The organism is Histidinibacterium lentulum (assembly GCF_003789055.1).
GTDB lineage: Bacteria > Pseudomonadota > Alphaproteobacteria > Rhodobacterales > Rhodobacteraceae > Oceanicola > Oceanicola lentulus.
Genome location: NZ_ML119086.1, coordinates 56,582 through 112,895, shown reverse-complemented (window position 1 = coordinate 112,895; position 56,314 = coordinate 56,582). Strand labels below are relative to the sequence as shown.

The following is a 56,314-nucleotide window of genomic DNA, read 5'->3' as shown; positions in this document are numbered from 1 at the left end:
GACCTTGAGGATGCCCAGCGCGTCGATGTCGTCCTTGTCCCATTCGATGAAGGAGCGGTCCGGCATGGCGCCGTTGCCGATGGGCACGGTCTCGATCAGCGGGCGTTCGGTGAGGATGAAGCCGCCCACGTGCTGGGAGAGGTGCCGCGGCATTCCGATGAGCTGCTGCGCGAGCAGGATCGTTTTCCTCAGGAGCGGGTCCGACAGATCGACGCCGGCCTCGGCGGCATGGGCATCGCCGACGGTCTTGCCCCAGGACCCCCAGACGGTCTTCGCGAGCGCGCCGGTGACGTCCTCGGACAGGCCCATGACCTTGCCCACCTCCCGGATCGCCGAGCGGGGGCGGTAATGGATGACGGTGGCGCAGAGCCCCGCGCGCTCCCGCCCGTATTTGGCGTAGATGTGCTGGATCACCTCCTCGCGCCGCTCGTGCTCGAAATCGACGTCGATGTCGGGCGGCTCCTTCCGCTCTTCCGAGACGAAGCGCTCGAAGAGAAGCTGGTGCTTCGCCGGGTCCACGGCGGTGATCCCGAGGACGTAGCAGACGGCCGAATTGGCGGCCGAGCCGCGCCCCTGGCAGAGGATCGGCGGGGAGGCCTCGTGCCGCGCGTAGCGGATGATGTCGTGGATCGTCAGGAAATAGCGCGCGATGTCGAGCTTCTCGATCATCGCCAGCTCCTTTTCCAGTACCGCGCGGGTTTCCCCGGGAATGCCCTGGGGATAACGCCAGGCCGCGCCCTCCCAGGTCAGCGCCTCGAGATGGGCCTGCGGGCTGCGGTCCTCGGGGATCACCTCGCGCGGGTATTCATAGGCCAGCTCGGTCAGATCGAAGGAGCAGGCATCGGCAACGGCGCGGGCGGCGGCGAGCGCATGGGGCCATTCGGTGAAGAGCCGCGCCATCTCGGCGGGGCCTTTCAGATGCCGCTCGGCATTCTGCTCCAGAAGGACCCCCGCGCGATCGAGCTTGGTCCTTTCGCGGATGCAGGTCATCACGTCCTGCAGCGGCCTGCGCGCGCGGGTGTGGTAGAGCACATCGTTGGTGGCGAGGATGGCAAGCCCGTGCCGCCCGGCGAGCGCGTCGAGCCGGTTGATCCGCGCCCGGTCATCTCCGCGGTAGAGATGGCTCGCCGCCAGATGGGAGAGCTGCGGCAGGCGCCGCACCATCCCCGGCAGGGCGCGCGCGAAAGTCTCCAGATCGGCGGGGGGAACCGCGATCAGGATCGAGCCCTCGGCATGGGCCGCGAGATCCCCGAGGGTGATCTGGCACAGGCCCTTCTGCTGCCAGCGCCCCTCGGGGTCCTGCATCCGTCCCTTCGAGATCAGCCGCGCAAGCCGGCCATAGGCCTCCCGGTCGCGCGGATAGGCGAGGAAGACCTCCCCCGAGACAAGCTCGAGCCGGGTGCCGATCACCGGGCGCAGCCTGGCCTTCTTCGCCTCGGTATGGAGCCGCACGACACCGGCGAAGGAATTGAGATCGGCGATCCCCAGCGCGTCGTAGCCGAGCGCCCAGGCCTCCCGGGCGAGGTCGACCGCGTCCGAGGCGCCGCGCAGGAAGGAGAAGCAGGAGGCGAGGCCGAGCTCGACGAAGCCCGCGCGGGGGTTGGGCCGGAACTCGCCGTCTTCGGGCAGCGTCCGCCTCGGGTGCTGATGATCGGTCTCCGGCATGGCGGCGGCCTAGGATGCGGAGCGCCTGCGGCGCCCACGAGACGCCCGCATCCGCCTGCGGCGGACTGCGGGCAGCGTGGGGGGGCGCTGCCCCCCACGACGAAAGCGCAGGGCGCTTTCGCCGCTCCCCCCGGGAATATTTGAGGCCAGAAAAAGCAGGGGCGCGGCGCGAAGCCCCCCGGCGGCGCAATGACCGCCGGGGGACCTTTTCCTGGCGCGGTCATCGGCGTCCCCGCCTGTACCGCCCCGCCAGACTGACCGCGCGAGGTTAACAAAGGATGTCCACCCATGGCGTTTTTCTGGCCTGAAATATCCCGGGGGCGTCGAAAGCCATCGGCTTTCGACGGAGGGGGCAGCGCCCCCCTCCTGCCCGGGCCCGCCGCAGGCGGGGCCGGGCGCATCATGGGTGCCGCAGGCACTCCGATGGATCGCCCGCCTCACTCCGAGACCCCGTGCACGAACCAGCGCGGCGTCTCCCCGCGGCCGTCGTCGAGCACGCCGTCCCGGTAGAGCCAGATGCGGCGGCCGGCGTGGTCCTCCACATGGTAATAGTCGCGCAGCCGCGTGCCCGGGCGGTCGCGCCACCATTCGGGGGCGATCCGCTCGGGTCCCGCGAAGCGCACCACGCGGCAGGTCAGGCGGCGCCAGACGAACTGCGCGGGCGGGCCCTCGGGCACGGCATAGAGCACGCGGATCTCCTCTGCCGGCGCGAGGAGCCGCATCGGCCGGGCGGGGCCGGTGCCGGGGCGGGACGGCCATGGCGCGTCCGGGGCGCCGTGCCAGTCCTCGCGCCGCTCGGGGACATGACTTTCGCGCAGCGCCGCCCGCCGCACCACGGCGGGGCCGAAGCGGGCCGTCAGCCGGTCGGTGAGGCGGGCCAGCTCCGCGCCGTCCTCGGCAGCCCCGTCGAGCCGGGTCTGCACCTCGGAGAGGTCCTCGGCATGGACCGCGCCCAGCGTCACCAGATCGAAACCGTAGCCCGGGTCGATCCGCTCGAGCTTGCCGTCGAAGAGCCGAGAGATGTGCCGGAAATCGCGGCTCGGCCGGGCCAGCGCCACCTCCACCGAGGAGACCTCGCCATCGGTGCGGTACACCGTCAGCCGCACCCGCCGCGCGCCGAAGCCCGCCTCGGCGAGCCCCGCGCAGAGCGCCTCGGCGAGGGCCGGCAGGTGCGGCGTCGGGTCCTCCACCGGCTCGGCGAGGCGCGTCTCCACGGCGAAGCGCGGCGGGTCGTCCGGCGCCTCCACGGGCTCGGGGCTGCGGCCCAGCATCTGGTCGAGGCGCAGGAGCGGGTTGCGCCAGGGTGCCTCGCGCGAGAAGCGCCGCGCCAGCGACAGGCGCGGCACGACGGCAAGATCGCCCACGGTCTTCAGCCCCAGCCGCTGCAGCGTCAGCACCGTCTCGCCCTCGAGCCGCAGGGCCCGCACCGGAAACGGCGCCATTCGCGCCGCGAGCGTACCGGGCGCGAGGGTCTCGCGCACCCCGCCCAGCTGCGCCAGCGCCCAGGCCGCGCCCTGCGTGGGCGCGGTGGCGAGGTCCGCCGAAAGCCCCAGGTGCGACAGCGCCTCCTCGATGGCGCGCAGCATCGCGGCCTCCCCGCCGTGGAGGTGATCGGATCCCGTGGTGTCCATCACGATCCTGTCCTCGCCCGAGACCGCCGTCCAGGGACACCAGCGCCGGCACCAGAGCATCAGCCGCTGGAGCGCCATCCGGTCCCCCTGGGTATCGGCATGCTCCACGCGCAGGTCGGGGCAGAGCGCGCGCATGTCCACCACGCGCGCGCCGCGCCGCACGCCCGCCTGCTCCGCCGCCCGGGTGGTCGCGTGGATCACCGGGCCGTGGGGGCCGTCCACCGCCAGCGCCGCGGGCAGGTCGTCGGGCAGGGGCTCGCCCAGCCGCTCGAGGCAGCGCTGCCAGCGTTCCACCGAAAGGCGCGGCAGGTGCAGGCAGGTGATCCGCCGCGCCAGCGGGTCGCGTTCGGCCGGGGGCGCGGCGGCGCGGCCCCGGGTCTCGAGGGCGCCCGCACGCAGGTCCGGGGCATCGCCGTCGCGACCCGCTCGCCAGGCCGGCCGCGCGCGGGGGCGGCCCACGGGGGAGAAGCTCTCCTGCCGGGCATATGTCCCGGCACGGGCGGATGCGGGGGCTGCTTCGGTCGCCATGGCCCGGGCGAGGGCCGCCATGGCGCGGGCAAGCTCGTCCGGCTCTGCTCGGGCCGGGCCGGGCGGGTCGGGCCGCCGGGCGGGAAAGGGCAGCACGGCCTGCCGCCCCGGCGCGCGCCTCGCCGTCGTGCCCCGCTCCGTCATCTCAGCCGCCCGCGCCTGCGCCTGCGGCCTCCGTCCCGCGCAGCGCCATGGGGTGCTCCAGCTCCAGCCGGTGCGCCGCGCGGTCGTAGCGCGCCACCCAGGTCCCCGGCGCCCGGTAGCGCGAGCGGAAGAGTTCCACCCGCCAGTGCGGCTGGCCGGGGGCGCGGGCGTCCCAGGGATGCCGCCCCGAGGGCAGGGCCCCCACGCGCCAGCGTTCCCGCGCCGCGCCGAGGGCGGGCGTGGCGGCGCGGCGCATCAGCCAGCAGGCCACGCCATGGGTTTCGGCGCGCAGGGCGAGCCGCTTCGTCGCGGTGAAATCGAGCACGGGCGGATCGCCCCAGATCTCGGCCATCACGCCGCCGAGAGAGGGGCAGCCCAGCCCCTGTTCGGCGGCCCAGAGCACATCGACGGGCCGCGCGACATCGACCCGGATCACCTCGAATCCGGCAGGAAACCCCGACAGATAGGGAATCCCCGCCTCCTTGCGCGTGACCCGGTCCGAGACCCACAGGAGCGGCCCCCGCGCAGGCTCCAGCTGCGCGAGGGCAAAGCCCGTCGGCGCGGCATCGGCGGCGCTGTCGGCAAAGACCTCCGAGAGCGTCGCCGCAGGCCGGCCCGAGGACGCACGGGCGCGCAACGGACCGGTCGCGGAGGCGGGCTTGGGCGGCACGGGGCGTCCTTTCGTGGGCTGGAAATGTTCCGGTAATGTTCTCATGTCAGGTTCTAGGAAGCGCGGGGGGATTCGTCAAATCCCTTGCGCCCCGCCCGCCCTTGGGAGAGCCTTCGGCGCAGGGTGGACAGACAGGGAATGACAGCGATGCGGGCGATCCGCCTGGCCTTTCTGGGACTGATCTGCGGCTGGGCCGGACTGGCCTCGGCCGAGGGGGCCGCACGGCCCGCGGGCCTGCCCGCGCCGGTCTCCGAGGCGGATTATCCCACCGCCGACCTCGCCGAGGCCGCGCTGGGGCAGCTGCTGTTCTACGATCCGATCCTGTCGGGCAACCGCGAGGTGTCCTGCGCCACCTGCCACCACCCCGATTTCGGTACGTCGGACGGGCTCAGCCTCGGGCTCGGCGACGGCGGGGCCGGTCTGGGGCCGGACCGGGTCGTTGACCCGGACAATCCGCCGGAACAGCGGATTCCCCGCAATTCGCCGGCGCTCTTCAACCTCGGCGCGAAAGAGTTCACCGTCCTCTTTCACGATGGACGGATCGAGGTCGAACCCTCGCGCCCCTCGGGCCTGCGCACGCCCATGGGCACGGAGATGGAACAGGGATTCGCCAGCCTGCTGTCGGCGCAGACCATGTTTCCCGTGCTCTCCGCCGACGAGATGGCGGGGCATTATTCCGAGAACGAGGTCGCCCAGGCCGTGCGGCAGGGTCTGATCACCGGGCCGGGCGGGGCCTGGGACCTGCTGTCGCGGCGGGTCGCGGCGATCCCGGCCTATGCCGAGATGTTCGGGACGGTCTACGGTCTTGCCCCCGAGGAGATCGGCTTTACCCATATCTCCGACGCCATCGCCGTCTTTGTCGATGTCGAATGGCGCTCCCACAGCGCGCCCTTCGACGCCTGGCTGCGCGGCGAGGCGGAGCTGCCGCCGCTCGCGGCCGAGGGGGCGGCGCTGTTCTACGGCGAGGCGGGCTGCGCCGAATGCCACGCGGGCCCGTTCCTCACCGACCACCGCTTTCACGCCATGGGCGAGGTGCAGCTCGGCCCCGGCAAGGCGGCACGGTTCGAGCGGCATGCCCGGGACATCGGGCGCATGCGGGTGACGGGCCGACAGGAGGATGCCTACGCATTCCGCACGCCCTCGCTGCGCAACGTGGCGGCGACGGCGCCCTATGGCCATGCCGGCGCCTATAGCGACCTCGGCGCCTATCTCGCGCACCACGCCGACCCGCTGGCGGGGCTGGCGGGTTACGATCCGGGGCAGGCGGTGCTGCCCGACCTCGCGGTGGAGGACTGGCGTATCATGGATGACGATGCGGAACGGCAGGCCATCGCCGCCGCCGTCCGCCGCGAGGCGGCGCCGCTCGACGATGACCGCATCGCGGCGCTCGTGGCGTTTCTCGACACGCTGACCGATCCAGTGGCCCTCGGGGGCCGCCTGGGGATTCCCGCCGAGGTGCCCAGCGGCCTCCCCGTCGCGCGGCCCTGAGCCGGGCTGGCGCCTGCGCCTTCGGCGGCCCCCGCCCGCCCGGCCAGCGCCGGCGATTTCAGCCGGCGGCGGCCCGATCTTCACGATGCGTCAATCCGAATCCCCGAAGATGACGCCATGAGCCCGATTTCCTTCCCCTTCTGCCTGCCGCTCCGGCGTCGTCCTGCCGGGCACCCGCCCCGCGTCGGCACCGGCTCCCTGCGCTGGCTGCTCCTCTGGCTGGTCCGCCTCGGCGGCAGGCAAAGGGGCCCGGCGGGACGCAGCCGGCGCCGGCCTCCGGGGGCAGCGACCGGGTGGCTCAGGGGGTCAGCGGCTGTCGCCGCGCTCGATCGTCAGACTCTCGCCCGGGATGGCGACCTGGGGGCCGGAGACGGTCCCGTCAGGCCATGTCACCGTCACCATGGCCTCCGTCGCGGACCCCAGCCCGAAATGCAGCGGCAGCGCCTCGCCCCCGGCATGGCCGCCACCCACGGTGATCTCCTGCTCCTCGCGCATCGTCTCTGCCGCAACGGTCACCCGCGCGCCGATGGCAAAGCGGTTCGGCCCCGGCTGGCGCAGCGCCACGGTGAGCCAGCTGCCCGCGCCTTCGGTCACGTTGCGGTAGAGCTCCATCGGCGCGCGCCGGTTCACCACGACGAGATCGAGCCGCCCGTCGCCGTCGAGATCGGCCAGCGCCGCGCCCCGGGAGCGCTCCGTTGCGGCCACCCCCGCCGCCGCCGCGACCTCGGAAAACGTCCTGTCGGCCTCCTGCCGGAGCAGGCTGTTGGGGTCCTCCATCGCCAGATCGGGCATCTGGTCCACGTTGCCCTTGGCGATGAAGAGATCGGCCCGCCCGTCGTTGTCCACGTCGCCCCATTCCGCATGCCAGCCCGTGGACGGACGCCCGTCGTCGCCCACATGGGGCCGGTGCGCCGTCGTGCCCATCTCGAACGGCGCCGCGACATAGCTGCCATCCTCCTTCGCGATCTGCAGGAGCTGGTCGCCCATGGAAGTCAGCATCACCTCCGCCCGCCCGTCGCCCGTGATGTCGCGGCTGGCAATGCCCATGCCCCAGAGCTGGGGTCCGCGCCAGCCATCCTCGGGCCCGAGAAAGCGCGCCTCGCCGATGTCCCACATCTGCTCGGAGCCTTCGCGCACATAGTAATGACGGTCGTTCGACAGCCGCAGGGTCGGCCGGCCGCGCGCATCCCGGGCGGCCAGCATGGACAGGGGACAGAAACCGGGGGAGAGGGTTTCCGCCCGCCAGCCGCCTCCGGGTTCGGGGTACAGGATTTCGTTGTCGTCGCAGGCCTCGAAGGGGCCCTCGGGGTCACCGCGGTCCACATAATGCCCCACCGCCAGTGTCGGAGCCGTGTCGCCCTCTGCCCACCAGGCGGTGAAGGCGGTGGTCCAACGGTCGGTCACCGGCAGACCGAGCGCCTCCGTCGCCTCCTCGAACCGGCAGTCCCCGAGACCACGCAGCGCCACGTCCGTCCCGGCCCGCATGACGTAAAGATCGAGAATGCCGTCCGCGTCGAGATCCAGCGGGTAGGCGCCCGTCGTCCCTCCTAGGTCGGGCAGGGCGCCCTCCGCGAAGCGGAACGCGCCCTCGTTCACGAAGAGCCGCAGCGGCTCCGTGCCGCCCGCGGCCACGAGGTCGGGCAGGGCGTCATCGTTGCAGTCGAGCACGGCCAGCCCGCCGCCCACGAAATGCTCCCAACCGCCGGAATAGGCATGGGGCGGCAGGGCGTCCGAGCGGTCCTCGAACCGGATCTCCGCCGAGGCGGCGCCGGAGGCCAGCACCAGCGCCGCCGTGAGCGCGAGGTGTTGCCCCCGTAGTGCCTCCCGCATTCCGGCAAATGCCGAAATCGCGGCCAGGGCCCGCTCCCGAACCCGAGCCGGCCAGCAGGCAGACGTCGCCGCGACGGCGCGCGCGCGTCCGGATGTCTCCGTGCCCGCCGAGTCTGGCGCCGGGGCCGATGCCTGCGCCACGTTCCGGGCAAGGGCGGCTGCCCGCTGCGCCGCGCGATCGCGTCCCGCGCGGCGTCGCATCCCCGGCCCTGTCTGCATCGATCCCCGCGGATCCCGACCCGCGGCTTCGCCACGATCCCCCGCGGCCCCGCGCCCGCGCAGTCTCATCCCGTGAGCACCCGCGCCGTCACCGCCGAGAGCGCCAGCGCGGCCGCCCCGCGCGCCCAGACCCCGTCGTCCCACTGGCGCACCTCCACCCTCGGGGCCGACCGGCCCTCCAGCAGCAACAGGCGCTCCATCTCCGCCAGCATCTCCTCGGCGTAAAGGTAGTGATAGCGCATCCGCGCCCCCGACAGCAGGATCAACGGCGGGTCGATGAGCTGAGCGACGTTCGAGAGGCCGAGGGCCAGATAGCGACCCGCGCGGCGGAAGATCGCCGCCGCCACGGCGTCGCCCGCAGTGGCGCGGGCATAGAGCGGGTCGAGCAGGCTGTGCGCCCCGCCCTGGGCCTGCGGCAGTCGCTCCAGCGCCGTCGCCGCCTCCCGCGCGAGGGCGTAGTCGGCAAGATAGGCCTCGAGACAGCCGCGCCGCCCGCAGCGGCAGAGCGCGCCGTCGAGATGCACCTTCGTGTGCCCCAGTTCGAGCCCCATGCCGCGGCTGCCGCGAAACAGCTTCGAGCCCAGAACGAGCCCCATGCCGACGCCCTGTTCCACGGTCACGACGGCGAAATCCGTGCTCTCGCGTCCGGCGCCGTACCAGAGTTCCGCAAGCGTCAGCATGTTGGCGTCGTTGTCGATGAAGGCGGGGCATCCCAGCCGGTCCGAAACGGCCCCGGCAAGCGGCAGGTCTCGCCCCGCCAGCACCGGCGACCAGGCCACGACACCCGCCTCGTGATCGATGATCCCCGAAAGCCCGAGACCCACCGCGGCCACCGCCTCGGGGGCATGGCCGGCACTCCGGGCGAGATCCTCGGCCAGCGCCGCGATCTCTCCGACGATCTCGTCCGGGTTCAGCCGCCGCGATACGACGGGCCGGTCGAGCCGGGCCACGGTCTGGCCTGCGAAATCCGCCAGGACCGCGGAGATCCGGTCGTCGCCCAGCTTCACCCCGATCACCCGCGCGGCCTCGGGCACCACTTCGAGCGCGACGGGTGGCCGTCCCCGCCCGCCGTCGCGCGCAGGCTCGCGGGGTCGCCCCTCGACCTGGCGCAGGAAGCCGCCCTCGATCAGCGCCGCGGTGAGCGCGGTGACCGACCCCGCGCTGATCCCGAGTGCCCGGGCGATATCGGTGCGGGCGGCCTGGCCCGCGGCGCGGACATGCTCGAAGGCCAGCGCGCGCAGGGACCGGTCCTCCGCCGCGGACAGCGGCAGCAGCGGTCCGGCCCCGGGTCCCGACAGGGGCTCGAAGGCGGGGGCGACAGACAGGTCGGGAGGTCCTTCGGCCATCAGATTCCGTCACATTAAGTTCAGTCGCGAAACATTTTCTGCAGTGCAGCGCAGCAGATCGGGGCTGAACGAAGGCGATCCTGCCGTTCAGGGCCGCCTCATGTCAAATTTATTTTGACTTCTGAATTTATCCGCGCATCCTGTCGCGCACCGGGTCGCCTGACTCGTCTTCCCCCGGACCGGACATCGGTGCGGCGGGTTCGTTGCAAGGGAGGTATGCAATGCACAAGGCACTTCTCGCCGCCGTGGTCGCCACGGTCGGCTTCAGCTCGGCCGCGCTGGCCCAGGACCTGACCGTCGGCGTGAGCTGGTCCAACTTCCAGGAAGAGCGCTGGAAGACCGACGAGGCCGCGATCCAGGCCGCGCTCGAGGCCGCCGGCGCCCAGTACATCTCCGCGGACGCGCAATCCTCGTCCTCGAAGCAGATTTCCGACGTGGAAAGCCTCATCGCCCAGGGCGTCGACGCGCTCATCATCCTCGCCCAGGATGCCCAGGCCATCGGCCCGGCGGTCGAGGCGGCGGCGAACGAGGGCATTCCGGTCGTGGGCTATGACCGGCTGATCGCCGATCCGCGCGCCTTCTACCTGACCTTCGACAACGTCGAGGTCGGCCGGATGCAGGCCCGCGCCGTGCTCGAGGCCGCGCCCGAGGGCAACTACGTCATGATCAAGGGCTCGCCCACCGATCCCAACGCCGACTTCCTGCGCGGCGGCCAGCAGGAGGTCCTGCAGGATGCCATCGACAGCGGCGCCATCACCATCGTCGGCGAGGCCTATACCGACGGCTGGCTGCCGGCCAACGCCCAGCGCAACATGGAGCAGATCCTGACCCAGAACGACAACAACGTCGATGCGGTCGTGGCCTCCAACGACGGCACCGCGGGCGGCGTCGTGGCGGCGCTGACGGCACAGGGTATGGAAGGCATCCCGGTCTCGGGCCAGGACGGCGACCATGCGGCGCTGAACCGGGTGGCCCAGGGCACCCAGACCGTCAGCGTCTGGAAGGACGCGCGGGACCTCGGCCAGCGCGCGGGCGAGATCGCCGTGGCGCTCGCCGGCGGCACCGAGATGAGCGAGATCGAGGGCGCCGAGCAGTGGACCTCGCCCGATGGCGTCGAGCTCTGGGCGCAGTTCCTGGCCCCCCAGCCGATCACCGCGGACAACCTCGACGTCGTGGTCGATGCGGGCTGGATTTCCCAGGAGGCGCTCTGCCAGGGCGTCACCAACGGCCCCTCGCCCTGCAACTGACGACCGGCGGCGGGTCGGACGCGAGTCCGGCCCGCCACGTTGACGTAGCGGCGGGTTGAGAACCCGCCCTGCACAGGTTTGCAGGGTAGGGCCCATACGCACCGTACGCTCCGGCTCTCACACGGGACGGCCCGCGTCATCCACCGACCGGCGGCACCGTTCCGCCGCCACTTTCACGGAGAATGCTCCCGCCATGGCCGAGTCCACCCAAGCGCCCGCCGCCGCGCCCCGGCGGAACCTGATCCAGAGCCTGGAGATCGATACCCGGCTCCTGGGCATGATCGGCGCCTTCATCATCGTGGCGCTGGTGTTCAACGTGCTCACGGACGGGCGTTTTCTGACGCCGCGCAACATTTTCAACCTGACGATCCAGACGGTTTCGGTGGCGATCATGGCCACCGGCATGGTGTTCATCATCGTGACCCGCCACATCGACCTTTCCGTGGGCTCGCTTCTCGCCACCTGTTCGGCGGTCATGGCGATGCTGCAGACCGACTGGCTGGTGGGCGGCCTCCTGCCGCTGGGCCATCCCGCGCTTCCCTGGCTCGCGATCGCGGGCGGGCTCTGCGTGGGCGTGGCCATCGGCGCCTTTCACGGCTGGCTCGTGGGCTACCTGACGATTCCGGCTTTCATCGTGACGCTGGGCGGGCTTCTTGTGTGGCGCAACGTGGCTTGGTTCCTGACCAACGGGCAGACCATCGGGCCCCTCGACGAGACCTTCCAGGCCTTCGGCGGCATCTCGGGCACGTTGGGCGAACAGTGGTCCTGGATCGTGGGCGGGCTCGCCACCCTCGCGGCGCTCTGGGGCCTCTGGCGGTCGCGGCGCACCAAGATCAGCCACGATTTTCCCGTGAAGCCGCTTTGGGCCGAGGCCGTGGTGGCAGCGATCATCGCCGGCGGCATCATGGGCTTCATCTGGATCCTGAATTCCTACGAGATCCCCGGGCGCGTGCTCGAGCGGGAGTTCGAGGCCCGCGGAGAGGTGCTGCCCGAGGGCTTCACCGCCGCCTACGGCCTGCCGATCTCGGTGCTGCTCTTGATCGCGGTGGCTGTCGTCATGACTGTCGTGGCCCAGCGCACCCGCCTCGGCCGCTACATCTTCGCCACCGGCGGCAACCCGGACGCGGCGGAGCTGTCGGGCATCAACACCCGGCTGCTGACCGTGAAGGTTTTCGCCGTCATGGGCTTTCTCTGCGCGCTCTCCGCGGTCGTGGCCTCCGCGCGCCTGTCATTCCATTCCAACGACATCGGCACGCTGGACGAGCTGCGGGTGATCGCCGCTGCGGTCATCGGCGGCACCGCGCTCTCGGGCGGGGTGGGCACGATCTACGGTGCCATCCTCGGCGCGCTCATCATGCAGTCGCTGCAATCGGGGATGGCGATGGTGGGCGTGGACGCGCCCTATCAGAACATCGTCGTGGGCGCGGTCCTTGTGGTCGCGGTCTTCGTCGACATCCTCTACCGGCGCCGGACGGGAGACTGACCATGGCGGACGCACGCGGCACGCCCCTTGTGGAGCTCAACAACATTTCCATCGCCTTCGGCGGTATCCAGGCGGTCGACGACGTCAGCGTCGATCTCTACCCCGGCGAGGTCGTGGGCCTTCTCGGGCACAACGGCGCGGGCAAGTCCACGCTGATCAAGTGCCTCTCGGGCGCCTACCGCATGGACAAGGGCGAGATCCGCATCAAGGGCCAGCCGGTCACGATCAACAATCCGCGCGACGCGCGCAGCCACCATATCGAGACGATCTACCAGACGCTGGCTCTGGCGGACAATCTCGACGCCGCGGCGAACCTCTTCCTGGGCCGCGAGCTGGTGAACGCGCTGGGCATGGTGGACGACGCGGCGATGGAGGCGGAAACGCGCCGGATCATGGGCCGCCTCAACCCCAACTTCAAGAAGTTCAACGCCCCGGTCTCGGCCCTGTCGGGCGGGCAGCGGCAATCCGTGGCGATCGCGCGGGCGGTCTATTTCAATGCCCAGATCCTGATCATGGACGAGCCGACCGCGGCGCTCGGCCCGCAGGAGACGCAGATGGTGGCCGAGCTGATCGACGAGCTGAAGCGCCAGAACCTCGGCATCTTTCTCATCGACCACGACATCCACCAGGTCAAACAGCTTTGCGATCGGGCGGCGGTGATGAAGAACGGGCAGCTTGTGGGCGTGGTGAACGTGGACGAGGTCAGCGAGGACGATCTGCTTGGCATGATCATCCTCGGCAAGACGCCCGAACATCTCGCGGCATGACGGGGAATGGGTCCGTGCGCGTCAACCGTGCCGGCCGGGAGCGTCGTGGCCGTGCTGGTCCTTGCCGGCCGAAACTTGGGCGACCCGGCGAGGTCGACCGTCGCGCCGGGCCGTGATCCGGAGCGCCGTCGGGCTCATCTGACGTGATCCACAGGACGATTTGGGGGAGCCTGCGATGTACATCGGTCTCGATCTGGGAACTTCGGCGCTGAAGGCGATCCTCGTCGATGACGACGAGCGCATCCTCGCCGAGCATTCGGTGCCGCTGGAGGTGTCGCGGCCCCATGATGGCTGGGTGGAGCAGGACCCCGCTGCCTGGGTCTCGGCGGCCCGCGTCGCGCTGCGGGCGATCCGGGAGCAGCACGACTGCCGGGGTCTGAGAGGTGTCGGACTTTCGGGCCACATGCATGGCGCGACGCTGATCGACGCCGAGGGAGACGTGCTCAGGCCCTGCATGCTCTGGAATGACACCCGCGCGGCGGCGGAAGCGGCCGAGATGGACGCCGATCCCCGGTTCCGCAAGGTGACGGGCAACATCGTCTTCCCGGGGTTCACCGCGCCCAAGGTCGAATGGGTCCGCCGCCACGAGCCGGAGGTCTTCGCCCGGATCGCCAAGGTGCTCCTTCCCAAGGACTACCTGCGCTATGCGCTGACCGGCGCCCATGTCTCCGAGATGTCGGACGCGGCAGGCACCGCCTGGCTCGACACCGGCGCGCGGGACTGGTCGAACGATCTGCTGTCGGCCTGCGGGCTCACCCGCGACCACATGCCCGCGCTGGTCGAGGGCAGCGCGCCGTCAGGCGACCTCCGCGACAAGCTCGGCATCGAGCTCGACCTGCCGGACCTCGTGGTGGCTGGGGGGGCAGGGGACAACGCGGCGGCAGCCATCGGCGCGGGCGTCGTGCGGGACGGCGAGGCCTTTCTGTCCCTGGGCACCTCGGGCGTGCTTTTCGCCGCCAACGGGGGATACCGGCCCGATCCCGCGACAGCGGTTCACAGCTTCTGCCACGCCGTGCCCGGGACCTGGCACCAGATGGGGGTGATCCTCGCCGCGGCCGACGCGCTGGCCTGGCTCTCGCGTCTCACGGGGCGATCCTCGTCCGACCTGACGGCCGGTCTCGGCCCGCTCCGCGCCCCCGGCCGGACGCTGTTCCTGCCCTATCTCGGTGGCGAGCGGACGCCACACAACGACGCCCACGTCCGCGGCCAGTTCCTGCATCTGGACCATGCCACCGACGCCACCGAGGCCGCCCGCGCCGTGCTCGAAGGCGTGGCCTATGCCTTCGCCGACAGCCGCGACGCGCTCGCCGCCACGGGCACGCGCATCGACCGGGCGCTGGCGCTGGGGGGCGGCTCCCGGTCGGCCTACTGGCTCGATCTTCTCGCCAGCGTGCTGGGCTTCCCGCTCGATCTGCCGGAGGCGGGGGAATTCGGCGCGGCGCTCGGCGCCGCCCGCCTCGGCCGCATGGCCGCCACCGGCGACGGCGCGGAGATCGCGACCCGACCGCCCGTGGCCCGCAGCCACGATCCCGACCCCGCCCTTGCTGATGCCTTCGCCGAAGGGCTCGCCCGCTACCGCGCCGCCTATGCGGCCCTGAAGGACCTCTGAATGGCGCGCTTCGCCTCTCACGTATCTGGCCGGAGATATCCCGGGGGGACCGGGGGGCTGGCCCCCCGGCCGCGCCCGGGGCCCGTGCCGCCCCTGACCGGAAAGGACACAGACCCATGACCGACTTCTTCGCAGGCATCGACCCCGTCCGTTACGGCGGTCCCGAGGCCGACGGCGACCTTGCCTTCCGCCACTACGACCCCGAGGAGGTCGTGCTGGGCAAACCGCTCAAGGACCACCTGCGCTTCGCCGCGGCCTACTGGCACTCCTTCGCCTGGGAGGGGGGCGATCCCTTCGGCGGGCAGACCTTCCTCCGGCCCTGGCACCCCCAGGACGACATGGGCCGCGCGAAGATCAAGGCCGACGCGGCCTTCGAGATGTTCCGCATCCTCGGCGTGCCCTTCTTCTGTTTTCACGACGCCGACGTGCGCCCCGAGGGGGCGACCTTTGCCGAGAGCCGGGACAACCTCTTCGAGATTGTCGACTATTTCGGCCCGAAGATGGAGGAGACCGGTGTCAAGCTCCTCTGGGGCACGGCGAACCTCTTCTCGCACCGCCGCTGGATGTCGGGCGCCGCGACGAACCCCGACCCGGACATCTTTGCCTATGCCGCGGCCACGGTGAAGGCCTGCATGGAGGCTACGCACCGGCTGGGTGGACAGAACTACGTCCTCTGGGGCGGGCGTGAGGGCTACGAGACGCTCCTGAACACCGACATGGGCCGCGAACGTCGGCAGGCGGGCCGTTTCCTGCAGATGGTCTGCGACCATGCCGACAGGATCGGCTTCGACGGCACCATCCTGATCGAGCCGAAGCCGCAGGAACCGACCAAGCACCAGTACGACTACGATGTCGCCACGGTCTACGGCTTCCTCAAGGACTTCGGGCTGGAAACCCGCGTGAAGGTCAACATCGAGCAAGGCCACGCGATCCTCGCGGGCCACTCGTTCGAGCATGAGCTGGCGCTGGCGCGGGAGCTGGGCATCCTCGGCTCCATCGACATGAACCGCAACGACTACCAGTCCGGCTGGGATACGGACCAGTTTCCCAACAACGTCCCGGAGGTGACGCTGGCCTATTACGAGATCCTGCGCGCGGGCGGCTTCACCACCGGCGGCACGAATTTCGACGCGAAGCTCCGGCGCCAGTCGCTCGATCCCGTGGACCTGATCGCGGCCCATGTGGGCGGCATGGACACCTGCGCCGCGGGGCTGAAGGCCGCGGCCCGGATGCTCGAGGACGGCAGGCTCGAGGCTGCGCGCGCCGAGCGCTACGCCGGCTGGGAAAGCGCGGAGGCCAAGGCCATGCTTGACGGCGATCTTGCGGGAGCCGCGGCCCGGGTCGAGGCCGGCGGCGTGGAGCCCGAGCCGCGCTCGGGCCGGCAGGAGCGGCTGGAGAACCTCGTCAACCGCTATCTCTGAGCTTCCGGGAGCCGGCGCGGATTGCCGCGCCGGACCGCCTGCGGCGAGAGCCCTGTCAACTTGCACAGCGCGCGCGACTGCCCTGGCCGAGGACGTGGACGGGCGCGCGTTTCGGACACCACCGATATCGCCGCCTGCTGTGGATGCTGGTCGCGGCACGGGGCCATCAGGCCTGCGCCTCGAGAAGGTGGGCGGCCAATAGCTGTCTGATCGGTTCCGCGTGCTCTTCCGGGCGGGCACGGAGTTCGAGGCAGACGGAGAGATGACCGTCCCTGATCGGAAGAATGAACTGCTGGAAATGTCCGTAGCGCACGACGAGCCAGGCAAGCCCCCCGCAATCGAGGTTTCCCCTGTTGGCCGCGAGGTTGAGCAGGGCAGGGTTCACGAACAGTTCCTCATACCTGTCGCTCTCGACCGACGAGGACTCCGAAATGCCGTCTCGCTGACGTGAGTGCAGTCGGCCAGCCCTGAGCAGCGAAACGTACCTTATGTCCGATGACACGCCGAAGAGATCCGAGACGAGATGCTGAAGGTCATGATCGTCCCGTTCTGGTCCGGGTCGCGTCGTCTGTGTCATTTTCCGAACTCCGCAAGTCGAGGATATCAGGGGATCCCCGGACACGCCGGCACGTCAGTTCCGATCGACGCTCACCTTCGTTGGGACCGGCGCTTCATTGTCGGGAAAGGTGCGCGGATAGCTCCTGCAGCACGGCATCCGGTGCCTCCAGCTGAGGGAGGTGACCGAGGCCCCGCAGGGGAGTCAGAGCCACACCGACCCGCTCGGCGAGCGCCATCCCGCGGGACATCGGGATCCACGGGTCATCGGCTCCCCACAGGATCGCGGCAGGACACCGGAGCGCGCCATATTGCGGCTCCATCTCCGCCGTGAACACCTCGTCCGCGAGCTCGAACTGACGCCAGAACGCCGCTCGTCCTGCGGGTGCAAGCCATGGCGCCTCGAGCCCATCGGCCGGGAGGGCATGCACCAGCGCGCTGTCGATGTATGCGCGGACGATCGCGGCATGGATGTGCGGAGGAAGCCCCGTGAACGCCGGGAGATGGGACTTCACATGCTCGAAGAACGCGGACCCCCAGGGTCTCATTGCCACGACATTCATCAGGACGAGGCTGGCGAAGTCCCTGCCATGCAGGAGATGTGCCCGAAGCGTCACCGTGCCGCCGAAGTCATGGGCGACTACCGTCGGAGCGTCCAGTCGCCAGTGCTCCAGCATCTCGGCGAACACTTCGCCCTGAACCACAAGCGATGGCGGACGACGGGGAGAAAGCTCCGAGCGTCCGAACCCCGGCATGTCATACCAGTGGACCCGGAATTGCGTCGAGAGCGCGGGAATGATCCGATGCCATGAGAAGGAAGACCATGGCCAGCCGTGGGCGAGGACAAGCGGCGGTCCGTCTCCCGCGACGCCGCAGGCGACTTTCCCGGCCGATGTGGAAGCGGCGGCATCGAGGTTCCAGTGCCCGGTCGGTTCGCGGCGCCTGTCCTGCATCCTCTGACTCCGTTTCTGCCGTTTGCTCGCAGCCGTCGCGGAGCCCGCCTCGGCCCGCAGCAGCCGACGTATAGCCGGCTTGCGCTAGATAGACAAGTCGGTCTAATCAGCATCATGCGAGAATCAGCGACCGAACGACTGACCGTGACCGCAGCGCGCCTGTTTCAGGAACGCGGCCTGAACCGTGTCGGCATCAACGAGATCATCCGAGAGGCGGACGTTGCGCGGATGTCCCTCTACAACAACTTCAAATCCAAGGAGGATCTGGCGCTCGCGGCCTATGGGGCCGTTTCGAAGAGCCGCCAGGACGCGGTCGATGCTGCCATCGCAGCATCGGACGGGCCCGAAGCGGCGATCCTCGCCATTTTCGACCTTGCCGCCGACCTGGCAGGCGGGGCGTCGTTCCGGGGGTGTGCCTTCATCGACCTCGCGGCTCACGCCGCGGTGGACGACGCGCGTCTGATCGACCTCGTGCGCCGTCACAAATCGGCGCTTCGCGGCCGGTTCTCACGCCTCGCTGAGCGGGCCGGGGTAGCCGATCCGGAGAAGACCGCGAGGCAGCTTCTCGCGCTCTGGGACGGATCCCTGACAGATGCCTTCATCGAAGGCGACGCAGCGCCCGTTTCGGCGGCGCGTTGCGCAGCCGAGCATCTCCTGAGCCAAGGCAAATGATGTCGAAGGATGCGACAGCCTGGCTCGTCGTCGCAGGCCTGTCGCTCGGCCCCGCGGTCAGCAACGGCCTTTCCCGCTTTTCCTATGGCCTGATCCTGCCCGCCATGCAGGCCGACCTTTCCTGGAGCTTCACGGAAGCAGGCTGGCTCAACACGGCGAATGCGGTCGGCTATCTGCTGGGCGCCGTGTCGACCCTTGCCTTGATCGACCGCGTCGGCCCCAGGCGCATTCTGTCCATCGGCGTTGCCGCGACGCCGGTCGCGCTGGTCGGGTCCGCGGTCTTCGCGGATCTCTGGATGCAATCGGTGTTCCGGGTCGCCGCGGGGATCGCAGGCGCCGGGATCTTCATATCCGGCGGCGCGATGGCCGCGACGCTGTTCCGCGGCGAACCAACCCGGAATGCCCTTGCGATCAGTCTCTATTTCGGCGGCGGCGGTCTTGGGATGATCGCGAGTGGCGCGGTACTCCCTGTCCTGTTCGACCGGTACGGCGTCGGTGCCTGGCCAACGGCGTGGCTGATCCTCGCAGGCCTGTCCGCGCTTGCCGTCTGGCCGGCGCTCCGGGCGGCGAGAGAATGCCCCGAGCCGGCCCGCGTCCACTTCCTGGTCGCCCAGCGACTGCCGGTCATGAGGATGATCCCGGCAGTGCTCGGCTATTTCCTGTTTGCTGTCGGCTACATCGTCTACCTGACCTTCCTCGTGGCCTTGATGCACGAAGGCGCAACGAGGGCCGGGTTGATCGCGGCGTGCTGGACGCTGCTCGGCCTCGGCGTGATCGCGGCGCCGTTCGCCTGGCGGGATGTCGTGGCCCGGAGTGCGGGTGGCGGACCGCTCGCACTGGCCTGCCTTGCGACCGGGGCGGCCACGCTGCTGCCGATCGGTCTACCCGGCTCGGTTCCGGCCCTCGTCGCGTCCGTCGTGATCTTCGGGCTCTCGTTCTTCATCGCGCCGACGGCGGTGACCAGCTTCGCACGCAAGAACCTCGATCAGTCGGCATGGGGGCGAGCCGTCGGCATGTTCACGGCCGTTTTCGCGCTCGGCCAGATCCTCGGGCCGGTTCTTGCCGGATCTGTCTCGGATCTGACCGGGTCGGTCGCTCACGGAATGGGAGCGGCAGGTCTCGTCCTGATTACCGGAGCCGCACTGGCCGCCCTGCAGTGTCCATTGGCGACCCGGCCCATCGTCGAAGGAGCTTGAGGCGCATCATGTTTCAGGCCGCATTCATGTTGCGCCCCGGCCCGACAGACGCGGAGTTCGAAGCCTACGCGGTCATGTCCGTCCTGCTCGTTCTCTCCATCGTCCTGGTCTGGATGCCTTTGCGATGAGCCGTGCTCTTCTGCCGATCGCGCCCGTCGATTCCAGCCGACAGGATGGTCTGGCCGCCGAAGTGTGGATCGCGGTCACGGATCGCCCGCGCCCTTCTGGCCGGCGGTTCGATAGGCAGAGGGCGAGGTTCCGAAGAACTTCCTGAACCTCGTGGAGAAGTAGTAGGGGCTCGAGAAGCCATTCGCCGCGGCGACCTGCGAGACGGTCCAGTTCGACGACTGGAGCATCTGGGCAGCGCGGGTGAGTTTCACGCTCTCGATATAGGTTTGCGGTGTGACCTGCATCTGGCGCCGGAAGAGCAGGGTGAAGTGCGACCGGGACAGGCCGACCTCGTTTCCGAGGCTTTCCACGTCGAGCGGTTCGGACACACGCTCGCCGACGATGACGAGAGCCTTGTGGATGCGCTCGTCCGTCGAGGTCTGGCCGAACCGTGGATTGAGCGGATCGGCAAGGATCAGGACCCGTTCAAGCGCATTCATGGCCGCGTCGAGGCGCAATCGCCCGGGACCGTTGGCGACCTCGATCATTCGCCGCAGTTCCGCCTCGATCTCGGCATGGGTGTCGGAGGCCTGCAGGATGCCGATCCCGGGCGACAGCAGCGGCCAGGACATCCACCCGATCCAATGCGGCCGGGGTCGAAAATGGACCCAGATGTTCCACCAGTCTGAGGCATGCCGGGCGTAACCGTAGTCCTGGGGTGTGCGCGGCGAAAACAGCAGAAGGTCGCCCTTGTCGAGGGTCCGGACCGTCCGATCCGGAAGACGGACGCGGCCGTGACCGTGGAGGGTGAAGACGAGAAGCCAGTCCTCGGTCCCGTTGGGTCGAACCGCCCGGTTGGTCATGCGGTCGTTCGGAAGCTGCCCGGCGATGATCGGTGACGACAGGGGCGCTTTCGAGGGCCTCTCAAGCACGCGGAAGATATCCCTGCCTTGCTGCGTTCCCCGGTCTGAAACCTCTTCGGCGCGTCATTCCCGATCCTGCGGGTCGTTCTGAAGATGCTGCGGGATTGTAGGGCCCCCCTGTCCGGGCTGTCCATCAGCGAATGGAGGCAGGGCCTTCGATATTGTCCGCTTTCCGGTGTCGGCAGACACCGCCGCGACGCCCGCTCCGCACGCCGAACCGCGCGCGGAGGGGTGTCCTCCATTGTCGCGATACGCTGCGTCGCAGCAGGAGCAGTCGGGTCCAGGGCAGTTGTCCTCATCCCCGGGCGCCTCGACGGGCCACGGCCGCGCTTCGAGGTACCGCGGTCGGATGCTGTGAGATCGTGCTGCGATTCGCGGCATTTGCGGCGTGGCGTGCGATCCTGACGGGTGATCCGATCCCGTTGTCCTTCGATATCGACCGGTAGTCATCCATTCTTCGCCGGTCTGGCCGGGGCGTCGTTGACAGCTCTGAGCCTCGCCCCGGCATTCTGGCTGTCAGGATGGAGCGCGCACCTGCGCGGCCGTGTCGAGGGGAGGAACACGACATGCCGGCAATGACTCGTTTGGCCGATGACCGGGGCGGATCGCGCCGCGCGGCCCTGGCACTGGCGGGGGGCACGGCGATGGCCGTCGCGCTCACGACCTCGGGCCTGGCCCAGTCGGCACCCGTGGAGATCACCATGTGGTCCTGGGTGCCGAACCTGCAGGAGCAGATCGACCTCTTCGAGGAGCGCAATCCGGACATCGACGTGAATCTCGTGAACGCGGGGCAGGGGGCGGCGCAGTACATGGAGCTCCGCAACGCGATCCGCGCGGGCCGAGGCGCGCCCGACGTCGTACAGATCGCCCTCGATACGCAGCCGACCTTCCAGATCACCGGTGCGCTGCTGGACATCGGCCTGCTGGGCGCAAACGAGGTTGCCGACGATTTCGTCGAATGGGCCTGGGCGCAGGTGTCCGCCGGCGGGGCGGTCTACGGGATCCCGTGGGACAGCGGCCCGATGGGCATCATCTACCGGGGCGACATCTTCGACGAGGTCGGGATCGCCGAGCCCGCGACCTGGGACGAGTTCCGCGCCGCGGCGGAGACGCTCCGCGCCGAGCGGCCGGACGCCTACATCACGACGGCCGCCTTCAGCGCCGGGGCGTGGACCATTGCCCTCTTCTGGCAGGCCGGCGCCCGTCCGTTCGAGATGATCGACGAGACCACGATCCGGATCACCATGAATTCGCCCGAGGCCCGGCAGGTCGCAGACTACTGGACCGGACTGATCGCCGACGATCTCGTGGATACCAGCGCGATCTTCAACACCGACTGGTACAGTTCTCTCGACCGCGGGCGCATCGCCTCGTGGATCACCGCGGCCTGGGGACCCTCGCTGCTGTCGCAGTTCACCTCCGACAGCATGGGAAGCTGGCGGGCGATGCCGCTGCCGCAATGGGATGCCGCGGCCCCCGCCGCGTCGAACTGGGGCGGCTCCACGATCGCGGTCATGGGATCGACAGAGCACCCCGAGGCGGCTGCCCGGCTCGCGCTGTTTCTCGGGGCGGACACCGACGCGGCGCAGATGTTCATCGAGCGGCAGGGCCTCTTCCCGGTGCTGAAGGAGAGGCTGGCCAGCGACAGCTTCCTGGACGCGACGATGGAGTTCTATGGCGGCGTTTCCTACAACCAGGTGTTCGCCTCGGCGTCCGAACTGATCGACACGAGCTTCGAGTGGAGCCCCTTCAACGATCATGTCTACCAGGTGCTTTCCTCTGAGCTGAGTGCGGCGGCGGCGAACGGCGGCGACCTGTCCGAAGCCCTCGACCGGGTCCAGGAGGAGCTGGTGACCTATGCCCGCGCCCAGGGCTTCACGGTCGTCGAATAGGGACTCGAATGGCACCGGGCCCGAGGACAGATGGCGCGACGCTCACGGCCTCCGCGCGCGTCGCGCCGGCCCGCGCGACGCGGCGCCGGCGGCTCGCGCGCGTGCCGCTGGCGCCCTACCTCTTCTGCCTGCCCTTCGTCCTTGCCTTCCTCGCGATGGTCATCTTCCCGATGGGCTACGCGGCCTGGCTGTCGCTCTTCCAGGAACGCATGGTGGGAGGCACGATCTTCGTCGGGCTGGCCAACTATGCCTTCGTCATAGCCGACCCGAAGTTCTGGCGCGGCATCCAGAACGTGCTCTGGTTCGGGATGGTGCAGATCCCGGTCATGCTGTCGCTCGCCCTGGTTCTCGCACTGATCCTCGACAGTTCCCTCGTCCGTGCGCGGGGACTGTTCCGGGCGGTGTTCTACATGCCCTACGCGGTGCCCACGGTGATCGCTGCGCTGATCTGGGGCTACCTGTACGGACCGAGCTACGGACCCTTCACGCAGCTCGCGGACGCGATGGGGTGGAGCCGGCCCGCCTTCCTGACGGAGCGCGGGATGCTCTGGTCGATCGGCAATATCGTGACATGGGAATATACCGGCTACAACATGATCATCCTGTTCGCGGCGCTCCAGGCCGTGCCCAGGGACCTCGAAGAGGCCGCCTCTCTGGACGGCGCGGGGCCGGTGGCCTTTGCCCTCCACATCAAGCTGCCGCTCATCGTGCCGGCACTGATGCTCTGCGCGATCTTCTCGATCATCGGGACGTTCCAGCTCTTCAACGAGCCGCAGATCCTGCAATCCCTTGCGCCGCAGGTGATCCGCACCGACTACACGCCCAATGTCTACGCCTACTCGCTCGCCTTCACGAGCATACAGTACAATCTCGCGGCGGCGGTGTCCTTCGTGCTCGCGGCGATCCTCGCCGTGGTCTCCTATGTCTTCATCCGGCTCACCTCCCGCTTCGGGGCGAGTTTCTGATGGCCGGGCTCGCCCCCCGGGCGGTGGCCAACGGCTACCGGCGCGAGCGCATTGCGGCCTATGCGCTGCTCACGCTGTTCCTGCTCTATTCCCTGCTGCCGCTCTACTATCTCGCCGTCTCCGCGACCAAGACCAACACCCAGCTCTTCTCCAGCTTTGGGCTCTGGTTCGCGGAGGATCTGAATCTCGGCGCGAACCTCCGTGCGCTCTTCGGCCATGACGACGGAGTCTTTCTGCTCTGGATGCGGAACTCGGTGGTCTATGCCCTGGCGTCCGGTTTCGGAGCGGCCGCCATCTGCACCGCCGCGGGTTACGCGCTGTCGAAGTTCCGCTTTCCGGGGCGCCGGGTGATGTATGCGGCGATCCTCGGGGCGGTGATGGTCCCGAATACCGCGCTGGTGATCCCGCTGTTCCTGCTCTTCGCGAACCTCGGGATCACCGACACCTGGGGCGCGGTGATCCTGCCCTCTGTCGTGTTTCCCCTCGGGGTCTACCTGATGAAGGTCTATATCGACCAGGCCGTGCCGGACGAACTGCTGGACGCGGCGCGGATCGACGGTGCGAGCGAGGCCGGCATCTTTGCCTCGATTGTCGTGCGCCTGGCGATGCCGGGGATCGTCACCGTGCTTCTCCTGGCCTTCACGACGACCTGGAACAACTACTTCCTGCCCCTCGTGATGCTGTCGAGCCCCGAACTGATGCCGATGACGGTGGGCCTCGCCCAGTGGAACGCTCTCGCCAGCGCGGGAAGCGGCGGGCAGGCGCTGTTCTCCATCGTCATCGCCGGCGCGCTCGTGGGCGTTCTGCCCGTGATCGCCATGTTCCTGCTGCTTCAGAGGTTCTGGCAAGGCGGTCTTGCGACTGGGAGCGTCAAGTGACCCGCGAATCGAAGGAGAAGTGGCGGCCATGGGCGCGGTGACGATCCGGGACCTGCGAAAGAGCTTCGGCGCGCTCGACGTGCTGCAAGCCGTAGATCTGGAAATTGCGGAAGGAGAGTTCCTCGTGCTCGTGGGGCCCTCGGGCTGCGGCAAGTCCACCCTCCTGCGGATGATCGCGGGGCTCGAGACCGTCTCGAGCGGCGAGATCTGGATCGGGGGCGCGGACGTGACCGAGGTCCTGCCTCGCGACAGGAACATCGCGATGGTGTTCCAGTCCTACGCGCTCTATCCGCACATGACCGCGGCCGAGAACATGGGCTTCTCGCTGAGGCTCCGCCGCGCCCCGAAACCCCGGATCGCCGAGGAAGTCGACAAGGCGGCCGGTGTGCTGAACCTGCTCGACTATCTCAAGCGAAAGCCGAGGGAGCTGTCCGGCGGACAGCGTCAGCGGGTCGCCATGGGGCGGGCCATCGTCCGGGATCCGAAGGTCTTTCTCTTCGACGAACCGCTGTCGAACCTCGACGCAAAGCTGCGGGTCCAGATGCGGACGGAAATCCGGGCGCTGCACCGTCGGCTGGGGGCGACCACGATCTACGTCACCCATGACCAGATCGAGGCCATGACCATGGCAGACCGCATCGTGGTGATGAACGGGGGACGCGTCGTCCAGGTCGGGTCTCCGCTCGAACTTTACGACCGGCCGTCGGACATTTTCGTCGCGGGCTTCATCGGCAGCCCCTCGATGAACTTCGTCCCGGCGCGGATCGAGGGCGACGCGGCGGTCGTCGAGAACGGCGGTCCGGGCGCCCGGTTTCCGCTCGGCGCGATGGCGTCCCGGCTGCCCGGGGCGGTAAAGGTGACGCTGGGGATCCGGCCGGAGCACCTTTCGCTCGGATCGTCCAGCCTGCCGACGCTCCGCACCCGGGTCGAGGTGGTGGAGCCGACGGGCGCAGAGACACTTCTGTCGACCCGACTTGGCGGAGTGGAGGTGGTCGCGGTGGTCCGGGACCGTGTCGCGCCGGGGATCGGTGAGGAGATCGACCTCTTCATCGAGCCCTCGAAACTGCACTTTTTCGACAGCGAGGGCCGCGCGCTCGCGCCGCTCGACCGAGCGACCGGAGGACCGAGATGACCGATCGATCCATCGAAGGAAGTCTGCACCCGCGCGGCACGGCCGGAGGGCCCGCCTCGACAAGGGGCCGCGACTACAGCCTGACCGGACCCGAGGCGCGCCGTGCCGTAGAGATCGGTCTCGCGTCGGCGGAGTGGTATCATTCCGACGTTCCAAGGAAGGTGATGAAGGACCTGATGCGCCGCACCGATGGTCCGGCGATCCGGGATACGGTCCTCTGGCTCGTCCTGCTGGTCGGGACCGGGTCGGCAGCGGTCGCGCTCTGGGGGTCGTGGTGGGCGCTTCCCGTGTTCCTTGTCTACGGGCTTCTCTACGCCTCGGTGGCGGATTCCCGTTGGCACGAATGCGGCCATGGCACGGCGTTCCGGACTGACTGGATGAACGACGCGGTCTATCACTTCACCTCGTTCCTGCTGATGCGCAATCCGGTGAACTGGCGCTGGAGCCACGCCCGGCACCACACCGACACGATCATCGTGGGCCGCGACCCGGAAATCCTGCTCATGCGGCCGCCGAACATCCTTGCGAAGACCTTGGCCTTCGTGGGCCTCCCGCACGTCTTTCTCGGATTCGCCACCCTTGTGCGGAACGCCTTCGGCAATCTTAGCCCGGCGGAGCGCGACTACATCCCCGCCTCGGAGTGGCCGAAAGCGGTGTTCTGGGCGCGGGTCCATGTGGCGATCTATGCGGCGACCATCGGTCTGGCGTTCGCAACCTGGTCGATCCTGCCGCTGCTGCTGGTGGGCGGGCCGCGTCTCTACGGGTCCTGGCACGTCCTGATGACCGCCTTCCTGCAGCATGGCGGACTTGCGGAGGACGTCCCGGACCACCGGCTCAACACCAGGACGGTCTACATGAACCCGGTCAGCCGCTGGATCTACTGGAACATGAACTACCACGTCGAGCACCACATATTCCCCATGGTCCCATACCACGCGTTGCCCCGCCTGCACGAGCTGATCAAGCACGACCTGCCGCCGGCGAACCCGTCGATCCCGCAGGCTTACGGCGAGCTTCTGCGCGCGCTCTGGCGGCAGCGGCGGGAGCCGGATCACTACATCCGCAAGTCCCTGCCGCCCGGCGCGCAGCCCTACCGGGACGAGTTCCACAGCCTCGACATCCGCCGCGCCTGACCGGGATCGGGCGGCGAGGAAACACTTCAGACACCAGGAAGACTGACAGATGGCGACCACACCGATCAGATGGGGCATCATCGGCCCCGGCACCATCGCCGAGAACTTCGCGGTCGGTCTGTCCCAGATCGGGACGGGGCGGCTTCACGCCATCGCCAGCCGCAGCGCTGACCGCCGTGCGGCCTTCGGTGACAGGCACGGCGTCGCGGTTGGCAAGCGGTTCGAGACCTATGCCGAGCTCGTCGCCGACCCCGAGGTGGATGCCGTCTACGTCGCCACACCGCATCCATGGCACGCGGAGCTGGGCCTTCTCGCCCTGCGTGCCGGGAAGCCCGTCCTCGTGGAAAAGCCGGCGGGCCTCAACGAGGCGGAGGTTACGGTCCTGGTCGAGGCGTCGCGGCAGGAGGGCGTCTTCTTTATGGAGGCGTACATGTACCGCTGCCATCCCCAGATCGCCCGCCTGATCGAGGTGATCGGGTCGGGGCGGATCGGCCGCGTCGAGCACATCCGGGCCTCCTTCGGCTTCGACGCCCGCGCCAATCCGCAGTCCCGGGTCCATGCCTACCATCTGGCCGGCGGCGGCATCATCGACGTGGGCGGCTACCCGCTGACCGGGGCGGGCCTGGTGGCCGGTGCCGCCATCGGACAGCGCTTCGCCGCGCCCGAGAGCCTGAGGGCCACAGGCCGCCTCGGCGCGACCGGGGTGGACGAAATCTCCCATGCCTCGGCCGTCTTTCCGGGCGACATCACGGCGGAACTTGCCTGCGCGATCTGCCGGGTGATGGAGAACACGTTCCGCGTCGACGGAAGCGAGGGCAGCCTCCTGCTGACGAACCCCTGGGTTCCGGGCCGGAACGAAGGCCCCTCGGACACGACGATCCGCATCACGACCGCCGCGGGCGAGGAGGAAGAGGTCATCCGCCATCCGTGGCAGCTCTTCGCCTTCGAGGCGGACGTGGCGAGCCGGGCTATTGCCGAGGGCCTGACAGAGCCTCCCGCGCCCTGCGTCTCCCATGCCGAGAGCATCGCGACCGCGGCTGTCCTCGACCTCTGGCGGCGCGAGGTGGGATATCGCACCTTCGCGGAGTCACCGGGAGTGGTGCGCCGCCTTGCGGGCTCCCTTCCCAAGGGGCTTCCCGAAGTGCCGCGCCGCGCGATCGACGGCGTCGATCTTCCCCTCAGCCAGTTCGTGATCGGCTGCGACAACCGCAACACGCCCGCGGAAGGCGCAGTGATCTGGGACGCCTGGATGGAGGCGGGGGGAAATGCCTTCGACACGGCCTTCGTCTATGGCGGGGGGCAGCACGAGGAGGTGCTGGGTCAGTGGATCGCCTCGCGGAAGGTCGCGGACGAAATCGTCGTGGTGGTGAAGGGCGGCGTCACGCCCTACTGCACGCCCGACGCGATCGAGGCGCAGCTCGACATTTCGCTGGCGCGGCTCGGCCTCGACCGGGCGCCGATCTACATACTGCATCGCGACAATCCCGATGTACCCGTCGACGAGTTCGTCGATCTCTTCGACCGCCTGCGCAACTCGGGGCGGGTGGGTATCTGGGGCGGGTCGAACTGGAGCACGGGGCGGTTCGCCGCGGCACGCGAGGCCGGCCGGCGCAGCGGCAAGCCCGGGCCGCGCATCCTGAACAACAACCTCTCCCTCGCCGTCATGGAGCGGCCGGTCTGGTTCGGCTGCATCTCGTCAAACGATCCCGCCAGCCTCGCCTTCCTTGCCGAGAATGACATCGTCCATCTGAGCTGGTCCAGCCAGGCCCGAGGCTATTTCCTGCCCGAACCCCTGCGCCACCGCCTCCCGGTGGAGACAGCACCCGAGTCCTGCTTCGGCAGCGCCCGGAACGAGGAGCGGCGCCGCCGGGCCGAAACGCTCGCCCGGGCCCGCGGGGTGGAGGCCAACCACGTCGCTGCATCCTGGGTCCTGTACCAGCCGTTTCCCTCGTTCGCGCTGATCGGGCCGCGCAGCCCCGGTGAACTCGCGTCCACACTGCCTGCGCTCACTCTCGGGCTGTCGCCCGAGGAGCGCGCCTGGCTCAACCTCGAGACCGACAGCGCCCCGGCGGCGCTCGTCGCCTGAAAGGCACCTGCATGTTCATCGCAACGAATGTCTACGGCTGGACCCAGATCGCGCGCCGCGAGGGGCGGGACTACGACCGCGCGCGGGCCATGGCGGATGCGCGGGCCGCGGGGCTGTGGGCACCTTGCAGCATGACCGGGCCGCGCCGCGTCCTGATCATCGGCGCCGGGGCCATCGCGCACCACCACGCCGCGGCTGCGCGGCACCTGCCGGATACGCGACTGCTTGCGGCCGATCCGGCGCCGGAGGCCGAAGACATGGTGCCGGCCTATCTCTTCCCGGCATCGTCCGGCGCGCGCTACGTGACGGCGAAGGCCTTCGCCGTGGACGGCGGACTGCTCAGCTGATGGGCCGGAGCGGGGCTGGCGGCAGGCCGGACGGCCACGACGAGCCGAACCGATGGCCGGGGGCCGGATCGACGTGCCTCCTGGCGTCTGCACGAGATGCACGCGGTCGGTCCGCCGGCCGGCCGCGACCCGCAAAGCGCTCTGCGCAGGACCACAGGCCGGGGACCCGGCGTGACGGTGTGCGGAACTCCGGTGACAGGGCAGGGCCCCTTCCGGATGTCCGGTCGCGATGACTGTGCATCGAGACATGGAGACTAAGGAGATGTGGTTATGGCCGACTGGGTAGATGTCTGCTCTCTGGAGGAGCTGGATCCCGAGGACGTGATCCGGTTCGATCACGACGACCGGACCTTTGCCGTCTACCGCGCGGAGGACGGCTCGCCTCACGCGACCGAGGGGCTCTGCACGCACGAGAAAGTGCATCTGTGCGACGGCCTCGTCCTGGGCGACGAGATCGAATGCCCGAAGCACAACGGACGCTTCAACATCCGCACGGGCGCAGCACAGCGCGCGCCGGTCACCGTCGACTTGAGAACCTTCCCGGCCCGGATCCGGGAGGGGCGGATCGAGATCGAGATCTGAATCCATGCTCCGTGTCCTGCTCCCGGCAGGCTTGGCGATGGTCGAAAGTCGGGGCGCGGGCGGGCCATGGCCATGGCCGAAGCGTTCCGATCGGTCGGGATCGGGCCCGAGCCCGCCGCTGGAGAGGCGTCGATGGCCGCCCGCGGGAACATGCGCCCGTGTCACGAACGGCAAGGCAGGTTGCCGGACAGGCTTCAAGTGCCGTGTCGCTCGGTCCTGCCGGGGGCCGGCGCCGCCGCATTGACGCTGTCGGCATCGAGAATGTAGCCGAAGCCGCGGACGTTGCGGATCAGTCGGGGACCCAGCGGCCCCTCCATCTTCTTGCGCAGATATGCTATGTAGACTTCCACGATGTTGGTGTTCGGGTCGAAATCGTAGCCCCAGACGTTGTTGAGGATGTCCATCCGGCTCACGACGATTTCGGCATTGTCGACGAAATACTCGAGCAGGTTGAACTCCGTCGCGGTCAGCCCGAGGTCGCGACCGCCGCGCCGCGCGACCTTGCGCGCCCGGTCTATGATGAGGTCGGCATAGCCTGCGGGCAGAACGGCCTGGGTGCCGCGACTGCGCCGCAGAAGGATTTCGATCCGTGCGAGCAGTTCCTCGAAGGCGAAGGGCTTCGTCAGGTAGTCGTCGGCGCCCGAGCGCAGGCCCTCAAGCTTTTCCTCCAGCGCGTCGCGGGCGGTCAGCATCACGACGAGGACGCCGTCCCCCGTCGCGCGCAGCCGGCGGCAGAGGTCGATCCCCTCGGCATCGGGCAGCATCCGGTCGAGGATCACGAGGTCCACGTCGCCGTCCCGCAGGTTGTCGAAGAGACCCGCTCCGTTGGGCGCGACGACGACCTCGTAGCCTTCGGCCGACAGGCCGCGGCTCATGAACTCGGCAATCTCGGTATCGTCCTCGACGATCAGGATTCGGGTGTCGCTCATGCTGCCGTCTCCGTCCTGGTCTCCGCGAGCGGCAGGTCGATCCGTACCGTCGCGCCCTTCTCCGGTGCGCTGTCGATGGTGATGGACCCGTCGTGTTCGCCGACGATCCATTGCGCGATGGCGAGGCCGAGCCCGGTGCTGCGCCCCGACCGACCGCCGCCGCCTTCGCCGCGAAAGTAGCGGCGAAAGGCATTCTCCAACTCGTCAGGGGTGAACCCCGGCCCCTCGTCGGAGACCGTGACCTTCGCCCGCCCGTCGTGTCGCGCCAGTTCCAACCGGACGGTGGAGCCTGCGGGCGCGAGGCGGATCGCGTTGTCGAGCGGTATCAGGATCGCCTGGCGCAGCCTGTCGGCATCGCCCTCGACCACCACCGGCTCCGATGTCTGGCGCGGCGACAGGGTGATCCCGGCCCGCCCCGTAAGGCCATGACTGTCCAGCACCACGTCGGCAAAGACGTCCTGGAGGTCGATCGGCACGCGCTCGACCTGGATTGCCCCGGCCTCCGACCGGGACAGAAATAGCAGGTCCTCGGCCAGCCTGCCCATCTGATCGGTCTTGCGCACCACCTGCGCCAGCGCCTCGCGCAGCCGGTCCGCGCCTCCGTCCTGGGAGCGCAGCGCGACCTCCGCCGTGCCGCGGATGATCGTGAGCGGGGTACGCAGTTCGTGGCTGATGTCTGCGAAGAACTGCGCGCGGTCCGAGTCGAGCCGGCGCAGCCGCGACACGGCCGCCTCGAGCTCGTCGCTGCGCTCACGCAGTTCGCTCGTGCGTTCGGCCACCTGCGCCTCGAGGTTGCGCTTGGCTCCCATCAGCCGTTCGCGCTGCGCCCGGATCTGCGCCGTCATCTCGTTGAAGCGCGTCGCGAGGTGGCCCAGCTCGTCCCGGCGACGCAGGTGGAGGACATGGTCGAGGTCCCCGCGGCCGACGGCATCGGCGCCTGCGGCGAGCGCCGCGATCGGCCGCGAGATCGTCCGGTGGACGATGACGGCGTTCGCCAGCACCAGCAGGGCGGTCGCGGCGACCATCGCAAGGGCGAGCATCCTCAGCCGGTCCGACAGGACAGCCGAGGCCGCGATCGCCCTCTCGACATCCTCACGCTCGCCAAGGGTCGCGGTCTCGATCAGCTGGCCGAGGGCGCTGTCGAACCCGTCCTCGATCCGCTCACGATAGAGCCGCTCCGCCTCCGCGCGGCGGCCCGCCTCGAGAAGGCGCCCGGCCTCCTGCCACCCGAGTTCCAGATTGGCGACCGCGTCGCGCATCGCCTCGAGCCGTCCGATCTCCTCCCGCCCGCGGTCGAGCTCCGCCGCGTCGGACAGCTCGTCCTGTTCCATGCGCACGAGGAGCTCCTTGTGGGCGAGGGCGGCGAAGAGCCCGGCATGCGCCTCCTCGATCTCGGCAGGGTCGGTGCCGAGTATGAAGAGTTCGGCCACCTGCTCCGAGTAGCGGTTCGCCCGGGAATCGATGAGGTTGATCGCGCGGATCTGTTCGTAGGAGGATTGCAGCTCGCGCACGTTGGCGTCGCTGACCCGCAGGATCGCGATGATCGCCAGCGCGACGACGACGGCCAACCCCGACATCGTGGCGTGGCTGGCAAAGAGCTTGGTCCTGATCTTCATCTCAACAGTCCCGGGAGATCCGACAGGCGGTCGGGAAATCGGCGGTTGGCCGCGGATGTCGGCAGAATAACGCCGCCGATGGCGCGGCAAAACCGGACGCCGGAGCCTCTCGTGGGATTCTAATTTGAAGACGACGAAATAACCTCACGTATGACCTGTAGATGACAGCCGCATGACAGTGGGGGCGTGCCGCCCGTGCCTCGATGCACGGTGATCCGCTCACACTGCCCGTCGACCCGGAGGGTGCGAATGGCAGATGGAAACCACGCAGGAGAACGCTTCGGTCGCGGGGCAACGGCCCCTCGGATCGTGCTCTATTCCCACGACACGCTTGGCTTCGGGCATCTGCGCCGCAACCTCCTGCTGGCCCGTGCGCTGAGGGATATCGAGCCCACGCCCGAGATCCTGTTGATCGGCGGCATGCGCGAGGCCGGGGCCTTCGACCTGCCGGAGGGCGTCGACGTCCTGACGTTGCCGGCCTATGCCAAGCAGGGAGACGGCGGCTATCGTCCGCGGGATCTGGGCCAGGACCTGGGCGCGCTCACTGCTCTTCGGAGCCAGGCGATCAAGGCCGCAGTGCGCGTCTTCGATCCCGACCTGATGATTGTCGACAACGTGCCCCGGGGGGCCCTCTTCGAACTCGACGCAACGCTCGAGGCGCTGCGGTCCCGGAACCGGGCGCGGATCGTGCTCGGCCTGCGGGACGTGATCGACCGGCCCGCGGCCGTGCGGCGGCAATGGCTGCGCCAGCGCAACTTCGAGACCGTGCGCCGGCATTTCGACGCGATCTGGATCTACGGCGACCCCGCCCTCTACGACGTCGCCGCAGATTGCGAGCTGGGCGGCGCCTTTGCCGGGCGTGCTCAGCATGTGGGCTACCTGGACCATTCCGTCCGGTGCGGCTCCGACCTTGCCATCACCGAGGCGCGCACCGTGCTGGGTGACGATCCATCGCCCTATGTGTTCTGCACCGTGGGCGGCGGCCGCGACGGCGCCAGCCTTTGCGAAGCCTTCGTGCGAACGCCTCTGCCGCCCGGGCATCGGGGCATCCTCGTGACCGGCACGCAGATGCCGGGCGCCCTGCGCGACCGCATCCGCGACCTCGGCGCGCGGCGGCCGGAGATCACGATTCTGCCCTTCCTGCAGGAGCCCATCGAGCTGATGGCCGGCGCTTCGCGCATCGTCGCGATGGGCGGCTACAACACCACCTGCGAAGTCCTGTCACTGAACCGGCCCGCCCTGATCGTGCCGCGGGTCCGCCCGCGGGAGGAACAGCTGATCCGGGCCGAGCGGCTGGCGGCGCGCGGCTTCGCCGACATGCTGCATCCCGATGGCCTCAGTCCCGCGGCCCTCGGCGCCTGGCTCGCCTCTCCGCCGCCCCGTCCGACCGGCCCCGCCCTCGACATGGGCGGACTCGACCGGGTCCGGGCGCTTGCTGCGGAGATGCTCGGCGCGGGCGCGCTACCGCTGCGCGCGTCCTGACCCCGAAAGGAGCCCCGTGATGACCGACCTCAAGGTAGGCTACGTCCTCAAGCGCTATCCGCGTTTCTCCGAGACCTTCGTGGTGGGAGAGATCCTCGCGCACGAGGCCGCGGGCCAGGAGATCGAGATTTTCGCCCTGCGGCCCGTGGCCGAGACGCATTTCCAGGACAATCTCGGCCAGGTGCGGGCCCCCGTGACCTTCGTGCCCCATGCGTTCCGCGGCGCCGACGCTCTCTGGCAACTGATCGCCGAGGCCCATGCCCGGCTACCCGATGCCGCTCGCGCCTTCGCCCGCATGGCCGACACGGACGGGCGCGACGTCGCCCAGGCGATCGTCGTGGCGCTGGCCTGCCGGGATCGCGGGGTCGGCCATCTGCACGCCCATTTCGGCACCGTCTCGACCGCCGTCGCCCGGCTCGCGGCCGCCCTCGCAGGGATCGGTTACAGCTTCACCGCGCACGCCAAGGACATCTACTACGACTACGAGGCGCCCCAGCATCTCGACCGAAAGATCGCCGATGCGAAGGCGGTGGTCACCGTTTCCGACTACAATGTCGGCTTTCTTCAGGACCGTTTCGGCGCGGCGCCCGGCAACGTGCTGCGCATCTACAACGGGCTCGACCTGACCCGGTTTCCCTACGTCCCGCCGGAGCCCGGCGCACGGGAGGTCCTCGCCGTCGGACGGCTGGTGGAGAAGAAGGGTTTCCACATCCTCGTCGAAGCCATCCGGCTGATGCGGGCCTCAGGCCGCGACGTGACCTGCCGCATCGTCGGCAGCGGGGACGAGCGGGAGAACCTCGCCGCGCAGATCGACGTTGCCGGCCTCGGAGATGCCGTCACCCTCGCCGGTCCGATGGCCCAGGCCGAAGTGGTCGCGGAGATGCGCCGCGCCGCCGTCTTCGCCTGTCCCTGCGTCGTGGGCGGCGACGGCAACCGCGATGGGCTGCCCACGGTTCTGCTGGAGGCGATGGCGCTGGGGCTGCCCTGCGTGGCGACCCCCGTGACCGGAATCCCGGAGCTCATCTCGGATGGCGAGACCGGCCTCCTGGTCCCGGAGGCGGATCCCGAGGGGCTGGCATCGGGTCTTGCGCGCGCCCTTGACGACCCTGGGCTGCGTGAAGAGATGTCGCGCCGCGGCCGGGCCCGGATCGAGCGCGACTTCGACGTGGTCCGGAATGCCGCCACCCTGCGTGCAGTCTTCTCGGAGGCCATGGGCACGGCCGGCGCGGACCTGCGGGGGGTGGCCTGATGCGCATCGCCTATGTCTGCACCGATCCCGGTATCCCGGTCTTCGGCACGAAGGGCGCGTCGATCCACGTCCAGGAGATGCTTCGGGCCTTCGTCTCTCTCGGCGCGGAGGTCACGCTGCTCTCGCCCAGGCTGGAGGGGACGCCCCCCGGAGACCTCGCGCGGGTGGCGACGGCGCCTCTGCCCCTTCCGCGGAAAGGAAACGCGGAGGATCGGGCCCGCGACGCGCTCGCCCTCAACGCCGAGGTGGTGTCGTCGCTGAGGGCCGCCGGCCCCCTCGACATGATCTACGAACGCCATGCGCTCTATGCCCATGCGGCGATGGAGACGGCCCGGGACCTGAGCGTCCCCGGCCTGCTTGAGGTAAATGCCCCCCTGAGCGAGGAGCAGGCCCGTCACCGGACCCTCGCACGGCCCGAGGCTGCGGAAGCCAGCGCCCGGCGCGCGATGGAGGCGGCTCATGCCATCACCGCCGTCTCGCCCGCCGTCGCGGCCCATTGCCGGAGCCTCGGAGGCCGCATCGTGGAGGTGGTGCCGAACGCGATTTCCCCCGACCGGTTCCCGGAAGTGGCGCGGCCCGAGGGCGCCTTTACCGTCGGCTTCCTCGGCAGCCTCAAGCCCTGGCACGACGTCGATTCTGCGATCGCCGCTCTGGCGATCCTGCGCGAGGAGGTCCCCGACGCCCGGCTCGTCATCATCGGCGATGGGCCGGAGCGGGACCGCCTGGTCACGCTGGCCGCCGACCTCGGCGTGGCAGATGCGGTAGAGTTCACCGGGGCCGTCGCCCCGGACTCGGTGCCGGGGCAGCTCGCGCGCCTGCATGTCGGGCTGGCGCCCTATCCCGCCAGCGAGAACTTCTACTTCTCGCCGCTCAAGATCTACGAATACATGGCCGCGGGTCTTGCCGTCGTGACGAGCCGTTCGGGTCACCTGCCAGAGGTCGTGGATCACGGCCGCACCGGTCTCCTGACCGCCCCCGGCGATCGCCGCGCCCTCGCCGCCGCGCTGGCAGACCTCGCGCGCGACCCGGCCCGGCGGGAGGCGCTCGGCCGGGAGGCACGCGCCGAGGTCCTCGCCACGCGGACCTGGGACGGGGTCGCCTCCCGAGTCCTCGCCCTCGCAGGCATCGGCAAGAGGAGCGCTGCATGAGCCGCAAGGAGAGCCTGACGGAAATCCTGCCGTCCCTCCGGCAGGTCTTCGGCCGGCTCGCGCCCTATGCGCGGCCCCACGCCGCGCTCCTCGGCGGGTCGGTGGCGGCACTCCTCGCTGCGACGGCGATGAAACTGCTCGAGCCGTGGCCCCTCAAGTTCATTATCGACCGCGTGGTGCCAAGCGCCGCGGGAGAGGCCGATATCGCCGCCTCCCTCGACCCGATGACCCTTCTTACCCTCTGCGCCTTGGGGCTCCTGGCCGTGGTCGCGTTGAAGGCGCTCTTTCAATACGTCTCGACTCTGGGTTTCGCCCTGGTGGGCAATCGGGTGCTGACGAAGGTTCGCGCCGATCTCTTCCGACACCTGCAGATCCTGCCGCTCGGCTTCCATGCCCGCGCCCGGGCCGGCGACCTGACCATGCGGCTCATAGGCGATGTCGGCATGCTGAAGGAGACGCTGGTGACCGCGGCGCTGCCGCTGCTGGCCAACGTCTTCGTCTTCGCCGGCATGATCGGCGTGATGTTCTGGCTCGACTGGCGGCTCGCGCTCGTGGCCCTGTCGCCCCTGCCGCTCCTCTGGCTGCTGTCGCGCCGGCTCGGCACCCGCATCCGCAACGTCAGCCGCAAGCAGCGCAAGCGGCAGGGAGAACTCGCCGCGACCAGCGCCGAGACCATGGCGGGCATCCGTTCCGTCCAGGCCCTCGGGCTCGAGGACGAGGTCTCCACCCAGTTCGAGGGCGCCAACGACAAGGACATGCGCGAGGGCGTGAAGGGCAAACGGCTCGCCGCCGGGCTGGAGCGTTCCGTCGACCTGCTGTCGGGCCTCGGGCTCGCTCTGGTGCTGTGGTACGGCACGCTGCAGGTGCTGGCCGGGCGGATCACGCCGGGAGACCTCCTGATCTTCGTCACCTACCTCAAGCAGACTTTCCGTCCAGTGAGGCACTACGCTAAGTACACCGCCAGACTCGCCAAGGCGGTCGCGGCCGGCGAGCGGGTCGTGAGCCTGCTGGACCAGAGCCCCACCGTCACGGACAGGCCGGATGCGAAGGTCGCGCCGCGTTTCGACGGCCGCATCGCCTTCGAGGAAGTGAGCTTCCGCTATGGTGGGGACGGCGCGCCGGTGCTCGATCGTGCGGGCTTCGTGATCGAGGCAGGAACCACGGTGGCGATCACCGGTCCCTCCGGTGCCGGAAAGTCGACGCTCACCAGCCTCGTCCTGCGCCTCTACGACCCCACCGCGGGTCGGGTCCTGATCGACGGGACCGATATCCGCACCGTCACGTTGCGCTCGCTCCGGGCCCAAATCGGACTCGTGCCGCAGGACCCGCTGATGATCCGCGGCACCATCGCGGAGAACATCGCGCTGGGATCGGGACGCGACGTCGAACGGGACGAGATCGAGGCCGCCGCACGCCTCGCCCATGCCGACAGCTTCATCCGCGCGCTGCCCGAGGGCTACGACGCCGAGATCGCCGAGCGCGGTTCGACGCTATCGGCCGGGCAGCGGCAGCGAATCGCCATCGCCAGGGCGGCACTCCGCGACAGCCGGATCCTGATCCTCGACGAGCCGACCGCGGGCCTAGACCGGGACAGCGGGGCGATCGTGGCCGATGCGCTGCGGCAGCTTGCGGAGGGGCGTACGGTTCTGCTTGTCACGCACGACCTCGAACTCGCGGCGACGGCCGATCGCGTCCTGCTGCTCGACGGCGGTCGCGTGGCGGAGGACGGCGCGCCGGCCGATCTGCTGCGCCGGGGCGGACGGTTCGCGGAGATGCTGCGGGGCGCGGGAGCCCATGCTCTCGCCAGCTGACGCGGCGCTTGCCGCCCGCGACCCGGACCTGCCGGGCCTTGCCGCGTTGCTGGACGCGCGGGGCATGGCGGCACAGGTCGGGCTTGCCGACATGCAGCCCACCTACCTGCGCTACAAGCCGGGAACGAGCTGCGTCGTCGCGCTCACCTCTCCGACAGGGTCGCTGCGTGCCTGGGCCGCGATGGCCTATCCGCCCGGCCGCTACGCGGAGGTGCGTGAGCGCGAGGAATGGCGGACCGGGCCGCTGCGGGCGCATTTCGTGGACGAGCACTGCATCGCCGTCACGCCGCTCGGCCTCGACCGGGAGATCGCAGCGGCACGGGTGCTACAGTACTCCGACGGGCGCCGTGCCTTCCTCGCCCATTTCGGCCTCGAGGACACGACCCTCCGGCTCCTGCGCTACAAGCCCGGCCGGCGCCTGGTGCTGAGGGCGGACGGGGCGGAGGGCCCCCGCGCCCTGATCAAGGCCCATGCGGACGAGGCCTTCCGCGCCGCTTTCGCGGGCGCGCGCCATGCTGCGCGGGTGGCCGGCGTACCGCTGCTGGGGATCAGGAAGCGGCGGCGCAGCGTCGTCTCCGGGTGGATCGAGGGCAGCCCGATGGCCGGCGCGAGCGGAACCGCCGCCCATCGGCTGACCGGCGCGGAACTGGCTCGGCTCCACGGCGCCGCCCCGCGTCCGGGCGAGCCCGTCGCGCTGCCCGACGCGCAGACCGCGGCCGGGACCGTTGCCGCGCTCCTTCCCGACGAGGCCGAGAAGGCCGCCGCGCTCGCCGCCCGGCTGGACACGGCGCTGCGCGCCATCGCCGCCACTCCCTGCCGCATCCACGGCGACTTCACTGCCGACCAGGTGCTGCTGCGGGACGGAGCGCCGGTGGTGATCGACTGGGACCGAATGGGCGTCGGCGCCCCGGCGCAGGACCTCGGCACCTTCCTCGCACGGCTCGACGCCGACGTGATCGAGGGCATCCTGGCGGCGTCCGAGGCAGAGGCGGCGGCCACCGCGCTGTGCGACGGCTACGCCGCCACGGCCGGGGCCGTGCCCGAAGGGGTGGAGGAACACCGCGCCGCGGCCCTGCTCGCCATCGCGGGGGAGGGGTTCCGCACCCGGCGCCCTGCCTGGGATGCGGAAGCGCGGGCGGTGCTCGCGCTGATCTCCGACCGTCTCGACGGGCGGAGGGCGGCAGCGCGGGAGCCCACGCCGGGCCTCTCCGGCGCTCTCGACCCGGCGCGTATGGGGCCGACTCTCGGCGCGACGCCCGCTGTCACGCTCCTGCGCCACAAGCCCGGACGCCGGGCGCTGATCCGCTACGACCTGCCTGGCAGGCCGCCCATGCTGGGCAAACTGCGGGCCAAGGGTCCCGACCGCCGCACGCCCAGGCTGCACCAGGCGCTCCGCGCCGCCGGCCTCGACGGCCGGGGGCCACACCATGTCGGCGTACCCGAACCCCTGGGCCAGATCGGAGCGCTCTGGCTCCAGGAGGTGGTCTCGGGTCGGCCGCTCGGAGATATTCTGACGACCGACGCCCTGCGCTCCGCAGGGAAGGCCCTCGGCATTCTGCACGCCGCGGACGCGGCGGCGGATCGGAGCTGGACGATGGACGACGAACTCGCCGTCCTGCGCGCCGCCTTTGCCGCTCTGCCAGAGCCTAGCCTGCGCGCCCGTGCAGAGCGGCTCCTTGGCATCGCCGAAAGATTGCTCGGCGCGCTCCCGCCCGCGGCCGCGACCGGCATCCACCGCGATTTTCACCCCGACCAGGTGCTGATCGACGGAAGGACCGCCTGGCTTGTGGACCTCGACCTTTTCGCCCGCGGCGACCCGCTGCTCGACCTTGGCAACCTCCGCGCGCATCTGACCGAGCTGAGCCTGCGCCTTCACGGGCGGGCGGACGGCTTTCGTGCCGGTGCCGACGCGTTCCTGACGGGCTACGAGGAATTCCGTGGTCCCGTCGATCGCGATCGCCTCGCCGTTCTGGAATGGGTCTCGTTCATCCGCCACGTCGCGATCAGCCAGCGGATGCCAGACCGAAGCCATGCCACAGCGGCGATCCTGTCGACGGGCGAGGCCTGCGCCCGCGGTCTTGAGGATGCCTAGCGGCTCGCACCGCCCCGCAAGGCTCGATCCGCGGCATCGGGCACGGTGCTGCCCGGTTCAGACGAGGAGCAGCACGAGGATCAGCGGGATCAGCAGAAGGAGGACGGTTCCGGCGTTACTCCAGCGGCCAAAAGCCGCTTCCAGGGCGGAGGGAGCGATCTGGCGGGCGGGCAACCGGAATTGCGGCGCGATCTTCCCGGGTGGTCTCGGCCGCGCGGAGGCGATGCGCCGTCCGAGCCGGACAAGAGCGGACAGGACGTCACCCGGCGGTTGCGTCGGCATCGGCCATCTTGCCAGGAACGGCGCGAGCACGACAACGACGGCGACCGGCCAGAACGCGTCGCGCAGGCTGTCCGCCTTGGCCGGATAGCCCTGTTCGAGGCCGGTCCAGTCCTGCCACAAGGCCCAGGGCGCCAGGAGCGCAAGCGCGGCAAGAAGCGCCGGAAGCAAGAAGCGCGCGGTCCAGCCCGGCCCGGTGCCGGATGGCTCCAGCCGCGCGAGACGGAACATGAACCACGCGAGCAAGAGGCCGGTGAAGACCGAGCTAAGGCTCAAGAGATGGCTTGCCCAAGGCTCCAGTCCCTGCTTGACAGCCGCCTTCGAGAGCGCCCCGCCCGTCAGCGGCGCGCCCGCCACCGAGGCCGCCGTGACCGTTCCCAGAACAAGGCAGAGCGCCCGCTGCCATCGGGTCCGCGAGATCAGCGCAACGCCCACGAGCAGGAACAGCGCACCCTTCGCCAGCCCGTGATGCATGGCGAAATAGGGCACTGCCTCGCGCGTGGCGCCGCCGGCGGCGACCAGCATCACCATGAGGCCCATCTGGCTGACCGTCGAATAGGCGAGCACCGCCTTTGGGTTGGCCTGCGTCAGACCCCAGACGGCCGCGCCGAAGGCCCCCGCCAGCCCAAGGCCCGTCAGAATGGGACCGAGCGCGCTGACCGGAGGCAGAAACAGCAGGAGCCCGATCAGCCCGGCCTTGACGATGGCGCCCGACAGCACGGCCGAGCCGGGCACTGGTGCCGCCGGATGCGCCAGCGGCAGCCAGACATGCAGCGGCACGAGCCCCGCCTTGATTCCGAAGCCCGCCACGAGAAGGCCCATGGCCGGCGTCTCGATCGCCGCCGCCACCTCCGCAATGGCGAGGCTGCCCGCGGCTTGCGCACCGAGGATGAGGCCCAGGAGCAGCGCCACCTCGCCCAGGATCGCGATGACGATGTAGACGCGGCCGGCCCGGAACGCCTCCGCCGTCCTGTCGTGCACGATCAGGAACCACGAGGTCAGCGACACCGCCGCGAAGGCGACATAGAAGGTCGCGACGTCCCGGGCGAGGAACACGCCGAGATTGCCGGCGAGCGTCAGGCACCAGAAGCCCGCGAAGAGCGCCGCGTTCGGCCGGCGGGCCATCGGCTGGGCCGCCAGCCCGGCGATGCACCACAGCACCGCTGTCATGCCGAGCAGGATACGCCCCCCGGGCTCAAGCGCGAGGGTCACGCCGAGAAGCAGGTCAGGGGCACTTGTCACGCCGTCCACGCCACTCAGCGCCAGCCAGAGCCCGGGCAGGGGAGCGAGCGGCAGAAGCCGTATGGCATTGTGCCGGACCGCCGGCAGCACGCTCAGACCGGCCAGCAGAAGCGGCCAGACCAGTGCCGCGAGCGGCAGGAGCGGGCCTGCGATCAGCGTCATCTCAGGTACTCCCGCTCGGTGATCAGGGTCGCCCAGCCGAGCGGGCTCAGCGGCGAGGCGGCAAGAAGACCGGCGCCGAGCGCGGCCAGCGCCGCGACGACGGCCGGCACGACCAGCGCCGGGACGCGCTCGTCGCCGCGGGCGTCGGGGGCGGCCTCGCGGAACCACAGTCGCGCGAGAAGGGGCAGGAAATACGCCGCGTTCAGCAGCGTCGATGCGCCGAGCACGGCCAGCACCCAGGCGGCCTCGGCCTGCAGGGCGCCGATCCCGAGATAGATCTTGGTCACGAACCCGGCCAGGGGCGGCAGGCCGATCATGCCCAGGGCCCCCAGCGAAAAGCAGGCGGAGGTCCAGGGCATCCGCCAGCCCAGCCCGTCCAGCCCCGCGATGTCGCGCACACCGGCGCGTTCGTCATATATGCCCGCGCAGAAAAACAGCGTGATCTTCATCAGGCCCTGGTGCACCAGGTGGGCCAGTCCGCCGATCACCGCGTAGGGGCTGGCCAGCGCGGCGCCCAGCACGATGCAGCTGACCTGGCTGACCGTCGAATAGGCGAGGCGCTTCTTGATCTCGGTCTGCTGCAGCGCCCGGATCGACCCCCACAGGATGGTTGCGGAGGCCAGCACCGCCAGCGGCATGCCCACGCCGAGATCGGTCACCCGAGCGACGCCGAAGACGTCGTAGACCACCCGGACCACCCCGAAGGCTCCGGCCTTCACCACCGCGACGGCATGCAGGAGGGCCGAGACCGGCGCCGGGGCAGCCATCGCCGACGGCAGCCAGCCATGCAGCGGCACGATGGCCGCCTTCATGCCGACTCCCACGATGAAAAGCGCGAAGATCGCCTGCTGGCTGCTCCTGTCGAGGGCGTCGAGGTCGGGCGTCTCGTCGAACAGGACCGGTCCCGTGGCGCTCTCGAGCCAGACGATCGCCACGAGCAGCAGCGTGCTGCACGGCAGCGCGTAGAGCAGGTAGCTGCGCGCCGCCCGGAGCGAAGCCGCGTCCTGCTTGTGCGAGACCAGCGGCCAGGTGCTGAGCGTCAGAAGCTCGAAGAAGATGAAGAACGAGATCAGCGAGCCGGACAGCGCGATCCCGGTCGTTGCGAAGACGCAGAGGCTGAAGAACCCGAAGAAGCGCGATTGTTGCGGCTTGGTGCCGAAATAGGCGATGGCGTAGATCGTTGTCAGCAGCCACAGCGCCGCCGAAAGGGAGACGAACAGCAACGCGAGCGCGTCGATCTTCAGGAGCAGCACGAGGCCGGGGGCGAGCGGGATCGTCGTCTCGTAGACGGCCCCGCCGGCGACGGCGAACAGCATCGCGACGATCAGCCCGGCTTTCAGCAGAGCGCCGCCGAGGTTCAGCGCATTGCGCAGGCCGTAGCTGTCCTGCGCGAGAAAGAAGCTGATCGCCGCCGGCACGAGCGAAGTCAGCAACAGCAGGAGCGGCAGCAGCGCCGTCATGACCCGTCCTCCGCCGCGGCGGGCCGGCCGATGGATAGGAGCTCGAACGGCGTCTCGGATGCGATGCCGAGTGCGATCGCCGCCCCGGCAAGGCAGAGCGGAATGGCCTGCATCCCGCGGGTGGGCAGCGTGGCCGGGCCCGGCGCATCCGCGCGCGCGAAAAGGATGGCAAGCGGACGATAGAGATAGGCCGCCGCCAGAAGCCCGCCGCCCGCCAGCACCAGCGCCCACATCCACTGCCCAGCGGCGAAGGCCGAGGTCATGAGCAGGTACTTGCCGGTGAAGCCGCCCGAGGGGGGCAGGCCCACCAGCGTGACGGCGGCGAGTGCGAAGGCGAAGGACGTCATCGGCATGGCGGTGGCGAGGCCGCGCATCGCGTCCAGCCGGTCGCTGCCCGTCACGGCCATCCACTGCCCCACGGCGAGGAACATCGCCGCCTTGGCCAGCCCGTGCGCGAGGGCAAGGAACAGGACGCCGGTCCAGGCGCCGGCCGACCAGGGCATCTCGGCGGACCCTCCGCCCGCAAGCGGAAAGACCAGGAACAGGTAACCGATCTGCGCGACGGTGGAATAGGCGACGACGAGCTTCAGCCGGGTTTGGAGGAGCGCCCGCAGACTGCCCCAGATCACGGCCGCGGTTCCCAGCACGGCCAGCAGGACGAGCGCCCCATCCTGCGCGCGGTCGGGCATCGCCTCGAACCAGAGCCGCAGCAGGATCACGAAGGACGCCTTCGGCACGAGCGCCGACAGCATCGCCGAGGCCGGAGCCGGCGCGGAGCCGTGGGCCGGCGGCAGCCAGACGTGGAAGGGGAAGAGAGCGGTCTTGGCCATCAGCCCCGCGGTCATCAGCGCCAGCGCCAGCGCGTCGGGTTTCGCCGGGGTCCGGTCCGCAAGCAGGCCGATGTCGAGCGTGCCGTGCGCGGCATAGACCAGAACCACCCCGGCGAGATAGAGCAGCGAGCCCACGAGCGCGAAGAGCATGTAGCGCATCGCGGCGGCGAGCGCCTCGGGCTTGCCTCCGATGGCCACGAGCCCGACCGAGGCGAGGCTCAGAAGCTCGAGCCCGACATAGAGGTTGAAGAGGTCGCGCGAGACGAACACCGCGTTCAGCGCGGCCCAGAGCAGCAGCATCAGCGGCCAGAACCCGAAGGCCGCGCGCGCGCCCGCAGCGGCGGGTTGCTCAGATCGAAGCGCGGCCAGTGCAGCCGCCGTCATCACCAGTGCGGTCATCGCGATCAACGCCGCTGCAAGGCCATCGACCTCCAGCACGATGCCGACGGGCGGCGGCCATTGCCCCAGTTTGAGCCGCGTCGGCGCCTGTGCCGAAAGGCCCGCCACCAGAACGGCCGTTGCCGCCAGCATCGCAACGCTCAGGGCCGGGACCATGCCCCGAACCGCGCCGTGGGGCAGAACCACGGCAGCCAGCGCCCCGGCGAGCGGTAGCGCGAGCAGGGCTACCAGGGCTGTCACCCGCCCACGTCTTCCTCTGGAAGCATGGCCCGGCCTCGGGCGCGGGCAAGCGCCACGATCAGCCCCACCGCCAGCGCGCTCGCCGAAAGGGCAACCACGATCCCGGTTATGATCAGGGCCTGCGGCACCGGATCGGCCTCGCCGCCACGCGCGCCGGCCGCACCGAGATAGACGAACAGCCCCGAGCCGATGAGATTGAAGGCGAGCACCCGCCGCAACAGATGCCGCGCCGCGATCAGCCCGAAGAAGCCGGTCCCCACCAGCGCCGCGCCTGTCAGTGCATAGAGCGTGACACCGCTCATTGGTCCTCCAGTCCGGTTTCGGGCGGGCCGATGACGAGGAAGGCGAGCGTAACCGCTATGGACAGGGCGAGGGCGATCTCGATGGCGAAGATTGCGCTGCCGGCAATGCGCTCCGGGAGGGTCAGGAACCCCGCGCCGAGCGCCGCGCCCCCAAGTCCTGCTGCCAGAAAGACCGCCGGTCCCGCGACCAGCGCGGCGCGCCAGGCCCGCCGGGTCACCCGCGGCGGGCGGACCAGTCCGGCAAGTGCCGCGACGATCCCGACCGCGGCAAGTACGGTGCCGCCCTGGAACGCCCCGCCGGGCCGGTCAGCGCCGACATAGACCACATAGGCCCCAACGAGTACGCCCACGGGGGGCAGGATCCGCCCGAAACTGGCCATGACCCCACCCGGCCTGACATGCTGCGGCAGCCCCAGCGGTTCCGTCCAGGCCTCGTCGCGGGCCAGCATCCACAGGCCCACCAACGCCGCGAGCAGCACGACGCTCTCGAGCAGCGTGTCCCAGGCGCGGAAGTTGAGGAGTACCGCCGTGACCGGGTTCTCGACACCGGCACGCGGCAGGGCCTCGGCAAGCTCCGGCCCCGGCCGCCCGGGGAGCGGCAGGGCGACCCACGCCCAGACGAGCGCCCCGGTCAGAGCGGCGGACGCGAGTGCTGCGGCGATGTTGACACGGCCCGGCGGCGGCTCCGCATCCGCCCCGCTGCGTGCAAGTCGCCCGAAGGCGGCCAGGAACAGGACGCCGGTCAGGCCCGCCCCGATCGCGGCCTCGGCCAGCGCCACGTCGACGGCGTCCAGACGGACCCAGGCCAGCGCCAGCAGGAGACCGTAGACCACGAAAAAGACGATGGCGCGGAATACACCACGCCCCAGCACCGTCGCCAGCGCCACGGCGAGGATCATGGCGCAGAGCGTGGCGTCGAGGGCCCAGGTCATCGGCCGTCCCGCTCGCGCAGCGCATGGCGCGCCACGAGCTGCGAGACCGTGCCGGCGGCCAGCAGGACCAGCGCCCAGATCAGCGCCAGAAGCGCCACCTGACGCCAGCTCCCGGCCTGGAAGGCGACGCCCAGCGCGATGAAGCCAAGGCCGAGATTATCCGCCTTGGTCAGCGCGTGAAGGCGGCTGAAGATGTCGGGGAACCGAAGGAACCCCACCGAGCCCGCGAGGAAGAACAGGACGCCGAGGCCGGTGAAGACATGGGTCGCGAGGTCAGTCATTCCGGTCTCCGGCCAACGGCACGGGATCGCCGTCCTCCTCCTCGGGGTCGCCGCCGCCATCGGCGCTCAGCGCCTTGACGAAGCCCACCGCCGCCAGCGCCCCGAACAGCGCGAGGATCGCCGCCACGTCGAGCGTGGCCCAGCCCTCGATTGGGGCAAGAAGCATGAGGACCGCAACGCCGCTCGTGCCGGCCAGCTGTGCTCCGGTCATGCGGTCGGCACGCCCGGGTCCGCGCCAGACCCGCACCAGCGCCCCGGCGAGGCTCACGAGCACGCCCATGGCCATGAAGGTCAGCCAGACGGTCATCCGCCCTCCCTTGGCGCCGGCTCGCCGTCGATCATCGCGGCGATGGCTGCTTCTTCCCGAGGGATCGCGTCCTCGAAGCCCGCGTTCACGTCGAGCAGGTGGATCAGCAACCGGTCGTTCCGCGTGCCTGCCGCCAGCGTGCCCGGCATGAGCGACAGTTCCGCCCCCAACGCGACGCGTCCGCCATCGGGCAGATGCACAGGCACTTCGACCCAGCCCGGCGCCAGCGGCATGCGCGGAGACAGCGCGCGCCGCGCCACGTCGAGTCCGCCGAGAAGGGACGCGCCGAGGAACGCCGGCAGGTGGCGCAAGGCCCTCCACACCGCGAGATGGCGCGGTCCCGGCAGAAGCCGCAGACTGAGCCAGACGGCGGCAGGGACGGCAACTGTCCCAACGGCAAGCGCCTTGGGTTCGAGCCCGGACAGAACGACCCACAGCGCCCCGAGAAAGGCGATGCGGCCAAGCAGATGTCGGAAGGCAAATCCCTGCATGGCGTCAGGACATCCGATCGTCACAAGCGGTGCAAGGCTTCAGTGACAGGGCAGGCGCTGGCTCGCGCGTTCCGTTGAAAGCCGGTGCCGAGGTCGGGGGCATTCGCCACCATCGCCGCACCGGCCGAGCGTGAGGATCTGGCCCGTTCCGGCATGACCCGCGCTCTGCGCTCCCCGCTGCGTGCGCCCTGCATTGTCGAGGTGTTCGTCGCGGGGAGGCCAGGGTCGCGGGTTGCATCAGGGCGGGTGGAGGATTGACGCGGCGGGCTGTCCCGGTCCATCCATGGTATGCCGATGTGTGCAGAGCCTGGGTCTGAGGGGACGATGGGGCCGGACGGGGCGAGGACGGAGACCGGCGCGGGGCTACCGCGCGGGGACGTGATCCTGGGACAGGTGGCGGACCTCGATCCGCTGCGGCACCGGGTCCTGCGTCTGGCGCGGCTCTGGCAAAGCGGCGATTCGGGACGCGACCACACCACCACGGAAATCGCCGAAAGCCTGTCGCCAGCCGCGGCGGAGCAGGCGGTGGAGGCCTTGGGCTCGATCTGGGTGCTGCTCGCCTGGGTCGGCCGGCGGCGACTCCATCTGAACCCGCCGGGCGATACGCGGCTGTCGGCGGACGAGGTCTGGCTCGGGACCCTTGTCGCTGCGGCGGCGGGTGGGGCGCGCGCCGAGGCGATGCTGCTCGCCGCTCTCATGGTGCGGGCGGAGGCCGCGGCCGATCTCGTCGCAGCGGCCGAGAGCTTCGGCACGGCGCTCGCACGGATGGACGGGGCAGGGGCCGCGGCCTCTCCGTGACCGCCTTGACATGTCCGAGTGTTTTGCTCAGTCTTTGAGGCGGGGTCGCCCGGCGGTCGGCTCCGTCCGGAGACCCCCAAGCGGAGGCGGCACATGTCACACTGTCCGAAAGGCGCACGACCCGTGGGTCGGATCGAGGACCTCGATCCCGCAGGTGTCGAGCTCGTGGGCCTCCTGCGCGGTCTCACCGCCGGCTCCGCCGCGCGGGCGGCCGCGGAGACGCTCCTTCAGCAGCGTGCCGGCCCGGAGATGGCGCTCCGCGTCATCGCCGCCTTCGACGCGTTCTGGCGCCAGATCGCCGTCCACGGGCGGCGTCCCCTGATGCGGCACGGACCCGGCTGCAGCTGTCTCGGGGCCGACGAGGCCTGCCTTGCCACCCTGGTGGAGGCGGCCTCGGAAGGCGCGCGGGAGGATGCCCTGCTGATGGCCTGTCTCGTGGTGCGCCCGGACATGTCTCCCATGGTCGTGGCCGACGCCGCGGTGCTGGGCCTGTCCCTGCAGCGGCTGGTTCTGCGCGCGCCCCGCCTCGACCCGGCCGGGGAGCGTCCGGTCCCGGCGCGCCTTATGCACTGAGGCCTCAGCCCTTCAGCGACACGTAGCGTCCGGCCTGGAACAGCAACGGCAACCCGTCGCGGAAGGCGGCGCGCAGCACCCGCCCCACGAGGATCGTGTGGTCCCCCCCGTCATGGGCCGCCTCGAGCCGGCAGTCGAACCGTGCGAGGCAGCCGGCGATGAGCGGCACGCCCGACGAGTCCTCCTGCCAGTCGAGTCCGTCGAACCCGTTCCTGCCCCGGGTAAACCCGTCCGCCACCGCCTGCTGATGGGCGCCCAGCACATGGATCGCGTAGCGTGGCGCCCCGGCGAAATAGCGGTGGCGCCGCGCCGCCCTGGCGGGCGACCACAGGACCAGGGGCGGATCGAGGCTGACGCTGGCGAAGCTGTTGGCGGTGATCCCCACGGGTCCGTCTTCCGAGGGGACGGTCACCACGGTGACGCCGGTGGCGAACCGCCCCAGCGCGTCGCGAAAGCCGCGGGCGTCCTCCGCGGGATCGAAATCCGGCCCGGTCATCTCGCTCGCCCCGTCCATCAGAGGGCGGGCCGGGTTCTGGCGTCAGGGTGGCGGCGCATCATCAGCGGCGGACTCCGGTTCCGAGGGGTGTCGCGGGCGTGCCCTCGGGCACCCTGCCGTAGACATGGGGCAAGGAGCAGGTTGTCAACTCCGGCATGACGAGACGGCCGAAGTGTTCGGCCTCCTCGAGATGCGGATAACCGGAGAGGATGAAGGCGCGGATGCCCATGGCGCGGTAGGCCTCGAGCTCCGACAGGACCTGGTCCGCCGATCCCACGATGGCCGCACCGCAGCCCGACCTGGCCCGGCCGATCCCGGTCCAGAGGTGCCGCTCCACGTAACCGAACCGGTCTGCAAGCTCACGCGCGCGGGCCTGGTGGGACACGCCGAGGGAGCTGGCGTCATGCGCCCGATCGCGGATCAGCTTGCCCAGCTCGTCGTCGAGCTTCGAGACGAGGTGCTCGGCGTAGTCCCGCGCCTCGGCCTCGGTGTCACGGACGATGACATGGACGCGCAGGCCGTAGTCCAGCGTCCGCCCATACCGCTCGGCCACCGCGTTCACCGCGCGCATCCGCTCTGCGAGCTGTTCCTTGGGTTCCGGCCACATCAGGTAGACGTCGCAGTGCTGGCCGCAGAGCTCCAGCGCGGGCGGGGAATAGCCGCCGAAATACAGGAGCGGTCCGCCGGTCTGCCAGGGCTTGGCGGGGTCGGTCCAGACGTTCTCGAAGCGGTAGATCTCTCCGTCGTAGTCGATCCGGTCCCGGGTCCAGGCCTGTTTCAGGATCTCCACCACCTCGCGGCTGCGCTGGTAGCGGTGGGCGCTGTCCGCCGTCTCCCCGGGGAAGTCCGAGGAGATGACGTTCAGCGTGAGCCGCCCCTCGAGCATGTGGTCGAGCGTGGCCACGGTGCGCGCCAGCATGATCGGCTGCATCTCTCCGCAGCGGATCGCGGCAAGGAAGTTCATCCGCTCCGTCAGCGGTGCCATGCCCGCCACGAAGCTGAGCGTGTCCTGTCCCACCTGATAGGAGGAGGGGCAGAGGATGTTGCGGAAGCCCAGCCGCTCTGCCGCGAGGGCGATGTCCCGGCAATGGGCGAAAGAGGACCTGAGGTCCCCCTCGGGCATGCCGAGAAAGCGGTAATCGTCCGAGCAGAGCGCCGCGAACCATGAGATCTCGGCCGCGTCGAGATCGGCCGAGGTGACGGGAACGATGGTCATCCGGGGCCTTTCGATAGGGTGCATTCGGTCGCTTGGCAGGGCTTGCGTAGCACGGGGCAATGACTGCATCAATCGTGCATCAATTTGCAGGGAAGGGAGCCCCATGGCCACCATGGCCGCCCGCATGCCCGAAGGTCCGGCGCTGCCGCGCTATGTCCAGATCGCGGAACTGCTGATCCGCGACATCGCGGCTGGCCGCCTTGCGGACGGTGCGCGCCTGCCGCCCGAACGCGAGATGGCGGCGGGGCTCGGCGTGGCGGTGGGCACGCTCAGGAAGGCACTGGAGCGGCTGGCCGAGGACGGGCTGCTGGAGCGGAAGCAGGGGTCCGGGAACTACGTGCGCGCGCGGCCTGGGCCGCTGGGCGTCTACGGCTTCTTCCGGCTGGAGCGGATCGGGGGCGGCGGCCTGCCCACCGCGGAGGTGTTGGACGTGGCGCGGCTGGCGAAGCCCGGCAGTCTGCCCGACGGCGGGCCGTCCGCGCATGGCTGGCGCATCCGCAGGCTGCGGCGGCTCGACGGGCAGGCGGCGGCGCTCGAGGAGATCTGGCTCGACGGCGCGCGGGCAGACTGCCTGACGGCGGCGGACCTCTCGGAATCGCTTTACCTGCATTACCGGCAGGCGCTTGGCCTTGTGATCGCGCGGGTCGAGGACCGGGTGGGCACGGGGACCGTGCCGTCCTGGGCGCCCGCGATGTTCGGCCCCGCGCCGGGGGCGCTGGTCGGGATGGCGGAGCGCGTGGGCTGGGCCGGGGACGGCGCCCGCGCCGAGGTCAGCCGCACATGGTTCGACACCAATGTCTGCCGCTACGTGGCGCGGCTCGGGAAGGGATGAGAATGGGACGGGTGATCAACTACGGCATCGTCGGCTGCGGCATGATGGGGCGGGAGCATATCCGGAACATCGCGCTCCTGCCGGACGCACGGGTGGCGGTGGTGTGCGACCCCGTGCGTGAACTTGCCGAAAGCGCGGCGGCGCTCGCGCGGCAGGAGACGGTGGTGGCCGAGGATCTCGATGCGCTGCTGACCCACGAGCCGCTCGACGCGGTGGTGATCGTCAGCCCCAATTTCCTCCATGTCGGCCAGCTCCGCGCCATCGCCGCCCGGCGGCCGCTGCCGGTGCTCTGCGAAAAGCCGCTCTACACGGGGCCCGAGGACCGCGCCGAGGTGGAGGCGGTCGCAAAGGTGCTCCCCGCGCTCTGGGTGGCGATGGAATACCGCTACATGCCGCCCATCGCGGCGCTGATCGAGCAGGCGCCGCATGCGACGGGCGGCATCGCCATGCTGACGATCCGAGAGCACCGCTTTCCCTTCCTGCCCAAGATCGGTGACTGGAACCGCTTCAACGCCAACACCGGCGGCACGCTGGTGGAGAAATGCTGCCATTTCTTCGACCTCATGCGGCTCATTCTGAAGGACGAGCCGGTGCGGGTGATGGCGAGCGCGGGCCAGACGCTGAACCACCGGGACGAGGAATATGCGGGGCGTGTGCCCGACGTCTGGGACAACGGCTATGTGATCCTCGATTTCGAGGGCGGGGCGCGGGCGATGCTGGAGCTGTGCATGTTCGCCGAGGGCTCGCAATGGCAGGAGGAGATCAGCGCCGTGGGGCCCCGCGGCAAGATCGAATGCCTCGTCCCCGGCCCGGGACGGTTCTGGCCCGCCAAGCTCGGGCCGCCGCCGGTCCCGCGGCTCATCCTGTCGCCGCGCGCACCCAAGGGGCCGATGGAGAGCCAGATCCCCGTCGATCCGACGCTCCTCGAGGCGGGCGACCACAATGGCGCGACCTTCTTCCAGCACCAGCGCTTCGCCGCAGTAGTGCGGGGTCAGAGCGAGGTGGAGGTCACCGCCCGGGACGGGGCGCGGGCGGTCGAGATCGGGCTTGCGGCGCAGGAAAGCGCCGAGACCGGGCAGGCGGTTCTGCTTTAGGCGAGGGCTTTCGCCGCGCGGCGCGCGGCGATCCGCCGAGGGGCAGGCAGGCGAGTGGCATCGCTCCGAGCGAGACTGCCGACGGCCCCCGCACCCCCGCTGCCCAGACCAGTCGAGCACGGTGCGGAACTCGGCCGGGGAGGGGGGGCTGTCTGCCCCCCCCCGTCGAAAGCGATGCTTTCGACGCCCCCCCGAGGATACTTCCGGCCAGAAAAACGGGGGGCGGCACCGAGGCGCGGAGGGCGCACGGCAGGGCAGGCCGGGGGGCGCCCGCCGCCGGGGCGGGCGCGCCGGGGCGCGTCAGTCGAGGGCGGTCAGCACCTCGCGCAGGGTCTCGCCGATGCGGTCGATCTGGGCCTTCTCGATGATCAGCGGCGGCGAGAGGGCGATGATGTCGCCCGTGGTGCGGATCAGCACGCCCCGGTCGTAGGCGTCGAGGAAGGCCTGGAAGGCGCGGCGCGTGGGCTGGCCCGCGATGGGCTGAAGCTCGATGGCGCCGATGAGGCCGATGTTGCGGATGTCGATGACATGGCGGCAGTCCTTGAGCCCGTGGAGCATGTCCTCCCAGTAGGGGGCAAGCTCCGCCGCGCGTTCGAAGAGGCCCTCCTCGCGGTAGGTCTCGAGCGTGGCGAGGCCCGCGGCTGCGGCGATCGGGTTGCCCGAATAGGTATAGCCGTGAAAGAGTTCGATCAGGTTCTCCGGCCCGTGCATGAAGGCGTCGTGGATCTCGGGCGTGACCATCACCGCGCCCATGGGAATGACGCCGTTCGTCAAGCCCTTGGCGGTGACCATGATGTCGGGCTTCACGTCGAAATGGTCGGCGGCGAAGGCCGAGCCCAGCCGGCCGAAGCCGGTGATGACCTCATCGAAAATGAGCAGGATGCCGTGTTTCGTGCAGAGCTCCCGCAGCCGCTCGAGATAGCCCTTCGGCGGGATCAGGACGCCCGTGGAGCCCGCCACGGGCTCCACGATCACGGCGGCGATGGTCTCGGGACCGTGGAGCGCCGCGATCCGCTCGATCTCGTCCGCGAGATGAGCGCCGTGTTCGGGCTGGCCGCGGGTGAAGGCGTTGTGGTCGGGCAGGTGGGTGTGGGGCAGGTGGTCGACGCCGGTCAGCAGGGAGCCGAAGACCTTGCGGTTGTTGACGATGCCGCCCACGGAGATGCCGCCGAAATTCACCCCGTGATAGCCGCGCTCGCGCCCGATGAGACGGGTGCGCGCGCCGTCGCCTTTCGCCCGGTGGTAGGCGAGCGCGAGCTTGAGCGCGGTCTCCACGCTTTCGGAGCCCGAGTTGGTGTAGAACACATGCGCCATGTGGTCGGGCGCCATGCCGATCAGCCGGTTGGCGAGCTCGAAGGCCTTGGGGTGGCCCATCTGGAAGGCGGGCGCGTAGTCGAGTTCGGCCACCTGGGCCTGCACCGCCTCGACGATGCGCGGGCGCTTGTGGCCCGCATTGCAGCACCAGAGGCCTGCGGTGCCGTCGAGCACCTCGCGGCCCTCGGCGGTCGTGTAGTACATCCCGTCGGCGGCGACGAACATGCGCGGTGCGGACTTGAACTGGCGGTTCGCGGTGAACGGCATCCAGAAGGCGTTGAGATCGTTCGGCTTGACCATGTTCATGGCCGGTCTCCCTGAACCGTGTATGCTGACGCGCGACGATACACCGGGCGCGGGCCCCGCGCCAAGGCGTCTCAGAGCAGCCCGGCCGCCGCGCCGAACCGGGCGTCGAGCGCCTGCCAGAGGTCCGCGTCGGCGGCGGAAATCAGGTGACCGCGCCTTAGGTCCGGCGCATAGGCCGCGCCCCCGGCAAGCGCGGCATGGCCCCCCGCCTCGGTCACCGCGAGAACGCCCGCCGCGTGGTCCCAGACGTTCAGCTTCGCCGCGAGCATGAAATCGCTGCCGCCCGAGACAAGCTGGCGGTATTCGTGGCAGGCGCAGCGCAGCGTGCCCGCCCTTCCCATCGTGGCCATGGCCCGGGCGACGCCCTCTCGCGCTTGGGGCGGGTAGAGCGAGAGCGGCACATATCCCTGGGCGACCTCGGGCGGCGGCGCGGGGGTGCTGCGCAGGGGGACATCGGCGCGGCCCGGCGCACCCGACCAGGCCCCGCCGCTCCGGCGTGCGGCGATCCAGTCGTCGAAGACGGGATCGTAGAGAAGACCGAACACGGTCTCGCCGTCCTCGACCACGGCGAGGATGACCCCGAAGACCGCGAGGCCATGGGCGAAGTTCCAGGTCCCGTCGATCGGGTCGATCACCAGCGTCCGGCCCGGTCCTCCGACCCGGTCGAGGATCGAGGCGTCGGCCGACACCGCCTCCTCGCCTACCACCGCCGCCCCGGGCAGGATGCGCGCCGCGCCGTCGGTCAGCGCTGCCTCGGCGGCCACGTCCGCGACGGTCACGAGATCGTCCGCGCGGCTCTTGGCGCGGATGTCCGTGGCCTCGAGCGCCCGGAACCGCGGCAGGATCTCGGCCTTCGCCACCTCGCGGACGAGGTCGATCAGGCCCGTCTCCTCGGCGCGGCTGAGGCTCATGGCGCGATCTCCAGACGGACCGGCGCCAGCCCGTCGATGCGGCCCTCGAGCCGGTCGCCGGGCCGCACCGGGCCGACGCCCGCGGGCGTGCCGGTCATCACGAGGTCCCCCGGGCCGAGGGTGTAGAGCCCCGAGAGATGCGTCAGCAGCGCCGCCACCGGCCAGACCATGTCGCCGATCCGCGCGTCCTGCCGGGTCTCGCCGTTCACGTCGAGCGCGATCCGCGCCTCGGGGCCGGGGGCTTCGTCGCTCAGGGTGCCGATCACCGCGCCGCCCTCCACGTCCTTGGCCGCGTCCCAGGGCAGCCGGTCCGCCTTGGCGCGGGCCTGCAGGTCGCGGCGCGTCATGTCGAGGCCCGAGGCCCAGCCCCAGGGCGCGCCGCCCTCGCCGAGGGCCACCACCAGCTCCACCTCGTGGTGATAGTCCTCCGTGCCCGGCGGATAGGGCAGGACCGATCCCGACTGCGCGAGGCTCATGGGTGTCTTGGTGAAGAACCATGGGACAGGCGCCACCGCATTGCCCAGCTCGGCGGCATGGGCGGCGTAGTTGCGCCCGATGCAGAAGATGCGCCGCACCGGATAGCGGCCGCCCGGGGCGGGCAGGGAGGGCGGCTCGGGAGGGGGAAAGACCCAGCCGCTCACGGCCGGGGGATCTCGTTCACGAAATGCGGCACGTGATAGCCGCGCTCGACCGCCTCGCGGTCCGCGATCCGCAGGTACCAGTCGCGCACCCTCGGGAAATCGCAGAGGTCGATCTCCTGCCATTCGAAGCGCGACACCCAGGGCCAGATCGCCATGTCCGCCACCGAGTAACTGCCCGACACATAGTCCCGCCCCTCGAGCCGGCGGTCGAGCACGCCGTAAAGCCGCATGGCTTCCTTGGAGTACCGGTCCTCGGCATAGGCCGAGGTGCCGGGGTTGTACTTCACGAAGTGATGCACCTGGCCCAGCATCGGCCCGAGCCCGCCCATCTGCCACATCAGCCATTCCAGCGTCTCGAGCCGGTCGTCACCGAGAAACCGCCCGTGGGTCTCGGCGAGGTGCCACAGGATGGCGCCCGACTCGAAGAGGCTGCGGCCGCTGGCGCGGTCCACGATGGCCGGGATGCGGTTGTTGGGGGCGATCTTCAGGAAATCGGGGGCGAACTGCTCGCCCTTGCCGATATCGACAGGGTGGACCTCGTAATCGAGCCCCAGTTCCTCGAGGAGGATCGAGACCTTGCGGCCGTTGGGCGTGACCCATGTGAAGAGATCGATCATGTCGCGACACTCCGCCTTGCCGTGGGAATGGTCAACACCCGGCAGGCCGCGCGGGCCGATCAGCAATTCGGCACGTTCACGGCAAGCCCTCCGAGCGAGGTCTCCTTGTACTTCTCGCTCATGTCCGCGCCGGTCTGGCGCATGGTCTCGATGGCTGAATCGAGGGGCACGAGGTGCGTGCCGTCCCCGCGCAGCGAGAGCGAGGCGGCGGAGACCGCCTTGATCGCGCCGAGGCCGTTGCGCTCGATGCAGGGGACCTGCACGAGGCCGCGCACCGGGTCGCAGGTCATCCCGAGGTGATGCTCGAGCGCGATCTCGGCGGCGTTCTCCACCTGCGCGGGCGTGCCGCCCAGCACGGCCGCAAGCCCCGCCGCCGCCATCGCCGAGGCCGAGCCGACCTCCGCCTGGCAGCCGCATTCCGCGCCCGAGATCGAGGCGTTGTACTTGATCAGGCCGCCGATGGCGGCCGCCGTCAGCAGGAACTCCGGAATCCGCACCGCGCTCGCGCCCGGCACATGGTCGAGCCAGTAGCGGATCACCGCGGGCACCACGCCCGCCGCGCCGTTGGTGGGCGCGGTCACCACCTGGCCTCCGGCGGCGTTCTCCTCGTTCACGGCCATGGCATAGGCCGACATCCAGTCGTTGATCGTGTGCGGCGGGGCGAGGTTGCGGCCCCGCTCGGCGAGCAGGCTCTCGTGGATGGCCCGGGCGCGACGCCTGACCGATAGCCCGCCGGGGAGGATTCCCTCCGCCGCCAGTCCGCGGTCGATGCAGGCCGCCATCGCCTCCCAGAC

At 70.1% G+C, this 56,314-nt stretch carries 50 protein-coding genes (2 of these 50 cut by a window edge); 25 read left to right on the top strand and 25 right to left on the bottom strand.

Features of this window, described 5'->3' with window-relative positions; genetic code table 11:
* The 3 genes from EAT49_RS12815 to EAT49_RS12805 all read right to left on the bottom strand — a co-directional run.
* Positions 1-1,665: the beginning of an error-prone DNA polymerase gene (locus tag EAT49_RS12815; protein ID WP_123642730.1), read on the bottom strand. The gene continues 1,755 nt to the left of window position 1, outside the view; the window shows 1,665 of its 3,420 coding nt (coding positions 1-1,665); the start codon lies at positions 1,663-1,665; the stop codon falls past the left edge of the window.
* A 437-nt stretch (positions 1,666-2,102) separates the two neighbouring features.
* Complete coding sequence (locus EAT49_RS12810; protein WP_342773825.1) at positions 2,103-3,968, bottom strand: Y-family DNA polymerase; 1,866 nt, start codon at positions 3,966-3,968, stop codon at positions 2,103-2,105.
* 1 nt (position 3,969) lies between these two features.
* The gene (locus EAT49_RS12805; protein WP_246003843.1) at positions 3,970-4,683 is read right to left on the bottom strand and encodes an ImuA family protein; all 714 of its coding nucleotides are present in this window, start codon (positions 4,681-4,683) and stop codon (positions 3,970-3,972) included.
* A gap of 102 nt (positions 4,684-4,785) precedes the next feature.
* Between EAT49_RS12805 and EAT49_RS12800 the strand changes: the two genes are divergently transcribed.
* A complete protein-coding gene (locus EAT49_RS12800) occupies positions 4,786-6,126 on the top strand; it encodes a cytochrome-c peroxidase (protein WP_123642729.1) in 1,341 nt (446 codons plus the stop codon).
* 306 nt (positions 6,127-6,432) lie between these two features.
* Here EAT49_RS12800 and EAT49_RS12795 read toward each other — a convergent pair whose 3' ends face one another.
* Entirely contained in the window at positions 6,433-7,956 is a 1,524-nt protein-coding gene (locus EAT49_RS12795; protein WP_123642728.1) for a CRTAC1 family protein, read from the bottom strand.
* Positions 7,957-8,240: 284 nt separating this feature from the next.
* On the bottom strand, positions 8,241-9,521 hold the full coding sequence (locus EAT49_RS12790; RefSeq protein ID WP_123642727.1) for an ROK family transcriptional regulator: 1,281 nt from the start codon (positions 9,519-9,521) through the stop codon (positions 8,241-8,243).
* A 221-nt stretch (positions 9,522-9,742) separates the two neighbouring features.
* On the opposite strand from EAT49_RS12790, the gene xylF reads away from it, so the two are divergent.
* From xylF to xylA, 5 genes are all read left to right on the top strand, one after another.
* Complete coding sequence (gene xylF, locus EAT49_RS12785) at positions 9,743-10,768, top strand: D-xylose ABC transporter substrate-binding protein (protein ID WP_123642726.1); 1,026 nt, start codon at positions 9,743-9,745, stop codon at positions 10,766-10,768.
* A gap of 193 nt (positions 10,769-10,961) precedes the next feature.
* Positions 10,962-12,251: a sugar ABC transporter permease gene (locus EAT49_RS12780; protein WP_123642725.1), complete on the top strand. Its 1,290-nt coding sequence runs from the start codon at positions 10,962-10,964 to the stop codon at positions 12,249-12,251.
* Between the two features lie 2 nt (positions 12,252-12,253).
* Complete coding sequence (locus tag EAT49_RS12775; RefSeq protein ID WP_123642724.1) at positions 12,254-13,018, top strand: ATP-binding cassette domain-containing protein; 765 nt, start codon at positions 12,254-12,256, stop codon at positions 13,016-13,018.
* Positions 13,019-13,193: 175 nt separating this feature from the next.
* The gene (xylB, locus tag EAT49_RS12770) at positions 13,194-14,627 is read left to right on the top strand and encodes a xylulokinase (RefSeq protein WP_123642723.1); all 1,434 of its coding nucleotides are present in this window, start codon (positions 13,194-13,196) and stop codon (positions 14,625-14,627) included.
* 116 nt (positions 14,628-14,743) lie between these two features.
* Positions 14,744-16,048 (top strand): xylose isomerase, encoded by a 1,305-nt coding sequence (gene xylA / locus EAT49_RS12765; protein ID WP_123642722.1) that lies wholly within the window; start codon positions 14,744-14,746, stop codon positions 16,046-16,048.
* 166 nt (positions 16,049-16,214) lie between these two features.
* On the opposite strand, the gene EAT49_RS12760 is transcribed toward xylA, so the two are convergent.
* Together EAT49_RS12760 and EAT49_RS12755 are read right to left on the bottom strand one after the other, a co-directional pair.
* Complete coding sequence (locus EAT49_RS12760; protein ID WP_123642721.1) at positions 16,215-16,625, bottom strand: hypothetical protein; 411 nt, start codon at positions 16,623-16,625, stop codon at positions 16,215-16,217.
* Positions 16,626-16,719: 94 nt separating this feature from the next.
* Entirely contained in the window at positions 16,720-17,556 is an 837-nt protein-coding gene (locus EAT49_RS12755; protein WP_123642720.1) for an alpha/beta fold hydrolase, read from the bottom strand.
* A 144-nt stretch (positions 17,557-17,700) separates the two neighbouring features.
* Between EAT49_RS12755 and EAT49_RS12750 the strand changes: the two genes are divergently transcribed.
* Both EAT49_RS12750 and EAT49_RS12745 read left to right on the top strand, forming a co-directional pair.
* Entirely contained in the window at positions 17,701-18,228 is a 528-nt protein-coding gene (locus EAT49_RS12750; protein WP_185020747.1) for a TetR/AcrR family transcriptional regulator, read from the top strand.
* A complete protein-coding gene (locus EAT49_RS12745; protein WP_123642718.1) occupies positions 18,225-19,424 on the top strand; it encodes a YbfB/YjiJ family MFS transporter in 1,200 nt (399 codons plus the stop codon). Before EAT49_RS12750 ends, EAT49_RS12745 begins: the two co-directional genes overlap by 4 nt.
* A 203-nt stretch (positions 19,425-19,627) precedes the next feature.
* On the opposite strand, the gene EAT49_RS12740 is transcribed toward EAT49_RS12745, so the two are convergent.
* A complete protein-coding gene (locus tag EAT49_RS12740; protein WP_123642717.1) occupies positions 19,628-20,464 on the bottom strand; it encodes an AraC family transcriptional regulator in 837 nt (278 codons plus the stop codon).
* A 557-nt stretch (positions 20,465-21,021) separates the two neighbouring features.
* On the opposite strand from EAT49_RS12740, the gene EAT49_RS12735 reads away from it, so the two are divergent.
* The 8 genes from EAT49_RS12735 to EAT49_RS12700 all read left to right on the top strand — a co-directional run bounded on the left by EAT49_RS12735 (position 21,022) and on the right by EAT49_RS12700 (position 29,470).
* A complete protein-coding gene (locus tag EAT49_RS12735) occupies positions 21,022-22,347 on the top strand; it encodes an ABC transporter substrate-binding protein (protein ID WP_185020746.1) in 1,326 nt (441 codons plus the stop codon).
* Positions 22,348-22,355: 8 nt separating this feature from the next.
* The gene (locus EAT49_RS12730) at positions 22,356-23,312 is read left to right on the top strand and encodes a carbohydrate ABC transporter permease (protein WP_123642715.1); all 957 of its coding nucleotides are present in this window, start codon (positions 22,356-22,358) and stop codon (positions 23,310-23,312) included.
* Positions 23,312-24,190: a carbohydrate ABC transporter permease gene (locus EAT49_RS12725; protein WP_123642714.1), complete on the top strand. Its 879-nt coding sequence runs from the start codon at positions 23,312-23,314 to the stop codon at positions 24,188-24,190. The genes EAT49_RS12730 and EAT49_RS12725 overlap by 1 nt, the downstream gene beginning before the upstream one ends.
* A 28-nt stretch (positions 24,191-24,218) precedes the next feature.
* Positions 24,219-25,322 carry an ABC transporter ATP-binding protein gene (locus EAT49_RS12720; protein WP_123642713.1) on the top strand — a complete coding sequence of 368 codons (1,104 nt, stop codon included), beginning with the start codon at positions 24,219-24,221 and terminating at the stop codon, positions 25,320-25,322.
* Entirely contained in the window at positions 25,319-26,455 is a 1,137-nt protein-coding gene (locus tag EAT49_RS12715) for a fatty acid desaturase family protein (protein ID WP_123642712.1), read from the top strand. The genes EAT49_RS12720 and EAT49_RS12715 overlap by 4 nt, the downstream gene beginning before the upstream one ends.
* A 49-nt stretch (positions 26,456-26,504) precedes the next feature.
* Complete coding sequence (locus EAT49_RS12710) at positions 26,505-28,541, top strand: aldo/keto reductase (protein WP_123642711.1); 2,037 nt, start codon at positions 26,505-26,507, stop codon at positions 28,539-28,541.
* An 11-nt stretch (positions 28,542-28,552) separates the two neighbouring features.
* Entirely contained in the window at positions 28,553-28,888 is a 336-nt protein-coding gene (locus EAT49_RS12705; RefSeq protein WP_123642710.1) for a hypothetical protein, read from the top strand.
* Between the two features lie 270 nt (positions 28,889-29,158).
* The gene (locus EAT49_RS12700; protein WP_123642709.1) at positions 29,159-29,470 is read left to right on the top strand and encodes a MocE family 2Fe-2S type ferredoxin; all 312 of its coding nucleotides are present in this window, start codon (positions 29,159-29,161) and stop codon (positions 29,468-29,470) included.
* 194 nt (positions 29,471-29,664) lie between these two features.
* On the opposite strand, the gene EAT49_RS12695 is transcribed toward EAT49_RS12700, so the two are convergent.
* Together EAT49_RS12695 and EAT49_RS12690 are read right to left on the bottom strand one after the other, a co-directional pair.
* The gene (locus EAT49_RS12695; protein WP_123642708.1) at positions 29,665-30,399 is read right to left on the bottom strand and encodes a response regulator transcription factor; all 735 of its coding nucleotides are present in this window, start codon (positions 30,397-30,399) and stop codon (positions 29,665-29,667) included.
* Positions 30,396-32,015, bottom strand: coding sequence for a sensor histidine kinase (locus EAT49_RS12690; protein WP_123642707.1), 1,620 nt, complete (start codon positions 32,013-32,015; stop codon positions 30,396-30,398). The genes EAT49_RS12695 and EAT49_RS12690 overlap by 4 nt, the downstream gene beginning before the upstream one ends.
* A gap of 249 nt (positions 32,016-32,264) precedes the next feature.
* Here EAT49_RS12690 and EAT49_RS12685 point away from each other — a divergent pair, with 249 nt between their 5' ends.
* The 5 genes from EAT49_RS12685 to EAT49_RS12665 are packed head-to-tail and all read left to right on the top strand — an operon-like array spanning position 32,265 to position 39,797.
* A complete protein-coding gene (locus EAT49_RS12685) occupies positions 32,265-33,497 on the top strand; it encodes a glycosyltransferase family protein (RefSeq protein WP_123642706.1) in 1,233 nt (410 codons plus the stop codon).
* Between the two features lie 19 nt (positions 33,498-33,516).
* Complete coding sequence (locus tag EAT49_RS12680; protein ID WP_123642705.1) at positions 33,517-34,746, top strand: glycosyltransferase family 4 protein; 1,230 nt, start codon at positions 33,517-33,519, stop codon at positions 34,744-34,746.
* On the top strand, positions 34,746-35,894 hold the full coding sequence (locus tag EAT49_RS12675; RefSeq protein ID WP_123642704.1) for a glycosyltransferase family 4 protein: 1,149 nt from the start codon (positions 34,746-34,748) through the stop codon (positions 35,892-35,894). The genes EAT49_RS12680 and EAT49_RS12675 overlap by 1 nt, the downstream gene beginning before the upstream one ends.
* The gene (locus tag EAT49_RS12670) at positions 35,891-37,705 is read left to right on the top strand and encodes an ABC transporter ATP-binding protein (RefSeq protein ID WP_123642703.1); all 1,815 of its coding nucleotides are present in this window, start codon (positions 35,891-35,893) and stop codon (positions 37,703-37,705) included. Before EAT49_RS12675 ends, EAT49_RS12670 begins: the two co-directional genes overlap by 4 nt.
* Positions 37,689-39,797: a phosphotransferase gene (locus EAT49_RS12665; RefSeq protein ID WP_185020745.1), complete on the top strand. Its 2,109-nt coding sequence runs from the start codon at positions 37,689-37,691 to the stop codon at positions 39,795-39,797. The genes EAT49_RS12670 and EAT49_RS12665 overlap by 17 nt, the downstream gene beginning before the upstream one ends.
* A gap of 57 nt (positions 39,798-39,854) precedes the next feature.
* On the opposite strand, the gene EAT49_RS12660 is transcribed toward EAT49_RS12665, so the two are convergent.
* Genes EAT49_RS12660 through EAT49_RS12625 form a run of 8 tightly spaced genes read right to left on the bottom strand, consistent with a single transcriptional unit; the run spans position 39,855 to position 46,722 of the window.
* Entirely contained in the window at positions 39,855-41,480 is a 1,626-nt protein-coding gene (locus tag EAT49_RS12660; protein ID WP_123642701.1) for a complex I subunit 5 family protein, read from the bottom strand.
* Positions 41,477-42,940: a complex I subunit 5 family protein gene (locus EAT49_RS12655; protein WP_123642700.1), complete on the bottom strand. Its 1,464-nt coding sequence runs from the start codon at positions 42,938-42,940 to the stop codon at positions 41,477-41,479. Before EAT49_RS12655 ends, EAT49_RS12660 begins: the two co-directional genes overlap by 4 nt.
* The gene (locus tag EAT49_RS12650) at positions 42,937-44,409 is read right to left on the bottom strand and encodes a complex I subunit 5 family protein (RefSeq protein WP_123642699.1); all 1,473 of its coding nucleotides are present in this window, start codon (positions 44,407-44,409) and stop codon (positions 42,937-42,939) included. Before EAT49_RS12650 ends, EAT49_RS12655 begins: the two co-directional genes overlap by 4 nt.
* Entirely contained in the window at positions 44,406-44,711 is a 306-nt protein-coding gene (locus EAT49_RS12645) for an NADH-quinone oxidoreductase subunit K (protein WP_123642698.1), read from the bottom strand. Before EAT49_RS12645 ends, EAT49_RS12650 begins: the two co-directional genes overlap by 4 nt.
* Positions 44,708-45,643, bottom strand: a complete 936-nt coding sequence (locus tag EAT49_RS12640) for a hydrogenase subunit MbhD domain-containing protein (protein WP_123642697.1) — start codon at positions 45,641-45,643, stop codon at positions 44,708-44,710. The genes EAT49_RS12645 and EAT49_RS12640 overlap by 4 nt, the downstream gene beginning before the upstream one ends.
* Positions 45,640-45,924 (bottom strand): cation:proton antiporter, encoded by a 285-nt coding sequence (locus tag EAT49_RS12635; RefSeq protein ID WP_123642696.1) that lies wholly within the window; start codon positions 45,922-45,924, stop codon positions 45,640-45,642. The genes EAT49_RS12640 and EAT49_RS12635 overlap by 4 nt, the downstream gene beginning before the upstream one ends.
* On the bottom strand, positions 45,917-46,231 hold the full coding sequence (locus tag EAT49_RS12630; protein ID WP_123642695.1) for an MrpF/PhaF family protein: 315 nt from the start codon (positions 46,229-46,231) through the stop codon (positions 45,917-45,919). The genes EAT49_RS12635 and EAT49_RS12630 overlap by 8 nt, the downstream gene beginning before the upstream one ends.
* A complete protein-coding gene (locus tag EAT49_RS12625; RefSeq protein ID WP_123642694.1) occupies positions 46,228-46,722 on the bottom strand; it encodes a Na+/H+ antiporter subunit E in 495 nt (164 codons plus the stop codon). Before EAT49_RS12625 ends, EAT49_RS12630 begins: the two co-directional genes overlap by 4 nt.
* Before the next feature lie 324 nt (positions 46,723-47,046).
* Between EAT49_RS12625 and EAT49_RS12620 the strand changes: the two genes are divergently transcribed.
* Positions 47,047-47,520 (top strand): hypothetical protein, encoded by a 474-nt coding sequence (locus tag EAT49_RS12620; RefSeq protein ID WP_185020744.1) that lies wholly within the window; start codon positions 47,047-47,049, stop codon positions 47,518-47,520.
* 93 nt (positions 47,521-47,613) lie between these two features.
* Positions 47,614-48,093, top strand: coding sequence for a hypothetical protein (locus EAT49_RS12615; RefSeq protein WP_185020743.1), 480 nt, complete (start codon positions 47,614-47,616; stop codon positions 48,091-48,093).
* Between the two features lie 4 nt (positions 48,094-48,097).
* Here EAT49_RS12615 and EAT49_RS12610 read toward each other — a convergent pair whose 3' ends face one another.
* Both EAT49_RS12610 and EAT49_RS12605 read right to left on the bottom strand, forming a co-directional pair.
* Positions 48,098-48,589: a flavin reductase family protein gene (locus tag EAT49_RS12610; RefSeq protein ID WP_246003842.1), complete on the bottom strand. Its 492-nt coding sequence runs from the start codon at positions 48,587-48,589 to the stop codon at positions 48,098-48,100.
* Between the two features lie 61 nt (positions 48,590-48,650).
* Positions 48,651-49,805, bottom strand: a complete 1,155-nt coding sequence (locus EAT49_RS12605) for an LLM class flavin-dependent oxidoreductase (protein WP_123642690.1) — start codon at positions 49,803-49,805, stop codon at positions 48,651-48,653.
* Between the two features lie 103 nt (positions 49,806-49,908).
* Here EAT49_RS12605 and EAT49_RS12600 point away from each other — a divergent pair, with 103 nt between their 5' ends.
* Together EAT49_RS12600 and EAT49_RS12595 are read left to right on the top strand one after the other, a co-directional pair.
* Positions 49,909-50,637, top strand: coding sequence for a GntR family transcriptional regulator (locus EAT49_RS12600; RefSeq protein ID WP_425459525.1), 729 nt, complete (start codon positions 49,909-49,911; stop codon positions 50,635-50,637).
* A 2-nt stretch (positions 50,638-50,639) separates the two neighbouring features.
* A complete protein-coding gene (locus EAT49_RS12595) occupies positions 50,640-51,731 on the top strand; it encodes a Gfo/Idh/MocA family protein (RefSeq protein WP_123642689.1) in 1,092 nt (363 codons plus the stop codon).
* A gap of 300 nt (positions 51,732-52,031) precedes the next feature.
* On the opposite strand, the gene aptA is transcribed toward EAT49_RS12595, so the two are convergent.
* The 5 genes from aptA to EAT49_RS12570 form a co-directional block, all read right to left on the bottom strand.
* The gene (aptA, locus tag EAT49_RS12590) at positions 52,032-53,351 is read right to left on the bottom strand and encodes an omega-aminotransferase AptA (protein WP_123642688.1); all 1,320 of its coding nucleotides are present in this window, start codon (positions 53,349-53,351) and stop codon (positions 52,032-52,034) included.
* Between the two features lie 71 nt (positions 53,352-53,422).
* Positions 53,423-54,262, bottom strand: coding sequence for an inositol monophosphatase family protein (locus EAT49_RS12585; protein ID WP_123642687.1), 840 nt, complete (start codon positions 54,260-54,262; stop codon positions 53,423-53,425).
* Positions 54,259-54,903 (bottom strand): fumarylacetoacetate hydrolase family protein, encoded by a 645-nt coding sequence (locus EAT49_RS12580; protein ID WP_123642686.1) that lies wholly within the window; start codon positions 54,901-54,903, stop codon positions 54,259-54,261. The genes EAT49_RS12585 and EAT49_RS12580 overlap by 4 nt, the downstream gene beginning before the upstream one ends.
* Positions 54,900-55,520, bottom strand: a complete 621-nt coding sequence (locus EAT49_RS12575) for a glutathione S-transferase family protein (RefSeq protein WP_123642685.1) — start codon at positions 55,518-55,520, stop codon at positions 54,900-54,902. The genes EAT49_RS12580 and EAT49_RS12575 overlap by 4 nt, the downstream gene beginning before the upstream one ends.
* 59 nt (positions 55,521-55,579) lie before the next feature.
* A protein-coding gene (locus EAT49_RS12570) for an L-serine ammonia-lyase (protein WP_123642684.1) crosses the window boundary here: on the bottom strand, positions 55,580-56,314 show its 3' portion. The gene runs 639 nt beyond the window's last position; only the last 735 of its 1,374 coding nucleotides appear in the window; its start codon lies beyond the right edge, outside the window; its stop codon occupies positions 55,580-55,582.

What these genes read in the sequence shown, in the direction of transcription:
- EAT49_RS12810 (WP_342773825.1), bottom strand. Translation starts at nt 3,968, where the DNA reads ATGACGGAGCGGGGCACGACGGCGAGGCGCGCGCCGGGGCGGCAGGCC.
- EAT49_RS12805 (WP_246003843.1), bottom strand. Translation starts at nt 4,683, where the DNA reads ATGAGAACATTACCGGAACATTTCCAGCCCACGAAAGGACGCCCCGTG.
- EAT49_RS12800 (WP_123642729.1), top strand. Translation starts at nt 4,786, where the DNA reads ATGCGGGCGATCCGCCTGGCCTTTCTGGGACTGATCTGCGGCTGGGCC.
- EAT49_RS12795 (WP_123642728.1), bottom strand. Translation starts at nt 7,956, where the DNA reads ATGCGGGAGGCACTACGGGGGCAACACCTCGCGCTCACGGCGGCGCTG.
- EAT49_RS12790 (WP_123642727.1), bottom strand. Translation starts at nt 9,521, where the DNA reads ATGGCCGAAGGACCTCCCGACCTGTCTGTCGCCCCCGCCTTCGAGCCC.
- xylF (WP_123642726.1), top strand. Translation starts at nt 9,743, where the DNA reads ATGCACAAGGCACTTCTCGCCGCCGTGGTCGCCACGGTCGGCTTCAGC.
- EAT49_RS12780 (WP_123642725.1), top strand. Translation starts at nt 10,962, where the DNA reads ATGGCCGAGTCCACCCAAGCGCCCGCCGCCGCGCCCCGGCGGAACCTG.
- EAT49_RS12775 (WP_123642724.1), top strand. Translation starts at nt 12,254, where the DNA reads ATGGCGGACGCACGCGGCACGCCCCTTGTGGAGCTCAACAACATTTCC.
- xylB (WP_123642723.1), top strand. Translation starts at nt 13,194, where the DNA reads ATGTACATCGGTCTCGATCTGGGAACTTCGGCGCTGAAGGCGATCCTC.
- xylA (WP_123642722.1), top strand. Translation starts at nt 14,744, where the DNA reads ATGACCGACTTCTTCGCAGGCATCGACCCCGTCCGTTACGGCGGTCCC.
- EAT49_RS12760 (WP_123642721.1), bottom strand. Translation starts at nt 16,625, where the DNA reads ATGACACAGACGACGCGACCCGGACCAGAACGGGACGATCATGACCTT.
- EAT49_RS12755 (WP_123642720.1), bottom strand. Translation starts at nt 17,556, where the DNA reads ATGCAGGACAGGCGCCGCGAACCGACCGGGCACTGGAACCTCGATGCC.
- EAT49_RS12745 (WP_123642718.1), top strand. Translation starts at nt 18,225, where the DNA reads ATGATGTCGAAGGATGCGACAGCCTGGCTCGTCGTCGCAGGCCTGTCG.
- EAT49_RS12735 (WP_185020746.1), top strand. Translation starts at nt 21,022, where the DNA reads ATGCCGGCAATGACTCGTTTGGCCGATGACCGGGGCGGATCGCGCCGC.
- EAT49_RS12730 (WP_123642715.1), top strand. Translation starts at nt 22,356, where the DNA reads ATGGCACCGGGCCCGAGGACAGATGGCGCGACGCTCACGGCCTCCGCG.
- EAT49_RS12725 (WP_123642714.1), top strand. Translation starts at nt 23,312, where the DNA reads ATGGCCGGGCTCGCCCCCCGGGCGGTGGCCAACGGCTACCGGCGCGAG.
- EAT49_RS12720 (WP_123642713.1), top strand. Translation starts at nt 24,219, where the DNA reads ATGGGCGCGGTGACGATCCGGGACCTGCGAAAGAGCTTCGGCGCGCTC.
- EAT49_RS12715 (WP_123642712.1), top strand. Translation starts at nt 25,319, where the DNA reads ATGACCGATCGATCCATCGAAGGAAGTCTGCACCCGCGCGGCACGGCC.
- EAT49_RS12710 (WP_123642711.1), top strand. Translation starts at nt 26,505, where the DNA reads ATGGCGACCACACCGATCAGATGGGGCATCATCGGCCCCGGCACCATC.
- EAT49_RS12705 (WP_123642710.1), top strand. Translation starts at nt 28,553, where the DNA reads ATGTTCATCGCAACGAATGTCTACGGCTGGACCCAGATCGCGCGCCGC.
- EAT49_RS12700 (WP_123642709.1), top strand. Translation starts at nt 29,159, where the DNA reads ATGGCCGACTGGGTAGATGTCTGCTCTCTGGAGGAGCTGGATCCCGAG.
- EAT49_RS12695 (WP_123642708.1), bottom strand. Translation starts at nt 30,399, where the DNA reads ATGAGCGACACCCGAATCCTGATCGTCGAGGACGATACCGAGATTGCC.
- EAT49_RS12690 (WP_123642707.1), bottom strand. Translation starts at nt 32,015, where the DNA reads ATGAAGATCAGGACCAAGCTCTTTGCCAGCCACGCCACGATGTCGGGG.
- EAT49_RS12685 (WP_123642706.1), top strand. Translation starts at nt 32,265, where the DNA reads ATGGCAGATGGAAACCACGCAGGAGAACGCTTCGGTCGCGGGGCAACG.
- EAT49_RS12680 (WP_123642705.1), top strand. Translation starts at nt 33,517, where the DNA reads ATGACCGACCTCAAGGTAGGCTACGTCCTCAAGCGCTATCCGCGTTTC.
- EAT49_RS12675 (WP_123642704.1), top strand. Translation starts at nt 34,746, where the DNA reads ATGCGCATCGCCTATGTCTGCACCGATCCCGGTATCCCGGTCTTCGGC.
- EAT49_RS12670 (WP_123642703.1), top strand. Translation starts at nt 35,891, where the DNA reads ATGAGCCGCAAGGAGAGCCTGACGGAAATCCTGCCGTCCCTCCGGCAG.
- EAT49_RS12665 (WP_185020745.1), top strand. Translation starts at nt 37,689, where the DNA reads ATGCTCTCGCCAGCTGACGCGGCGCTTGCCGCCCGCGACCCGGACCTG.
- EAT49_RS12660 (WP_123642701.1), bottom strand. Translation starts at nt 41,480, where the DNA reads ATGACGCTGATCGCAGGCCCGCTCCTGCCGCTCGCGGCACTGGTCTGG.
- EAT49_RS12655 (WP_123642700.1), bottom strand. Translation starts at nt 42,940, where the DNA reads ATGACGGCGCTGCTGCCGCTCCTGCTGTTGCTGACTTCGCTCGTGCCG.
- EAT49_RS12645 (WP_123642698.1), bottom strand. Translation starts at nt 44,711, where the DNA reads ATGAGCGGTGTCACGCTCTATGCACTGACAGGCGCGGCGCTGGTGGGG.
- EAT49_RS12640 (WP_123642697.1), bottom strand. Translation starts at nt 45,643, where the DNA reads ATGACCTGGGCCCTCGACGCCACGCTCTGCGCCATGATCCTCGCCGTG.
- EAT49_RS12635 (WP_123642696.1), bottom strand. Translation starts at nt 45,924, where the DNA reads ATGACTGACCTCGCGACCCATGTCTTCACCGGCCTCGGCGTCCTGTTC.
- EAT49_RS12630 (WP_123642695.1), bottom strand. Translation starts at nt 46,231, where the DNA reads ATGACCGTCTGGCTGACCTTCATGGCCATGGGCGTGCTCGTGAGCCTC.
- EAT49_RS12625 (WP_123642694.1), bottom strand. Translation starts at nt 46,722, where the DNA reads ATGCAGGGATTTGCCTTCCGACATCTGCTTGGCCGCATCGCCTTTCTC.
- EAT49_RS12620 (WP_185020744.1), top strand. Translation starts at nt 47,047, where the DNA reads ATGGGGCCGGACGGGGCGAGGACGGAGACCGGCGCGGGGCTACCGCGC.
- EAT49_RS12615 (WP_185020743.1), top strand. Translation starts at nt 47,614, where the DNA reads ATGTCACACTGTCCGAAAGGCGCACGACCCGTGGGTCGGATCGAGGAC.
- EAT49_RS12610 (WP_246003842.1), bottom strand. Translation starts at nt 48,589, where the DNA reads ATGACCGGGCCGGATTTCGATCCCGCGGAGGACGCCCGCGGCTTTCGC.
- EAT49_RS12605 (WP_123642690.1), bottom strand. Translation starts at nt 49,805, where the DNA reads ATGACCATCGTTCCCGTCACCTCGGCCGATCTCGACGCGGCCGAGATC.
- EAT49_RS12600 (WP_425459525.1), top strand. Translation starts at nt 49,909, where the DNA reads ATGGCCACCATGGCCGCCCGCATGCCCGAAGGTCCGGCGCTGCCGCGC.
- EAT49_RS12595 (WP_123642689.1), top strand. Translation starts at nt 50,640, where the DNA reads ATGGGACGGGTGATCAACTACGGCATCGTCGGCTGCGGCATGATGGGG.
- aptA (WP_123642688.1), bottom strand. Translation starts at nt 53,351, where the DNA reads ATGAACATGGTCAAGCCGAACGATCTCAACGCCTTCTGGATGCCGTTC.
- EAT49_RS12585 (WP_123642687.1), bottom strand. Translation starts at nt 54,262, where the DNA reads ATGAGCCTCAGCCGCGCCGAGGAGACGGGCCTGATCGACCTCGTCCGC.
- EAT49_RS12575 (WP_123642685.1), bottom strand. Translation starts at nt 55,520, where the DNA reads ATGATCGATCTCTTCACATGGGTCACGCCCAACGGCCGCAAGGTCTCG.